This window comes from bacterium, assembly GCA_029210965.1.
Classification (GTDB): Bacteria; BMS3Abin14; BMS3Abin14; order BMS3Abin14; family BMS3Abin14; genus JALHUC01.
The window spans coordinates 57,672-115,342 of sequence record JARGFZ010000001.1; the positions used below are offsets into that span (position 1 = coordinate 57,672).

The 57,671-nt window shown below is 54.4% G+C and carries 48 protein-coding genes and 1 pseudogene (2 of these 49 cut by a window edge); 9 read left to right on the forward strand and 40 right to left on the reverse strand.

The window, feature by feature from the left end:
• From P1S59_00230 to P1S59_00255, 6 genes and pseudogenes are all read right to left on the reverse strand, one after another.
• Positions 1-212, reverse strand: partial view of a DUF4388 domain-containing protein gene (locus P1S59_00230; protein MDF1524691.1) — the 5' end (the start) only. 997 nt of this gene lie to the left of the window's left edge; the window shows 212 of its 1,209 coding nt (coding positions 1-212); it begins with the start codon at positions 210-212; its stop codon lies off the left edge, out of view.
• Positions 213-216: 4 nt separating this feature from the next.
• Positions 217-2,178 carry a tetratricopeptide repeat protein gene (locus P1S59_00235; protein ID MDF1524692.1) on the reverse strand — a complete coding sequence of 654 codons (1,962 nt, stop codon included), beginning with the start codon at positions 2,176-2,178 and terminating at the stop codon, positions 217-219.
• Positions 2,179-2,191: 13 nt separating this feature from the next.
• The gene (locus P1S59_00240) at positions 2,192-2,608 is read right to left on the reverse strand and encodes a DUF1844 domain-containing protein (GenBank protein ID MDF1524693.1); all 417 of its coding nucleotides are present in this window, start codon (positions 2,606-2,608) and stop codon (positions 2,192-2,194) included.
• 243 nt (positions 2,609-2,851) lie between these two features.
• Positions 2,852-3,412 (reverse strand): redoxin domain-containing protein, encoded by a 561-nt coding sequence (locus P1S59_00245; GenBank protein ID MDF1524694.1) that lies wholly within the window; start codon positions 3,410-3,412, stop codon positions 2,852-2,854.
• A gap of 75 nt (positions 3,413-3,487) precedes the next feature.
• Positions 3,488-3,871 (reverse strand): annotated as a pseudogene (locus P1S59_00250) (thioredoxin domain-containing protein).
• An 18-nt stretch (positions 3,872-3,889) separates the two neighbouring features.
• Positions 3,890-4,054, reverse strand: a complete 165-nt coding sequence (locus tag P1S59_00255; GenBank protein MDF1524695.1) for a hypothetical protein — start codon at positions 4,052-4,054, stop codon at positions 3,890-3,892.
• 275 nt (positions 4,055-4,329) lie between these two features.
• Here P1S59_00255 and mazG point away from each other — a divergent pair, with 275 nt between their 5' ends.
• The 6 genes from mazG (at position 4,330) to P1S59_00285 (ending at position 10,143) form a co-directional block, all read left to right on the forward strand.
• A complete protein-coding gene (gene mazG / locus P1S59_00260) occupies positions 4,330-5,127 on the forward strand; it encodes a nucleoside triphosphate pyrophosphohydrolase (GenBank protein ID MDF1524696.1) in 798 nt (265 codons plus the stop codon).
• Positions 5,128-5,220: 93 nt separating this feature from the next.
• Positions 5,221-5,811, forward strand: coding sequence for a chalcone isomerase family protein (locus tag P1S59_00265; protein ID MDF1524697.1), 591 nt, complete (start codon positions 5,221-5,223; stop codon positions 5,809-5,811).
• Between the two features lie 213 nt (positions 5,812-6,024).
• Positions 6,025-6,936: an ABC transporter substrate-binding protein gene (locus P1S59_00270; protein MDF1524698.1), complete on the forward strand. Its 912-nt coding sequence runs from the start codon at positions 6,025-6,027 to the stop codon at positions 6,934-6,936.
• Between the two features lie 45 nt (positions 6,937-6,981).
• Positions 6,982-8,190, forward strand: a complete 1,209-nt coding sequence (locus P1S59_00275; GenBank protein MDF1524699.1) for an ABC transporter permease — start codon at positions 6,982-6,984, stop codon at positions 8,188-8,190.
• Positions 8,187-9,269, forward strand: coding sequence for an ABC transporter ATP-binding protein (locus tag P1S59_00280; GenBank protein MDF1524700.1), 1,083 nt, complete (start codon positions 8,187-8,189; stop codon positions 9,267-9,269). The genes P1S59_00275 and P1S59_00280 overlap by 4 nt, the downstream gene beginning before the upstream one ends.
• A gap of 121 nt (positions 9,270-9,390) precedes the next feature.
• Positions 9,391-10,143 (forward strand): ABC transporter permease, encoded by a 753-nt coding sequence (locus P1S59_00285; protein ID MDF1524701.1) that lies wholly within the window; start codon positions 9,391-9,393, stop codon positions 10,141-10,143.
• A gap of 116 nt (positions 10,144-10,259) precedes the next feature.
• On the opposite strand, the gene P1S59_00290 is transcribed toward P1S59_00285, so the two are convergent.
• Positions 10,260-11,921, reverse strand: coding sequence for a cytochrome c3 family protein (locus P1S59_00290; GenBank protein ID MDF1524702.1), 1,662 nt, complete (start codon positions 11,919-11,921; stop codon positions 10,260-10,262).
• A gap of 507 nt (positions 11,922-12,428) precedes the next feature.
• Here P1S59_00290 and P1S59_00295 point away from each other — a divergent pair.
• Positions 12,429-12,674, forward strand: a complete 246-nt coding sequence (locus P1S59_00295) for a hypothetical protein (protein ID MDF1524703.1) — start codon at positions 12,429-12,431, stop codon at positions 12,672-12,674.
• Between the two features lie 154 nt (positions 12,675-12,828).
• Here the strand turns inward: P1S59_00295 and P1S59_00300 are convergent, their stop codons facing one another.
• The 16 genes from P1S59_00300 to P1S59_00375 all read right to left on the reverse strand — a co-directional run bounded on the left by P1S59_00300 (position 12,829) and on the right by P1S59_00375 (position 32,996).
• Positions 12,829-15,087 carry a hypothetical protein gene (locus P1S59_00300; GenBank protein MDF1524704.1) on the reverse strand — a complete coding sequence of 753 codons (2,259 nt, stop codon included), beginning with the start codon at positions 15,085-15,087 and terminating at the stop codon, positions 12,829-12,831.
• 97 nt (positions 15,088-15,184) lie between these two features.
• Positions 15,185-18,748, reverse strand: coding sequence for a cytochrome c3 family protein (locus P1S59_00305; GenBank protein ID MDF1524705.1), 3,564 nt, complete (start codon positions 18,746-18,748; stop codon positions 15,185-15,187).
• A 300-nt stretch (positions 18,749-19,048) separates the two neighbouring features.
• Positions 19,049-20,032 carry a ketoacyl-ACP synthase III gene (locus tag P1S59_00310; GenBank protein ID MDF1524706.1) on the reverse strand — a complete coding sequence of 328 codons (984 nt, stop codon included), beginning with the start codon at positions 20,030-20,032 and terminating at the stop codon, positions 19,049-19,051.
• Positions 20,033-20,035: 3 nt separating this feature from the next.
• Complete coding sequence (locus tag P1S59_00315; protein MDF1524707.1) at positions 20,036-20,833, reverse strand: class I SAM-dependent methyltransferase; 798 nt, start codon at positions 20,831-20,833, stop codon at positions 20,036-20,038.
• Positions 20,834-20,839: 6 nt separating this feature from the next.
• Positions 20,840-22,246, reverse strand: a complete 1,407-nt coding sequence (locus P1S59_00320) for a hypothetical protein (protein MDF1524708.1) — start codon at positions 22,244-22,246, stop codon at positions 20,840-20,842.
• 125 nt (positions 22,247-22,371) lie between these two features.
• A complete protein-coding gene (locus P1S59_00325; GenBank protein MDF1524709.1) occupies positions 22,372-23,985 on the reverse strand; it encodes a DUF885 family protein in 1,614 nt (537 codons plus the stop codon).
• A gap of 449 nt (positions 23,986-24,434) precedes the next feature.
• Positions 24,435-25,361: a UDP-3-O-acyl-N-acetylglucosamine deacetylase gene (gene lpxC, locus P1S59_00330; protein ID MDF1524710.1), complete on the reverse strand. Its 927-nt coding sequence runs from the start codon at positions 25,359-25,361 to the stop codon at positions 24,435-24,437.
• Positions 25,362-25,664: 303 nt separating this feature from the next.
• Positions 25,665-26,255 (reverse strand): electron transport complex subunit E, encoded by a 591-nt coding sequence (locus P1S59_00335; protein ID MDF1524711.1) that lies wholly within the window; start codon positions 26,253-26,255, stop codon positions 25,665-25,667.
• Complete coding sequence (locus tag P1S59_00340; GenBank protein ID MDF1524712.1) at positions 26,252-26,875, reverse strand: RnfABCDGE type electron transport complex subunit G; 624 nt, start codon at positions 26,873-26,875, stop codon at positions 26,252-26,254. Before P1S59_00340 ends, P1S59_00335 begins: the two co-directional genes overlap by 4 nt.
• Positions 26,872-27,867: an RnfABCDGE type electron transport complex subunit D gene (locus tag P1S59_00345; protein ID MDF1524713.1), complete on the reverse strand. Its 996-nt coding sequence runs from the start codon at positions 27,865-27,867 to the stop codon at positions 26,872-26,874. The genes P1S59_00340 and P1S59_00345 overlap by 4 nt, the downstream gene beginning before the upstream one ends.
• A 2-nt stretch (positions 27,868-27,869) precedes the next feature.
• Entirely contained in the window at positions 27,870-29,180 is a 1,311-nt protein-coding gene (gene rsxC, locus P1S59_00350) for an electron transport complex subunit RsxC (protein MDF1524714.1), read from the reverse strand.
• A 400-nt stretch (positions 29,181-29,580) separates the two neighbouring features.
• A complete protein-coding gene (nrdR, locus tag P1S59_00355) occupies positions 29,581-30,072 on the reverse strand; it encodes a transcriptional regulator NrdR (protein ID MDF1524715.1) in 492 nt (163 codons plus the stop codon).
• Entirely contained in the window at positions 30,069-30,524 is a 456-nt protein-coding gene (locus tag P1S59_00360; GenBank protein ID MDF1524716.1) for a cytidine/deoxycytidylate deaminase family protein, read from the reverse strand. The genes nrdR and P1S59_00360 overlap by 4 nt, the downstream gene beginning before the upstream one ends.
• 215 nt (positions 30,525-30,739) lie before the next feature.
• Complete coding sequence (locus P1S59_00365) at positions 30,740-31,987, reverse strand: serine hydroxymethyltransferase (GenBank protein ID MDF1524717.1); 1,248 nt, start codon at positions 31,985-31,987, stop codon at positions 30,740-30,742.
• Between the two features lie 99 nt (positions 31,988-32,086).
• Complete coding sequence (gene rpiB, locus P1S59_00370; GenBank protein MDF1524718.1) at positions 32,087-32,539, reverse strand: ribose 5-phosphate isomerase B; 453 nt, start codon at positions 32,537-32,539, stop codon at positions 32,087-32,089.
• Positions 32,529-32,996 (reverse strand): cytochrome c3 family protein, encoded by a 468-nt coding sequence (locus tag P1S59_00375; protein ID MDF1524719.1) that lies wholly within the window; start codon positions 32,994-32,996, stop codon positions 32,529-32,531. Before P1S59_00375 ends, rpiB begins: the two co-directional genes overlap by 11 nt.
• 197 nt (positions 32,997-33,193) lie before the next feature.
• Between P1S59_00375 and P1S59_00380 the strand changes: the two genes are divergently transcribed.
• A complete protein-coding gene (locus P1S59_00380; protein MDF1524720.1) occupies positions 33,194-34,861 on the forward strand; it encodes an NFACT family protein in 1,668 nt (555 codons plus the stop codon).
• 675 nt (positions 34,862-35,536) lie between these two features.
• Positions 35,537-36,325 (forward strand): SDR family NAD(P)-dependent oxidoreductase, encoded by a 789-nt coding sequence (locus P1S59_00385; protein MDF1524721.1) that lies wholly within the window; start codon positions 35,537-35,539, stop codon positions 36,323-36,325.
• 71 nt (positions 36,326-36,396) lie between these two features.
• On the opposite strand, the gene P1S59_00390 is transcribed toward P1S59_00385, so the two are convergent.
• From P1S59_00390 to P1S59_00470, 17 genes are all read right to left on the reverse strand, one after another.
• A complete protein-coding gene (locus P1S59_00390) occupies positions 36,397-36,786 on the reverse strand; it encodes a four helix bundle protein (protein MDF1524722.1) in 390 nt (129 codons plus the stop codon).
• Positions 36,787-36,890: 104 nt separating this feature from the next.
• Entirely contained in the window at positions 36,891-37,817 is a 927-nt protein-coding gene (locus P1S59_00395) for a cation diffusion facilitator family transporter (GenBank protein ID MDF1524723.1), read from the reverse strand.
• Positions 37,818-37,943: 126 nt separating this feature from the next.
• Positions 37,944-38,879, reverse strand: a complete 936-nt coding sequence (locus P1S59_00400) for an ArsA family ATPase (protein MDF1524724.1) — start codon at positions 38,877-38,879, stop codon at positions 37,944-37,946.
• Between the two features lie 140 nt (positions 38,880-39,019).
• Positions 39,020-39,418, reverse strand: coding sequence for a YbgC/FadM family acyl-CoA thioesterase (locus tag P1S59_00405; protein MDF1524725.1), 399 nt, complete (start codon positions 39,416-39,418; stop codon positions 39,020-39,022).
• Between the two features lie 101 nt (positions 39,419-39,519).
• On the reverse strand, positions 39,520-45,150 hold the full coding sequence (locus P1S59_00410) for an OmpA family protein (protein MDF1524726.1): 5,631 nt from the start codon (positions 45,148-45,150) through the stop codon (positions 39,520-39,522).
• 6 nt (positions 45,151-45,156) lie between these two features.
• Positions 45,157-46,173: a DUF11 domain-containing protein gene (locus tag P1S59_00415; GenBank protein MDF1524727.1), complete on the reverse strand. Its 1,017-nt coding sequence runs from the start codon at positions 46,171-46,173 to the stop codon at positions 45,157-45,159.
• Between the two features lie 213 nt (positions 46,174-46,386).
• Positions 46,387-46,881, reverse strand: coding sequence for a hypothetical protein (locus tag P1S59_00420; GenBank protein MDF1524728.1), 495 nt, complete (start codon positions 46,879-46,881; stop codon positions 46,387-46,389).
• Between the two features lie 11 nt (positions 46,882-46,892).
• Positions 46,893-47,912, reverse strand: a complete 1,020-nt coding sequence (locus P1S59_00425) for a hypothetical protein (protein ID MDF1524729.1) — start codon at positions 47,910-47,912, stop codon at positions 46,893-46,895.
• 82 nt (positions 47,913-47,994) lie between these two features.
• A complete protein-coding gene (locus tag P1S59_00430; protein ID MDF1524730.1) occupies positions 47,995-49,629 on the reverse strand; it encodes a hypothetical protein in 1,635 nt (544 codons plus the stop codon).
• Between the two features lie 356 nt (positions 49,630-49,985).
• A complete protein-coding gene (locus P1S59_00435) occupies positions 49,986-52,175 on the reverse strand; it encodes a GAF domain-containing protein (protein ID MDF1524731.1) in 2,190 nt (729 codons plus the stop codon).
• Between the two features lie 40 nt (positions 52,176-52,215).
• On the reverse strand, positions 52,216-52,485 hold the full coding sequence (locus tag P1S59_00440; GenBank protein ID MDF1524732.1) for a MerR family transcriptional regulator: 270 nt from the start codon (positions 52,483-52,485) through the stop codon (positions 52,216-52,218).
• Between the two features lie 96 nt (positions 52,486-52,581).
• On the reverse strand, positions 52,582-53,199 hold the full coding sequence (gene pyrE / locus P1S59_00445; protein ID MDF1524733.1) for an orotate phosphoribosyltransferase: 618 nt from the start codon (positions 53,197-53,199) through the stop codon (positions 52,582-52,584).
• Positions 53,186-53,572, reverse strand: a complete 387-nt coding sequence (locus P1S59_00450; protein ID MDF1524734.1) for a response regulator — start codon at positions 53,570-53,572, stop codon at positions 53,186-53,188. Before P1S59_00450 ends, pyrE begins: the two co-directional genes overlap by 14 nt.
• A 55-nt stretch (positions 53,573-53,627) precedes the next feature.
• Positions 53,628-54,332, reverse strand: a complete 705-nt coding sequence (pyrF, locus tag P1S59_00455; protein MDF1524735.1) for an orotidine-5'-phosphate decarboxylase — start codon at positions 54,330-54,332, stop codon at positions 53,628-53,630.
• A gap of 346 nt (positions 54,333-54,678) precedes the next feature.
• Entirely contained in the window at positions 54,679-55,632 is a 954-nt protein-coding gene (locus tag P1S59_00460) for a dihydroorotate dehydrogenase (protein MDF1524736.1), read from the reverse strand.
• A 239-nt stretch (positions 55,633-55,871) separates the two neighbouring features.
• Entirely contained in the window at positions 55,872-56,699 is an 828-nt protein-coding gene (locus P1S59_00465; protein ID MDF1524737.1) for a dihydroorotate dehydrogenase electron transfer subunit, read from the reverse strand.
• Between the two features lie 34 nt (positions 56,700-56,733).
• A protein-coding gene (locus P1S59_00470; protein ID MDF1524738.1) for a transglutaminase family protein crosses the window boundary here: on the reverse strand, positions 56,734-57,671 show its 3' portion. Its footprint extends 493 nt past the window's final position; only the last 938 of its 1,431 coding nucleotides appear in the window; its start codon lies beyond the right edge, outside the window; the stop codon is at positions 56,734-56,736.

A 57,671-nucleotide genomic window follows, 5' to 3' on the forward strand; every position in this document is an offset into this window, starting at 1 on the left:
AGACCTGATTTTACAAGGATGTCCCCGACACGCTCTTTCTCGTGGGTTTTGGCAGAACCACTTTCTGCACCAACTACCTTCCCCTCATCGAAAGTGACCGCTACACTCTTCCCCTTGTCCTCGAGGTAAAGGATCCCTGTCTTTCTCTGGTGAGAGATGAGTTGGAATATGTCGGAAAGACCGAAGTCCCTTAGTGTGCCCTTTAGTGCCATGGGATTAATTCTCCTCCAGCCTGTCGCTCACGTTTTTCAGCGCAAGCAGGTAAAAAGCACCCAGGAGTATCCCGAAGAGAACCTTTGAAAACAGCCCTGCCTGGATATCCAGCAAGGTCGTGTTCCTGAAAACCCCGTACCACAGGATCCACTTGGTCCAGAACATCACAGATAGTGTAATAAGCACCAGAGACTGCCAACCCACACCCAGGTAGATGTGCCCCATCCCCGGGAGTAGAACAGTGGCGACCCTTGAAACAAGTGCCCTTGTCTTTGTGAACCTCAGGATATGCATCATTTTCTTCACACGGCTGGCTGGATCAACGCCGCTTCTGACGATGAAGATCTGTTTGCACTGGGCACACAGGGCATCGGAACTTGACTGGTTGCACTTGTGGCAATGCATTCTGTTGCATCGCCGGCACCTTCTCGACAGGTTCATTCTCCCACTGAGGGGCAGCCCAAGGAACAGGATCGCTGCCGACGCCGGAAAAAGTATCCAGGAAAAGGTAAAGGGGATCATGGGAACGATCCCTGACCACAGGGCTTCCCGCCATTGCCTGCCCTGTTGATCAAGGGAAAGAGCATCCAGCAAATAGCGACTTGCCTCGCCATAGATATCCAAAGTAACACGTTGCCCATATTCCTGTTGCAGGGCCATCAGGGAACTTGCCAATTCAGGCGCCCTTTCCTGGGCAATGCGGAATTCTTTCTCACCCTCTTCCAGTTGAAGGTTCTCCCTGAGCGCCTGGCTGAGGTTGTAATGGATACGCGGATCGTCTTCATATCTCAGGGCCTGTCTATAATAGTCTATGGCAGCGTCAACGCGCCCGGTCTGTACCAGTACGTTGCCCAGGTTGTTGATGATGGCGGGTGAATCCGGGGATAGCGCTATGGCTTTAAGAAGATACGATTCCGCCTCGCGTATGCGACTGGATCTCTTGAGAACAACTCCAAGCACAGAAAGGACCTGACTGTTTTCCGGCTCCTTTACACGCAGCTGGTGCAGATCCTCCAGAGTTTTTGTCCCTTCACCACCCCTTTCCGCCATGTATATCTGGGAAGGGCGGGAATCAGAATAATAGGCTTCGCTCAGAGCCAGGACATGGATGAGAAGCGGCAAAGCAGACAAGAAGAGGAGTGCAAGACCGACTGCGATCCTCTCCTGATTCGCGAGGTGCAGCATCATGATCAAAGCGACGAGCAGAACCCAGACGACAACCGGTAAGCCGAGAATAACCGCGGCAGCCAGTACGATAGGGATAGCAATAAACCACAGCCACTGAGGGACCTTAATGATATGGGAGAGATCGTGGGCTATTCGGGGTATTACCCTGGGAGTAAAAAGTAAAATCGTCAGAAGAGAAGATATCGTCATAGCTACCAGGAGCCAGAGAACCACGCCCATACCCCAGGGGAAGAAAGACCGAAAATCTTTGAAAAAAGTCCCCCACCCTTCCAGGAGAGCATCCAGGGAAGAAAGAGCCCTTAGCTGATTTTGACTCCAGATAGTGCGGGCTCTTTGAAAATGTGGCCCCGGGTCATCCGGGGCCAGCTCCTTTGCATAGGCGATGATCTTTAAAGCGTCTTCGTAACGCCCCTGTTTCCTTGCCGACGAAGCTTCCACGAGGAGGGCAGCGGCCGGGTGGAAGAGGTTCGGGATTCCTTTCCTCTTCTTGTGTGCAAGGACCTTTTCAAGACTCTTTTCTGCCTCACTGAAATTACCGCGCAGAACATTCTGGCGATAGGAGTACCAGTCATCTTCCCAGGGTGCTCGCCATAACTTGGTAGAGGTGCCACCCTGGCTGAGCTGGGCCGTTGTATCCGACTCAGGCGCCTTAATATCCAGCACCTCTGAAAGGGGGAAATCAACGGTAATTTCACTGACCTCTATGGCCAGTGCGGGGTTTGCCAGAAAGACCGCGCATAAAAGCAGAGGAAGGACGAGGATTTTGAATTTGGTCATCAGGATCCGAACCCTAGTCTTTCTTTTTGACGGCATCGAGATATTTCCATTTCAGCTCGGCCGAGACGTTCTCCAGCAGCTTACTCTCCTCCTCTGAAAGGTTCCCCTCGGTTTTCACCCGGAGGACATCGATAATATCGATGGTCTGCTGAGCGGATACAAGGTTAGGGTCCATGGCCCCCGTTATGGGGTCCGCCATTTCACCTAACTGAATAAGGGCAGAGCTGAAAAGGGAAAAGATAAATGTTGGGAAATCGACTTTGAGAGTTTCTCCGGGACGATCGGCTTTGGCAGGCTGCCCTTCTTCCCCCTCATCGTCAATGGGACCATCTCGGGATTCCGGCGGGTTATTCTCGTCACCTTCGGTAACGGATGAAGTGCGGCGGTCCTCTACTTTGAATTCCTTTTCCTTCTTCTCATCGTCTGTCATGAATTACTCCTTTAACCTCCGGCAAACGATCCAGCCAGAGCGGAAACAGACTCTCTATATCCGGAAGGGTTCCCGTTCCCCTGAAGACAGGCATAGAATCCTGCTCCTCATCCGGTTGAATATACCAATTTCGTCCGGTAAGTGGCAAGGCAGGAAAAACAGTATGGGGGTGCGGAGGTATGGGTGTGGTGGAATAAACCCCATGACGATCTTGCACCCTTACACCCAAACTCCCAAACTCCCTTACTGTCCTTTCCCTTCTATCTCTTCCAGGGTCCTGATGATTGCGTTCATGCCCGGGTCATCGTTGATGTTGTGAACGTCGATGTACCGGATAATCCCCTTTTTGTCGATGACGAATATAGCCCTTTCCGCAACACCTTCAGACCTGAGCACATCGTATTTGAGCGAGGTATGACCATGGGGCCAGAAATCACTCAGGACAGGAAAGGAAACGTTGATCCCCTTGGCCCAGGCTTTGAGGCTCGGGAGGTTGTCTGTAAGCACACCCAGAACCTGGGTATCAAGCTGAACGAAGAGATCCTTGAGCTCTTCGTAAGCAGCAAGCTGACCCGTTCAGACAGGTGTGAACGCTGCCGGCAGAAAACTGAGCAGTACATTCTTTTTTCCCCTGTAATCGCTAAGGGTTACCCTGCTATCCTCAACGCTTGTAAGGGTAAAATCAGGCGCCTGTTCACCAACTTTCGGTTCGTTGGTAGGCTTCCCATCCGGGACGCTTACGTACAGAGGAACTTTCCCCTGCCCGAAAACCTTGCTCTCGGCATAAGCACCGGATGGTGCCAAAGCCTTCGAAAGAATTTCTAATATTGATGAGCGAACCTTGCGCTGACTGCTTTGGCTCAGGGCTTCCTCGATGATCTTCCGGTAATTCTCGTAGGGCTGTGCACCTTTTATGATGCGACCATTAATAATAATGGTGGGAGTGCTCCAGACATCCAGTTCATGGACCTTGTCGAGGTTCTTCTGAAGTTCCGGCAAGTGTGTCTGGTCATCCATGCTCTTTTTAAATCTGGCCATGTCAAGACCCAGTTCACGTGCCAGTTCATCCAGAGATGGTCTGTCCAGTTCAGGAGCTTTTTCAAAAAGCAGGTCGTGCATTTCCCAGAACTTCCCCTGGTCCCAGGCCGCCCAGGCGGCAAGGGCAGCGTTACTTGAATCGTGAGAGTATTTTCTCATATAGGGAACCAGCACAAACCGGACTTTTCCCTCAAACTCCTCTTGCAGTTTTTTGAAGGTCGGACCGACCTCCTTGCAGAAAGGTCACATGAAATCCGCGATCTCGATAATTGTCACCGGTGCATTATCGGGCCCCTTGCTTGGAGCCCGCACCGGTTCGAATTTCACAGTTTCCGCCGATATGGCCGCGGGAACTGAAAACATGGACGCCACAGCTAACAGCAGCGTCAGAACAATAAACCTTTTCATGTCGGCAACCCCTTTCCGTCTGGTTATACAGTTGAAAGGACTTTCATACAGTCTGTATTATTATACATCAGTACTAATTTTGATATCAAAAGGTAAAAAATCCCGATATCGGAATTTTTTCAGGTTTCAGCTTTCAGGTGTCGGATACAAGTGATCACGGGCCACTGATTACTTCACTTTGAGATCTGAGATTTGAGATGTGAGATCGAAATTTGGAATTTCCTCCCTTCTCTGGCATACTGATTTCAATAATTTTACCTGGAGGTTATGAGACAGTGACTGTCACAAAACGACCCATTGATGAACTTCTCGAGATCATGACGATACTCAGAGGGCCTGAAGGCTGCCCGTGGGACAAAGGGCAGACCCACGAATCACTGAAGCCCTACGTCGTGGAGGAAGCTTATGAACTGGTGGAAGCGGTGGAAGGAGGTCAGAACGGCGAGATCAAGGAAGAGCTTGGTGACCTTCTGCTCCAGATTATTTTCCACAGCCAGATAGCCGCGGAAGCCGGCAGATTTGACTTCGATGACGTAGTCCAGGGGATCATCGAAAAGCTCCTGCGGCGCCATCCCCATGTTTTTGGCGGGGAAAGGGCCGCCAATGAAGCGGAGGCTCTTCACAACTGGGAGCGTATTAAAGCTGAAACGGAAGGGAAAAAGAAAACAAAAAGGCACCCGGGCACCCCTATCCTCCACCGCGCGCTGCGAATGCAGGAAAAGGCAGTGAGTTTCGGCTTCGACTGGGAGGAGACATCCCAACTGTTCGAGAAGTTGGAAGAGGAGATCACAGAAGTACAAGAGGCCGTCGCCAGTGGCAACCGTGAGGAGATCACCGAGGAGATAGGCGACCTGCTGTTTATGGCGGTCAACTTGTCCCGCTACCTCGATATCCATCCCGAGGACGCACTGGAAAGGTCCATGAACAAGTTCACCAAACGGTTTCGATCTATGGAAGAAATGGCCGCATTGGATAACCGGCCCCTTGAGGATATGGAGCTTGGCGAGATGGAGAAGTATTGGGAAAGAGCAAAAATTCAGAATGCAGGACGCAGAACGCAGAACACAGAATGAGAACAAAAGCGGATAGCCGATCATTTTGAATCTCGAATCCATTTTGAGAACTGAAATTTGAGGTTTGAGATTCGTTTTAACCGGGAGAAAAAAATGAAAAAAACAGATCTTCTGACGCTTGTACTGATCTTTGCTTTCACCATCGCACCTACTACACTACTGGCAGGTGAACTTGCCGGGGTTACCCTGGACAACACCCTCCGGATCGGAGGGGATACCGTTACTCTGGCAGGGATGGGGATCAGGACCAAAACTTTTCTCAAGGTCAAAGTCTATGTTGCAGGCCTGTACATGAAAAACCGGTCCAACGACCCAGCTGCTGTTATAGGATCGGAGCAGGCCAAGGCCATTGTAATGAGCTTCCTGTACAAAGAGGTTGAAGGAGAAAAGCTGCAGGAAAGCTGGCGCGAGGGATTTGAAGCCAATACTCCATCAGCCGGGCCGGAGCTGAAAAAACAAATGGACCAATTCGTATCCCTTTTTTCAGCATCGGCCATGGAAGGTGATAAATATATCTTCGCCTATGAACCCGGTATCGGTACAACAGTCAACCTCAAGGGCGACATTAAGGCAACAATTCCGGGAGCGGATTTTGCCAGCGCTCTCATGGCCATTTGGTTTGGTGACAAGCTGGGGGACGGAGGGTTGAAGACCCTGAAAAAAGACCTACTCAAGGGCATTTAACGAACCGTAACGGGGTATCGAAGACCGCCTGACGCGGTGACACGGCGACGCGGCGGAAAAAAATACGCACAACTGGCCATAACTATAAACGGCAACACCGTGTATTTGAGGATTGCTCCCCGACACACCGATACCCCGACATTTCGATACATGTGTCTCGCGCTGGTTTTTTAGACAAAGCGAGACCAGACCAAGGAGGTAAAAATGAGACGAATGAGCCTGATATCCTTTACCGTTGTCATCATCCTTATTCTAACGATCTCACCTGCCCTGTCAGCAGACAAGGTCGTCGTGGCCTCCAAGATCGACACGGAGGGTGCTCTGCTTGGGAACATGATTATCCTCATGCTGGAGAATGGCGGCATCGCCACTGAAAACAAGACAGAGTTCGGCCCCACGCCCATGGTCCGGAAGGCCATCGCAGCTGGACAGATAGACATCTATCCGGAATACACTGGTAACGGTGCCTTCTTCTTTGGTCTTGCCGACGATCCTCTTTGGAAAGATGCGGCTAAAGGCTTTGGGAAGGTCAAGGAACTTGACATGGAGAGCAACAGCATTGTCTGGCTGACTCCTGCCCCTGCCAACAATACCTGGGCCATTGCCGGGCGAAAAGATGTGGTGGACAAAAACAAAATACATAGCCTCGAGGATTTCGCCAGGTTCGTCAACGACGGGGGCAAGGTCAAACTCGCCGGAAGCGAGGAGTTCGTGAACAGCGCTGCCGCCCTGCCGGCGTTCCAGGAAGCCTACGGGTTCAATCTGCGCAAGGACCAGCTCCTCACTCTGTCGGGAGGCAATACGGCTCAAACAGAAAAGGCCGCCGCCCAGGGAGTGAACGGTGTGAACTTTACCATGGCCTACGGAACCGATGGCCAGCTGGCAGCTCTTGGCCTTATCGTTCTGAAGGATACCAAAGCTGTTCAGCCGGTTTACGAACCGGCTCCCATCGTGAGGAAGGAGGTCCTGGACAAATATCCCGGGATCGAGGTTATTCTGAAACCGGTTTTCGAATCCCTCGACCTGGTGATCCTCCAGACACTCAACGCAAGGATCCAGGTTGAAGGTTTGGACGCGAAAGCGGTGGCCAAGGGCTACCTGAAGGAAAAAGGGTTTATTAAGTAAAATGAGTCAGTACCCGGGAGCCAGGATCCAGGAGACATAACCTCCTTGCGGCTGACTCCTGACAACTGGCTACTGGGTCTTTTCATGCGGGGTCTTTTCTCCATCAAAAAAGTACCCTTCAGCGCTGCTGCGTTGGGATTGGCAGCCATGTTTTTTTCCGGCTTCGTCACCTTCCGACCCAACAGAATTGCTGTGGGAAAAGCGGTGTTTCTAACCCAGACCCAGGGGTATCTATGGGTCGCAGTAGTAATATTATGGACCATACTTATCCTCCTTTCCGCCCTGCGCATCCCCGGTCGGATGCACCTCTTCTCCACCGGTTCGCTTTCGTCGACCCTCATCCTTTTACTTATGGCCACCGCCGCAAGGCACGCCTCATGGACGACCCAGAATGCCGGATCCATAGCCCGGACCTCCCTCGGTCCGGCCTTCTGGACACTCCTGTTTGCCCTCATCGTCATCCTGACAGATACATGGCAAAGATCGGGCAAGGAGAAGAATTTCATCACTACAATGGGAATTGTCACTGGGGGGATCCTCCTGGGGATGCTGGTCTCCGGCGACCTTGATATGCTTTCCATCATGCGTGAATATGCCAATCGGAAGGAACGTTTCTCTGGTGAACTGTTAACACACCTGGCACTTGCTGGCTCATCGGTGGGGCTTGCCCTTGGCCTGGGGATTCCACTGGGCCTGCTGGCACACAGAAAAAAAACCTTGTATGCACCTACATTCTTTACCCTCAATACCCTGCAAACCTTTCCGAGTCTTGCCCTCTTCGGCATACTCATACCGGTCCTGGCGGCGGCGACTCTGAAATTTCCAGTCCTTACCGATATGGGGATAAAAGGTATTGGGGCCGCCCCGGCCATCATTGCCCTCACCGTCTATTCTCTCCTACCGGTGGCACGTAACACCTATATCGGGTTTACGACGGTGGATCCTGGGGCTATCGAAGCGGGAACGGGAATGGGCATGACCCGATCGCAGCTCCTTTTCAGAGTTGAGATCCCCATCGCCTCTCCAGTTATCCTCAACGGAATACGGGTTGCTCTTGTGCAGGCCATCGGCCTTACCGCGGTAGCGGCACTCATTGGCGCCGGAGGGTTGGGGGTGTTTATTTTCCAGGGGCTGGGACAGGCAGCTAACGATCTGATCCTCCTGGGAGCCATCCCGACGATCTTCATTGCAGTCCTCGTCGATTCCCTTATGGGTGGCATTATTCGGATACTGCAACCGAAAGGTCTCAGATGATAAGCCTGAACCAGGTGACAAAGGAATATCCCGGAAAAATCGCAGTGGATGAACTTACTTTCGAGGTCGAGGACGGTGAATTCTGCGTGATCATCGGACCCTCCGGGTGTGGTAAATCAACGACGCTCAGAATGATAAACCGGCTCATCCCGGTTTCCGGAGGGAGTATCACCCTCGACGGGAAGGATATATACAATTACCGTCCAGAGGAACTGCGACGCCAGATAGGGTACGCCATCCAGAGTGTGGGGCTGTTCCCCCACATGACAGTGGCAAGGAACATCGGGATTGTGCCCCAGCTCATGAATTGGGATATGTCAAGGATCAGACGGCGCACTGACGAACTCCTTGATCTGCTTAACCTGGACCCTGGTGTCTACCGGGACCAGTACCCCCGTCAACTTTCAGGAGGTGAAGCACAGCGGGTGGGTGTGGCAAGAGCTCTTGCCGCTGACCCTGCCATCCTCCTGATGGATGAGCCGTTCGGGGCCATCGATCCCATCACGCGGGAGTCTCTCCAGACCGAATTCGCCAGAATCCAGAAGGAACTGAAGAAAACCATCGTTTTTGTCACCCACGACATCGATGAGGCGATCCGCATTGCCACGCGTATCCTGGTTCTCAAAGATGGGAAACTGGTGCAGTACGACACGCCGGAAAACATAATGACCGCCCCGGCCGGACGGTTCGTCACAGAGTTCATCGGTACCGATAGAGCTTTGAAAAGGCTGTCCCGGCTGCCTGCGGGCAACTATATGAAAAATGCTCCAAATATAAGGGATTCGGATCCCCTCCAATCTGCAGCCGGGCTGATCGCCGAGCATTTTTACCTTTGGGTCCTCGCCCATGACGGCACAGTTCTTGGCTGGCTGGATGAGAACAGTTTGAAAAGTGGTGAACCAACAGCTGGTCTTGCCATGACCAGCTTGGATTTCAGGATGTCAGCTGTCGATACCGATTCAACCCTCAAGGAAGCTCTTTCCCGCATGGTCCAACAGGGGATCCGCAGCGCTCCCGTTGTGGACATGAAAGGAGTGCTTCTGGGTGAGATCAGGATGGGAGATATTCTTGAGGCGTGAAAGCCAGAATGTAGAACGTAGAACACAGAACGCAGAATAAAATCAACAGCTGACGATATATTCCAATAGTGCACCGGTGCACATGTGCACAAAAAATTTTGCATGTTGGATATTAAAAACCATGACATCAACCACAAAAAAACAGATCCTTACTCTCGGTTCCCTGACGGTGGTTTTCCTCGTTCTCACCTTCTGGAAAGAACCGTGGCTGATATCGATGTCATGGCTTTTCCCCTCACTGGACCCCAAACTCGATAAAGTCATCTACGATATGGCTTTCTTCAGCCAGCTCGTCCTGGAACATGGGATACTGGTACTGGTATCAAGCGGTCTGGCAACCGTACTCGGTCTCGCCGCCGGGATCGCTGTGACCCGTTCCTGGGGTCGTGATTTCCTGCCCGCTGTGAGCGCCCTGGCCTCCATGGGCCAGACCTTTCCACCGGTAGCCATCCTTGCCCTGGCCGTACCTGTGATTGGTTTTGGGTTCAAACCCACCATAATTGCTCTCTTCCTGTACGGCCTCCTCCCCATCCTTCGCAATACGATAACCGGGATCGATGCGGTGGCTTCAGACGTACTGGAAGCAGCCTACGGAATGGGCATGACACCGTACCAGGTCCTCCGCCAGGTGGAGATCCCCCTTGCCATGCCGGTGATCCTTGCCGGCATACGTATTTCCACCGTGATCAATATTGGAACGGCCACCCTGGGGGCCACCATCGGTGCCGGGGGCCTGGGAAAACCCATTATCGCCGGCCTGATCAGCGAGAACCCCGCCTTTGTACTGGAAGGGGCCATACTCGTAGGGTTGTTCGCCATTATCGTGGACACGGCACTGGGAGTGCTCTCTGTAAAAACAGGGTCCGGGGTTTAGGGTCTGGGTTTCGGGTTTTTGGTTTTGGAGGCGTGTACTTCAGGTTTATATTCTGCGTTCTGGGTTCTGTGTTCTTTTTCCAGATACCAGACACTAGATCCTGGACACTGCCCTTCTTACATCCCCTTATGACACCCGAGGCAGATCATCATTATGTTGTCCCCGGAAAGCCTGAGACGTTTTTTGTTCCCCGCGCCCTTGGCAGCAGCCTTATGTTTGATCACCCCTGCTTCATGGGGATTGTGGCAGGTGACGCAGGTTACACGGTTATTATAAAGAGGCAGCTTTACACCGATCTTTTCCACAGCTCCTTCTATAACGGCTAACACATCATCTGAAGGTTCTACGAGGTGGTCACCACCCACCGGATGACCTTTATCCAAGCCTTCGTGGCAGCATGTGCAGTATTCATCTATGGACTCGTCCTTAAACCCGGCGCTCTCGATCCCCAGCACCTGTTGATCCGGAAGAGAAGTGTGGCAGAAGAGACAGGACTGGGGTCTGACAATACCCCATTCGTCCAGCTGCAGATGGGCGTTCAGTTTTCCAAACTGTTCCGCCTTGTGGCACCGGAAGCAGAACTCGTTACGAACCGTGTAGCCGCCTCGTAAAAAATCCGGATTTACCTTCCCCACCGATTTTTTTTCCTCCCCACCTTCCTGCAGGGATGAGTCGTGGCAAGTGACACATGTGACTTTTCCTTCGGCCAGAGGCATTTCGAGGGGTATGACAACGTTTGATGATGGAACCATACCCACGGGATGGATATCTCTTCGTGCGAACCGCCCGTTATGACACCGATCACAAACGGCGCTGCGATCGCTTCCTGTCAGGAGCATGGGGTTTCCGTCCACCGGATCACCGAAATGGCATGAGATGCACATCACATTCTTCCAGTGGGGGTTGATGCGATCCGAAGCTATTGCCAACGAAAGATAAACGGGACGGAGCATCTTCTTTTTACGATTAGCAGTATCGTGGGGATCGTGGCAACTGACACAGGTAAAGCGTCCCTGGATCAGGGGGATCCCCAGGGCCTCGAAATCCCACGTCTTGTCCGGATCGCCGAAGGGGTTGACCGCAAGATAATGTCCGTTGCCCAGAGCATCGTGGCAAAAATCACAACTGGCTTGAACGTTGGAGTTGAGGATCTCGGATAATTTCTGGCCCTCTTCGGGTCTCGATATGTGACAAAAGGTGCACGACTCGCTCGTCTCATCGTGGGGGGAACGGGTGTACATAGATCCTTTGTGACAGGCCGAACAAAGGTTGTCCTGCCTTGTTTTCTTCTTCTCAGTGTCGCCTCTGAGCAGGAAAGGTCTGTATTCGTCGGAGTGCATGTAGTGACAGCTGAGGCATATGACCTGGTCGCCAAGGGTTCCTTTTCCCAGAGGCAGCCAGATCTGAAGGAGTACGTCGGTATCGCTGGACGCGGGAACTCCCACCGGATGGAGGTGTGAAGGGGTGTGACACTCGAGGCAAAGAGAGATCGTATCGTCGTCCACCAGATACTGAAGGAACCGGCCATTTCCCAGTTGGACGTGACACTCGGAACAGGATATTTCGTGGGGGTTTTTTATCCGTTCAACTTTCTTGGCGTACTGTTCCAGACGACCTGTGAGGTCAAGGTCACCTGTGGTGGCGCAGTAAGCTGTTTCAGTTAACGTTGTAGCGAACAAAACAGCAATGACACAGAAGACTGCAGCGGATGGGAAAAAGCGGCCCGGATTATAAGTATTTATCCAGCACAAAACAGATCTGGCCTGAATAAACCTCATTATATACCCCCAATGCCCAAATCTGGAACTTTAACAAAAGCGGAAAATGTCTCCTCGGACCATTTTACATCCGGTGGTGAGGCCCTTGGCGTGCCCCCACTCCTGTAGCCTCACCTCCGGAACCCTTATATGATACCGGACTCTTGTCGGCCGTTCAAGAAGGAGTTATGTGTCATTTTCGCCCCACACTATTGTTGCATAATCGCCACATGTTTCCCCACCTATGGATAATTACCGCCTGTGAAGGAGAGGTTTCCATGAAAATAGAACCATGCCCTGATGTGAGCTCCGTCTTATATCCATTGATCATTTCTCCCTTTATTAATATTTTCCTATATATTTTCAGCATGTTAGACAACATAACTTTTGTATCTGATCCCGTTATACTGCTTATTACCACCTGAATACCCGGTGCAAATGTATTCTGTTGGCAGGACCACTTTCCCGGCACGGTTGTTGCTCTTACCTCTCATCAGATACCTACTGAACAGTGTGAAAGGAACTGAAATGAAGAACTGCGAAACACTGGAAAGAATGCTCAAAATGTCAGCCGGCGACCGGGCAAAAACAGGAAAGATCGTGGCCCGTTCTTTCTATAAGATCCTTCGCGACAACGAATTTACACACGCTGAGATCATGGATGTGACAGGACACATACTGGACGGTGTGATCAAAGATATGAAGTCCAACGGAAAAGATGCTAAAAAACCGGTTGATCTGATTTCCCGGCCATCTTCCAAAGAGGTTGCTTGAATCAACCCCTTCGTCAGTCCAAAGACCAAAGCCCAAAGACCAAAGAAGCCGTCAGTATGTCCCTCTACGCTAAGCCCCCCGATTTTTTGCCCTATAATTTGGGATATTAGTATTTTGTCCATGCCCTAAAGTTTGATTCCTTTGGACTTTGGACTCATTCTGCCAGAGGCAGAATGTATCCAAGCGTGTCCCCGTACTCCACCCGGTCCCTCACCTCAGCGGTGAATACGCTCATGATACCGTCCCTGGGCGCTACGACAGTGTAGACATTATCAACTCTGTCTTCCAAAAGGACCAGCTCCTGTTCTTCCATCACTTCATCGCCCGCTTTAACCAGCCACTGGACAACGTCCAGACGGCCCGGGTCTTCATCAAGGCCATACAGGAACACAGCGCCCTCAGCAGCCGAGATCTCATCATCGGTGGGAACGCGGCTTGTGACGGTACCACGCACCGTCACAATTCCTGGAAAGTTTCCCGCTGTAAACACGGCATCGGCGATGCCTTCACCGTCCGTGGCAACGCTGACGGCGCTAATCTCACCGGTACCCGCCGCGATCTCATAGAGTACATCCACACTGCTGTTGGGGTTTCCGTTTGCATCGGTTACCCTGGCCGTCACCTTCGTCTCCCCTCCTGTCGTCACCTCGCCGGGTTTCGCCAAAAGCACGATCTTTGCGGGAGCGTCTGGACGCAATTCGATGGGAACTACTGTCACCATGCCTGAGGTCAGGTTCCGCACTTCAACCTGGACCTGGCCCATTACGATACCGGCAATATAGTCCGCGAAGGCCCGGCCCCTGGAATCGGTTTTTCCCTGGACAACGCGGATCGAGCCATTATCTCCCAGAAGGGTAAACCGCACAGTGTGGCCTGACACAGGTTCTCCGTCCGCGCCCCTAACCACTGCGGTTATCCGGCTCCGGCTCCGCCCGTCAGCAGTCAGCCACTCCCTGGACAGGGATATGTCCATGGTGCCGGCAACCGATAGAGCCCTCACCTTGGGTTCTGTGACCACGATATCAACAGATCCCTCAATAAAGGAGCGTACATAACCGATACCCACATCGCCAGAAGTCATATTCTTGGCGCTTACCAGGATCGTCTTGGCCGCAAAACCGCTTACATACCGGGCTGTCACCGCACCGAAGGAATCGGTCATACCGCCCCAGTCCACATCCAGGTCACCGCCCACGAGGTCTTCCAGGGTGCCGCTGCCAGCGATCCCCGTGTACTCGTCTGTCGTAGACATCGTCAGTTTCAATTCGTGTCCCTGGATCGCATTGCCGTTGGCATCTGTGATTATAACTGATACGTCGGAGGAAGAACTTTCATCGGCCGGAAGAATTTCCTCTGCCACTTTCACATCGGTGAAAACCCTTGCGTCCACATCAACCACCCGCTCCGAAGGAACCTGTGCAGCCTCCAACCCCTCAGGGCTCACAAGATGGCCAACAACGGCTTCCTGTATTTCACCGTCCGACCAGCCTATAGAGAGGCTTCCTGTGTAGGTACCCGACGATCCGGGGAGCTCGTTCATGGGAACACCAATATGATGACCCAGGTCGAAGCTGGCAGTCTGGTAGGCATCCCCCTTGAGTGTTACGGACACCGTGTCGCCTGTTACCAGTTTCCCCGAGTATCCGGCCACATGAAAACCGTTATGCCTGACGAGGCTTATGACCGGTACGAAGGGGTTTATGGGTTCATCATAGGTGCGAAGGAAAAGCAGGGGGCTGTTGAGATGTTCATAGCCTCCATCCGTCCCCTGGATCGGTTCTGCCCCTACCACGAGGCGGTTTGTCCGCTTCAGGATTTCATCCATTTTAAAAGGCTGGGGTACGACTATGGGCAAGGTGCGTCCGTTGAGGTGAAAGCCACAATCCCCCTCTTCCGGACCCCAGGTCATGGCGACGTGAAGGACACCGCCAGGAGCAATGGGTTCACCAAGAGGCAGGGTCGATGCAACGACCCTGGACTGACCGAAGCGAGGCGCTGACCAGTCACTGGACCATACATGATCGCTCATGAACCCCTCGAAGTTGATCTCCGGAGAGCCCTTAACGAAAGTCCCTTCCCAGAAAACCTGCGCCATGAACAGCGGAGCCCCCCGATCATCCACCAGGGTGAAGAGGGTCTCTATGGGTCTTACGTTCCTGCGAATCAGCCGCAACTCTATGGTACCGCTATCCTCGCTGAGGGCATCGTATGAGGGAAATGTGAGGAAATCACCCTTACTGGTACTGCTCGAAACAACGGCTGAGCTCCAGCCCGCAGACTGGCCTGTGCCGATGTTGGAAGCCATGAAATCAACGTCCAGCAAAACATCGGCGGTCGCAGGTCCAGAGGCGGCGACCAGGATCGACAGGGTGAGGAAGGAAAACCTTCCAATATGTGCCCATAAAGTATTCATCACATCATTAACCCGTAAAGGGGAAATATAACAAAGCTGCTAATATATTACACACATTACACCCTAAATAGTTACATTTTTGTAACTGATGTCTCATCTATTGATTTCCTGGAAACTCGGCCCACGGTGTGACCCTGTTCCATCCTTCACCGAAGGCGTTGTCGTAGTTGCTCAGGCGATGACAGTTCTGAGCGGATGTGGAGTTGCCCCAGGTCACCCCCGAGTTCTCCGGGCTTATATTTTCCCCTGCCCGGTTCGTTTCGGTACCGGTGAAGGGGAGTGAATCGATACCAGCCCTCGGGTCGTCCCAGGTGTTGTGGTTGGTATCCAGGCAGTTGGTTATCATCAGGCGCTTGAGCCGGGAGGCGTGGGGGCTGTGACACTTGGAGCACGTAAACCGGTGATAGGGGTAGTCCACTACACCTGCACCAGCCGTCGTCCCCCACGAGAAGTGCCTGAAGACGTATGGAAAATTCATGGCCGTGTCCACATATAGTTGGGTTTTAAATGCGTGGCCCTGTGCGCCTCTAAACCCCAGAGCCCTGTCGTTGGTCCCCAGCAGGAAGTTCTGATAAGCCATGGCCGGCGCCCCTCCTGGTACCCCCACGGCAGTGGAGAGTTTATACCCCGTTGTACCCAGCCTCAGCCCGTCATCGAAGACATTGGCTGCCCCGGTTCCGTCTCCGCCTGTCACGGCCGCCGCATGTCCATTGCTTCCTACCCAATCCGACGCTGCGTTACCAAAGGTATTAAGTGTATTGATCTCGTCGGCTGACCACAGGCCATCTCCGTCACCGTGGCACGGTTCACAAAGTCCCGCCACCTTATCTGCCGAATTGAAGGAGGGGTTACTTGTAGGTGAACCGCTGTTCTGGTCAATGAAATAGCCTCCCGGTTGGGTATTGGCAGTAGATCCGCGAGGGACTGCACCGAAGGTGCCGCTGACATCGGGGTATATATGCTGATCTCCTCCCGCATCAAAACGTGGAGCTCCATCCTCCGGATAAGGGTTACCCATCCAGGTACCTCTCAGATAGGGCGACACGGCCGGAGACCCTGCCTTTGTGTTATGGACATCGTGACAGTAGGAGCACCTGATGGAACCCACGGCGTCCACACCGGGACCTGAGGCCGCAAAATCGGCGGCGTGAGTGGACTGGATGGGCCCGCCCTTGTAAAGGTATTCGGCGCTTGTCCAGGTGGCGGCCGTCCAGTCGGTCACATCCACGCTGCCGGAATCGTAATCGGGGAAAGTTCCGTTGGTGTCCATGGTCGGCAGCCCCCACTCAGACACACCTACTGTATCGTGGCACCCCCAGCACATCTGGGCCTCTGTGGCCGCACCGAACCTTACCGTCGCAGTCCCGCCCAACTGGATGGCGTTTCCGTGACTCGAGAAGCCCCCGCCCGTATCGAAAACAGGGATCAGCTGCCCGGAAGCAAGAACCGTTGATATCTCCACATCGTTGACACCAGTTACGCCGTCCGCATGACCACCATGACAATCCACACATACACCCGCAACGTAGCCTGATCCTGTCGGCCCGTCGGCATCCACATGAGAGGAACTGGCCAGGACAACAGGGGCCCCAGCCAGACCGCTATCATGGCATCCGTTGCAGTCGCTGGGAGCAAAAGCTCCGCGATGCCAGTGACATACGGTGCACCTGGTTCCCCCCGCAGGAGTGTTCATGTGACCATTCTTGGACGTATCGCTCACTACGTGCCACATGAGAGCGGGATCATTGTGGCAGACCTGACACACCCCGGTGTACGCATCCACCGGCGCATAGTCGGTCCCCTTTCCAGTGAGAGGAGTAAATATGACCGCGCTGCCTGTTGGGGTGATCAACTGTCCGGTGGTGATTGATGATGCCGCAGAGGGGTATTGCCAGATCAGCTTGGCGTTGTCGGTGAAAGATCCGTTACCGTGGGGGTTATGGCAATCCCAGCACCACCCGCCTCCGTCCGCACCAGTGTGCCTGAGACCCCAGTGAGCAGTATCCATATTGACGGAAGAGTTGGCCGTGGAGAGGGGACTAGCAGAGCTGTCCACTGATATCCCTGCCCCCGCGGAGCTATGACACACCAGACACACCTGGCTACCGGGGCTGCCTGGCCCATAAGTTCTCAATCTGTAAGGGTTGTTTGCAACATCCAGAGGGTTTGAGGGGTGCTGGTCTGCTGTCGTCAGATGGCAATAGACGCATTCCCTGCCCTGCTGCAGCCCCCAGGCAGGGTTCCCGTGACCGTCACTGTCAAAATCTGTGGCGTTGATACCCAGAGGAAGATCCTCGGCCGGTGTTTCCCTCTCGGATACTTTGGGGGCACTGTGGCATGCCAGGCAGCCTTCCCCAGGAAGCTGTACATTGTTATGGCCATGACAATCGGTGCACGGCTGGGTGCTGTCGCTGCGATGGGACCATATTGTATTCGGCGGAGGAAAGGACGGTGACCCGTCCGGATGTAAAGCCGTCCTCACCTTTATCCCATAAATTGTTAGAACGGGATCTCCCGCTGTAACGATGAGAGGATTAATGCCTACGCTGAAGGAAAGAGTTGATTCGTCCCAGTCGGAGGACCCGTGGCACCAAAGGCACATTTCACGGCCGGTGCCGTCATCTTCCCCCACTGCCTGCCCGGCCCTGCTCACGGCACTGGTCTTGAAAACCTTCCCGGTAAAGTAACTGTCGTTGTTGGTAGCGACCTTGTCCTCACCGGCATAAACTTCCCGGGCAAAGAATGCCTCATCATCGGAGGCAGAGTTGATCTCCCCCATGTGCGGATCATGGCACAACTGGCAAGGTATCTTATCCCCGATACTGATCTCGTAGAGAAACCGTCCCGTGGGTGTCCGAACCTGGTAATTGTCAATTTCTGTTCCACTGTCCATGGAGGTCATGACGTAGTGTCCCCCCGGTACATAAATATCCGGGGATCCTGTCACCTTGAAAAAATCAGTGGCGTCGAGAGGGCCGTCCGGTTCCCGGCCATCGGGAACCTCATAATAACCTACCACTCCGCCAGGTGCGCTCTGTCGGTCCCCGCCAAAGGCGATGTCCTGCGGATTGTTGTCGAAATCAAATACGGTATCGGGAAAGCTGTCGATGTGGTTGCCCGAGTGACAATCGAAGCAAAGGGCGGTAGTGCCGATGAGATAATCTGGTCTGACAGAGGCCGACTGGCCAAGATCCCTTTTCTGAAAGAGATCGTTAAACTCTTCCGTCAGGTCCCTGGTCCAGAGACTGGTCACGGGGATGACCACACCCTCAAAACCCAGAGTCCCTGGATCGGGCAGGTGCAGATCGTGACAGGCACTGCAGGCACCTCTCGGGGCAACGGTTTCCCCTGAAAAATCGTGAAGTGAGCCATTAAACCGTCCAACATCCCTGGCGTTTAAAGCCCACGAGGGAGGGGTCCCATCGTGACAATCCAAGCACAGGTCGCCCGGGGACACTGCGTCCGGCGTTAGATCCCTGCACCAAAGGGTCAGCTCGCAGGAACCGTGAGAGGTGTGACATTGACCGCATAGTCCACTGCCACCTGATGCGATGTAAGCCGGGCTGGCTGAAAGATCGTGAACCGTTCCGCCAAGGGGTGCTGCCCCGGAGTTTGAAACGCAGCTGAGCACAGCAACACCGATGACGGCAACGCGTGCCATAAGGCCATTCCTGCACCTGCTGTAAAATTGAGCCCTTATCCTCACGCTACCACCCAAAACCTGAAAAGATCACGCCCAACATCTGTTAATTTGTCAGATAGCAGTGCTGTTCGTATCGCCAACCCCAGACTTTGAAAATGTCTGTATTATCAACATGTTGCAAAGCCAATGCCACCACAGGCACATAGTTGTAATCCTATAACCGCTTGAAAACAAAGAAAAAGGCCGCCACGGGATCAACCCCTTTGGCGGCCTTAATTACCAAAAAGCCTATAATTGACAATCAGGTTCCGAAATTCGTCACCAACGCAGTATAGTCCCTCCCCACGTCAGTCCCGCTCCGAACCCGGCAAGGGCCACGATATCCCCCTTTTTTATCCTTCCATCACGGTTCGCCTCGTCGAGAGCTATGGGTATGGTGCCTGCCGAAGTGTTGCCGTATTTCTCAAGGTTAACAATGAACTTCTCCCTGGGTATGTCCAGCGCCTTGGCTGCCGCGTCGATGATCCGGAGATTTGCCTGGTGAGGTATGATCCAGTCCACGTCAGCCAGGGTAAGCCCGTCTGTCTTGTTAAGGGCCCCCCGCACGGCATCGGGGAGTGCCCTGACGCCGAACTTGAACACTTCCTTTCCTTCCATTGTGATAGCGAAATCCTTACTGACCTTGTCCCCGAGGGGTGAAAGGTCAGATACTCCAGGCGTCACCGCAAGCCACGGCGGGGGAGCTGAACCGTCGGACTTCATGTAGGACGACAGGATCCCGTGGTCGCCGCCTTCATGTCTCAGAATGGCCGCCCCACCCCCATCCGCGAAGAGAACACATGTGTTTCGGTCGGTCCAGTCCAGAACACGGGACAGGGTCTCGGCCCCTATAACGAGAGCTGTCCTGACACCCTGATCAGGCATCATCCCGTTGGCAACGGCAAGTCCGTAGACAAAACCTGAGCAGGCCGCCTCAAGGTCGAAACAGAACGCGTTTTTTGCACCGATCTTCCCCTGGACCAGGCAGGCGGTGGAAGGAAGAAGTCTGTCGGGGCTCAAGGTTGCCACGATGATCAGATCGATCTCCTCCGGCTGAACGTCGGCCATTTTCATGGCCTCGATCGCTGCCCTCACACTGAAATCGGAGGTTGCCTCATTATCTGCCGCTATGCGCCTTTCCCTAATACCGGTCCTGGAGACGATCCATTCGTCCGTGGTGTCAACGATCTTGGCCAGGTCATCGTTAGTAACAATACGGGAAGGAACACCCATTCCTGTCCCTATTATGCGGTTTCCCTTCATCCTTTATCTCCTTTTTTCCCCAGGCTTTCTTGCTGTTATCAATACTCTTTTATTCATGAAACCGTAATCCCCGTTTTTCTCATGAGGACTGAAGTTACGATGGACATTGACATCAACGAAACCGGATTTATAAACAAGAGCTTCCAGTTCATTGGGGCGATATATTCTAATAGCGTAGGACTGGTCCCGTACCAGGCCATTTTGCCTGGAGAAAACCATCTCCCGGGCCTTTATCCTGCAGCCGTTCAGTTCCCTGTGCCTGCATACGACAAGATCCTCATCCACCTGGTGCCAGGCGTTGGGATTGAGTTCATCCAGTACCTTGTCCCCATCAGTGACATCCACAAGGATAGCCGCATCCGGTTTGAGAAGACGGTAGGACTCAGTCAGGATCCTCCCGTCGTCATCTTCATCCGGCAGGTATCCAAGAGAGTTGCCGAGAATGAGGATGTGATCGAAACTGGCGGAGGACAAGCCGGTATCCCTTGCATCCCTCTGAATGAACCGGACCCCACAACAGTTCTTCTCACCGGCCGTTCTTCTACCCAGTTCTACCAGATGGTGAGAATAGTCCACAACCGTGCAATCTGCGTAACCCCGCTCCCAGAGCTCCAGACTGTGCCGTCCCTGTCCTCCGCACATGTCCAGGATCCGGTGCCCGGGTTCCGGAGAAAGGAGACTGCAGATAAGGTCCACCTCACGCATGGAGATCTCCTGGTCGCAAACCGACCGGGCGTCGGTCTTTAGGTAGATCTCATCAAACAGTGTCTTCCACCAGTCTGGATCCACAACGATGCCCATGGATCGTTAACCTTCCACCGGGTGGGCACCAAAGGAGAAGAGACCGTCGGATGCAAAGACTGCCGGACCGCCCTTCCACGGCTGCATGCCGGCTATTTCAAGCTCCTCCGCTTCGATACAAATATAGTCACCCAGAGCACCTGCAAGCCACATCTTTTCGAGGGTCTGACTATCGGTCCACATGCACTTGCAGTACCTGGCCAGCGCCGCCAGATGCCCTTCGCTAATAATGCGCGGTCTGATAGCCATCCTTATCGGCCCCAGAAGGTAGGTGAACTTTTCATCCAGAGCCATTCTCTCTTGCTGCCCAACGACATCCCGAAGGTCTCCGTATCCAATACTCATGATCGCGTCATTGATCTTCTCTACAGCCTGCCTCACCGTCATGTTGGATCTCAAAACCGCAAGGGGCTGGACTCCGCCGCCGCTTCCGACGTTGGTGGGCACACCCCCGAAGCGAACAAGGAACCCGAACAGCCCATCCGGACCCATGAGGCACCTGAAATCTGTCTGGTAGCGCTCCAGGACAACGCTTCTGGACTCAGGATCCACGGCAGGGTTATCCTCGGCCCAGAGGTTGAGAGGGATCTTCTCCTGCAGGATGTAGCTGCCCTTTGACAGAGCAAGATCAATGGCCTCGGCGGCATCCGGGTTCACACCTCCTACGCGCACTCCCATGCCCGAATATCCTCTTTCGGGTTTCAAAACCAGGTTGTCCCAGTTGACGTAGGCCCACTGAATGAGATCATCTATCTTCTCACCTGCAGGGCCTGTAGCCGCCCCTTCACGAAACCGTCTCGTCCACGGTGTCCTGCGAACCGTTTCCTCACTGAAATGCTTTCCCAGAGGCCCGGTGAAGACCTCGAACATGCTTTTTACGTTTATGGGCTCTGTCCCCCTGGGGTTGACGACTCTACCCTCCCTCACCGCCTGGAGAACCGGTGTGAGATCCTGCTTTCGGTGAAGGTTGAGAAGGACGTCTGAATTAAAGTCCATGAAAATAGTTGAAACAGGCTGGCCCCTGTAGGAAACCCTGCCGTTGTGCAGTCCCAGTTCATGGGGAGCCATGAGCGCCCCGGTTATGCCCTCCACAGCGGAAAGGTGCCCTGCCAGGTTGATGTTTTCGGTAACATCCACCAGGGTCTCCTCCTCGGCTACCACGGCAATGAGCCCGGGAGCACTACCTTCCCTGGACCTGTGAACAGCAACGAGCATATCCACAAAACCGTACACCGGATACAACAGAGGATGGAGAAAATCCAGGTCAACACCCGGATCCTTGATCTGGAGGATCTTGTCCCATACAACCTTGCCAATATTCTGGGTGATCCTCTGATAATCCCATCCCCCGGGACTGCCAAGGTTCCACTCGGAGTGATATCCGAGAAAATCGTTTTTTATGTCAAATTCCAAAGTTTAAATTCCTTAAGAGCCGTGATTCGTAACTTGTGATTAGTGATTAGCAGCCTTAAACGTCACACCCAAGACCTGCACTAGGACTTGGATCAGTTTTTTCTGCCCGACACTCCGATACCCCGTCACCCCGTTACAGGTTTTTCCCCCGCTCCCCCACTCTCCCTCTCTCCCTCTCGGGAGCTTTTAAGGGCACATTCCAGATCCTCGAACAGAACCTCCCCCTGAGTGAGGACGGTGTTCACAAATCCCCCCACACTCTCCTGCCCATAGGAGTCAAATAAGCGCTGGAACCGTCGACGACCGATAGTGTAACACATCTGATATGCGGGCCGTAGGGCATATTTCCTGACGGTGCCCAAAGCCCTGTTTCGAGAGAATCCGGCAGTCATAAGCTCCCCTGCAGCTTCCTCCAGACCCATTTCGCCTGAGTGGAGCATGAGATCTACCTTTCCTCTTACGGCATGTCTGAACCGTCGCCTCAGGAGGATCAGACGATCATAAGAGCGATCAAAAGCCCCTGTGTGTAGCATCAGGTCCTCACCGAAACAGGCCCACCCCTCGTAAAACAGAGGGTACTCGAGGGAGCGCAGGGCAGGTTGGGGGTTGTTCCACCTGGAAAGGTCAAGAAGGTGGTGCCCGGGATAGGTCTCATGGGCAACCGTCATTCGGAAGACGGGGTGGAGCGATCCAGATGAGCTGCCCAGACTCCCGTCCCCAAAAATATAGAAGATGCCCCCCCTGAAAGGATGTCCCGGTATGGCGTTGTAAGAGTCAGCGGCGCGAATTGAATCGAGGGATGATGGGAGGAACTCTATGGAGAGGGAATCTGGTTCCGTGGAGCTCTCACTTGGAAACCCGTGGCAAAGGCAATGATCCCTGAGCCTCTCCATCTCCAGACGAAGCAGCCCCTTTTTCCCATCTGCTGGTACCTGTTCCCCGGTGATATCCGAAAAAGCTGATTCCCAATCCCTGCCATACCCAAGATTTCCGGCCTCCGCAGTCAGCAGCTGCTTTGTAACAGCGGCTTCATCCTCAAGTTCGCATAGGACCTCACTCATGGTAAGCGCACTGCCTGTATGATTGTGAACAACATGCTCAAACAGGTCCGGTGGGAGAGCAAACTCCCTGGTAACAGGTGTCATCGACAGCCGATCGGTAAAACTATCAAGAGCCTTCAGAGCCAGGCCTGACTGTGATGCGCGCCCAATGGACTGTATCCACCCGGTGAGACTTGCGGCCATTCCCATGCCAAGATCACGGTATAATTCCGGAACCTCCTGCAACGATTCCAGGGCCCCTTCAAGGAACTCGGGGAGTGCGCGGATCCTTTCAAACCAGGCCCTATCCCCACCGCTCTGCAGCGCCTGCACCAGTCCCACCGTAGCTACGGTGAGGGCAAAGGTTGGCTGGGTAGCATGGGTTTTCACCAGGGTGAACTGTTCCTCAAGAGTCCGGGTAACCCATACCAGCACGGAAACGAGGGCCCTCTCACCATGTACCCCCGCATTTTCGGATGTCGCAAAGTCACCCAGGCGCCTGCGGAACCATCCCAGACTGGTTACCACATCTTCCACCGACTCCGGGGAAAGGTCGTCCCATCGGGACCAGTCCGTCTCCTCTTGGACAGCCTGAGGGAAGAACACGAACTCGTCGCTCCAGCAGCAGACGGGGAAACGCCGGGCCAGGAATGCGTAAAGTTCAAAGGCAAGATCCTGCAACGATGAAGCTTTTTCCATTGCTCAATTTAAGGGGAAAATGAACGAGAGTTCAAGGGGAAAGGCGCCGAACACGGTGAAACGAGGACGCGGAGACACGGGGAAACAATCGATTTGGCGACTCTTCGACTAGTTCAGGGAAGGCAGAGCGACTCTGCGGAGACACAGAAAAAACCGTATGGGTGTAACTGAGAGAAAAATCTTGATTCGTGAACCGTGAACCGTGATCCGTAAAACCTGGAACCTGAGGAGCGAAAGCTCCGAGCGTTTAACAGGGATAAAAGGGATACAGGGGATTAAGAGGGCTAGTATGGGGGTATGGGGGTGTCGGAGTATCGGGGAAAATTACCGTGACTCGTGATTTGCGATTGGCAGAAGCTCGAATCACTAATCGCGGCTTTCCCTTTGGACTTTATACTTTGGACTATTTTTTTCGCCAGAAAGGGCGGGGAAAAGGGGTTACTACCCCCTTATAATGCGTAAGTTGAAGGCTGTGCCTCAGCTGCGTCCATTTCGAGGTACTGGCCGGAACCGTCCTCTTTCTCCTGCACAAGCACCAGGTCCCAGTGGTCGGGGTGGGCAAGAACTTCCTGCATGAGAAGCCTGTTGATCCTGTGACCAGCTTTGTAGCCGGAGTAGGCACCAATGATCGGGATACCCAGAAGGGACAGGTCACCAATGGTATCAAGAACCTTGTGCCTCACAAACTCATCCGGAGAACGAAGTCCACCGGGGTTGAGGACTTTGTCTTCTCCTACGACAACAGCGTTTTCCAGAGACCCACCAAGGGCTAAACCCTGATCCACCATCATCTGAACATCTTCGAGAAACCCGAATGTTCTGGCAAAGGCAATATCACTTCTGAACGATGCGGCGGTGTAATCAAATTCCAGTTTCTGATTTCCCACAACCGGATGCATGAAATCAATGGTAAATGAGACCTGGAAGGTTTCAGATGGTACCAAAGAAGCGCTGGCACCGTTTTCCGATGTCTCGATCTTCTTAAGGATCCTGAGCATTTTCTTTGGTACTTCCTGATCCACAAGGCCTGCATTCTCAATACCCCTGACAAAGGGAGCCGCACTGCCGTCCATAATGGGGATCTCGTCTCCGGATACCTCTATGGTGGCGTTATCGATCCCGCAACCGGCCATGGCCGAGAGAAGGTGCTCCACAGTTTTGATTGTGGCCCCATTAAACCCAAGGCTCGTAGCAAGCAGAGTGTCCCTGATGTTATGAACGCTGGCTTCCACTTCAGGGTGCCCTGGAATATCGGTTCTTCTAAAACGGTAACCGGTATCCGGATCGCCAGGGAGAATGCGAACGGAGGTTTCTTTCCCGGTGTGCAACGCCACACCGGCAAATTCAATGGTACCGCCAACGGTTTTCTGTCTCACAAAGTTTTCCATATCGCGGGATGTAACGCAATTGTCGTACCAACATATAAAATTTCCGGGAATTTTTTTATGCTAATAGAATCAGGAACTTATGAGCTATTGAAAAACCAGGCTTTAAAAAAACTGTTAAAACACCAAAATTAATGTAGCGGATACGCCACATGGTGTGTCGTATCCGCTACAGTGAACTACCACGGGCTTACGCCCGCAGAATTACGAAGGTGCATTAAAAGGCTGTATTTTTGGTGGGGATTCCAATGCTTAATCAGCTCTGCACTCTACACCCTACACTTTACACTGCTTTCACGAGCGCTCCAGACTATTAAACGCCCCCAGCATGATCCCCATAGCCAGGAAAGCCCCAGGTGGCAGGATCAATACGAGGATATCGTTATAGCCACTTCCCAGAATCGGGTACCCGAAAAAGGTACCACTCCCAAGGATCTCACGCACGGTTCCCAGGAGAAATAGTGCGAGAGTAAACCCGAGACCCATACCAATGCCATCCACCATCGAACGCAAGACAGGGTTTCGCGAAGCAAACGCCTCAGAACGGCCCAGGATGAGACAGTTGACAACGATAAGTGGAATGAAGAGTCCCAGGGTCTTGTGAAGCTGGTGAGCCCAGGCGTTCATGGACAGGTCCACGATGGTAACGAAGGAAGCGATGACGATGATAAAGGCCGGGATTCTCACCTTGCTCGGGATTATGGAGCGAAGGGATGAAACCACGGTGTTGGAGCACACCAGCACGAAGGTGCTTGCAAGCCCCATGGCAATACCGTTGATGGCGGTGCTGGTCACAGCCAGAAGGGGACAGAGGCCCAACACCATCTTGAATACGGGGTTGTCCTTCCAGATGCCTTTTGTAAACTCCTGAATATATCCGCTCATGACGTTTCTCCAGAGGTTGTAACAGGTTTTTCTCCAGCGGCCGCATCCAGGACAGCATCCCGGTTTTTCCCGAACCAGATCAACCCTTTCTCTACAGCGCCGGAAACGGCTCTGGGTGAGATGGTGGCACCGGTTAGCTGGTCGATGTCTCCGCCGTCCTTCTTGACCTTGAAGTTTGTGTCGGCCAGGGATCGTCCCTGGAATATACCCTTCCATGATTCATTCACAATGAGGGAACCCAGGCCGGGTGTTTCAGCATGGCTCAGGATCTCAATACCCCCAAGTTTACCGTCGGGGAAAACCCCCATCATGATATAGATGTTTCCGCTGTAGCCATCCGGCGCAACGACCTGGAATGCAGCTCCAGCCACCTCATCCCCACCCTCATTCGGGGCCCTGAAAACTCGCACGGATGACCCGTCCTCGCGTTCCATATCCAGGAAAAAGCTGTCCGGATCGGTGGCGAGTCCCGGCAGAACCGCTTCCAGGGACCTGATAACTTCCAGTTTCTTCTGGTAAGCGATGGGTTCTTTCGTAACTTCGTAAACGCCGGCAAGGCCCAGCCCCGCTATCGCGCAAATACCGCCAAGTACGACGACCAATCTCCAGGTTAATGTCATGCTCGGGCCTCCTTCCGTGTCGGGTAACCGAAGACACGAGGCCTGGTATACCTGTCAATGATGGGGGTGGCGGCGTTCATGAGGAGGATCGCAAAAGACACCCCCTCCGGGTAACCGCCGAAAAGTCTGATAAATACCGTGAGAACACCGCACCCGACCCCAAAGATGACCATTCCCTTTCCTGTGACAGGGCTGGTCACGTAATCGGTGGCCATAAAAAATGCTCCAAGCATGAGACCACCGGTCACAAGGTGGAAGGTGGGGGGCGCATAAAGCTCTGGATTGATAAGCCAGTAGATTCCAGTCATCCCGAAAACAGTGGCGAGAAAACTCACCGGGATGTGCCATGTAATGATCTTTCTGACCAGGAGGTAGATACCTCCCAGGGCCAGGGCCAGCGCTCCAATCTCGCCAAGGCTGCCCCCCATGTTTCCGATGAGAGGGTCAACAAGACTCATGTTCGCTGCGGCCCCGACGTTTCCCTCCATCATCAGCGAAGTTTTCATCGCTCCCAGAGGGGTCGCTCCGGTTATGGTATCAAGGGAGAAAGACAAGGGCTTCGGAACAGGCCAACTCGTCATGGCAACAGGGAAGCTTATGAGGAGGAATACCCGTGCAACAAGAGCAGGGTTGAAGGGGTTATAGCCCAGGCCTCCGTATACCTGTTTCCCGATCCCGATAGCCACGACCGCACCCATAACGACCATCCACCAGGGAATATTCGACGGCAGGTTCATGGCAAGAAGGAGCCCCGTGAGAACCGCACTGCCGTCCTTGAGAGGGGACATATCCATGCCCCTGATCTTCAGGACCATGGCTTCAAAAAGGAGGCAGGCGATTATGGATATGGTCATGACTTTTAGCGCATTCAGGCCGAAAAAACAGGCTCCCACCAGCGCTCCCGGTAGAAGAGCTATGATAACGCCGTACATGGCTGTTTCTATGGTCACTGAAGACCTGACGTGGGGTGAGGGTGCGAGTACCGTACTCATGATCATTTCCCCGCAAGGGCAAGCAGTTCCGCTTTGCCCTGTCTGATGAACTGCACCATGTTACGGTCTGCCGGGCAAACGAAAGCACAGGAACCGCACTCGATACAATCAGTGATGTTAAATTCACGAAGCTGGTTGAAAAGCCGAAATTCCACCATGCTCCCCAGGGTGTGGGGCAGGAGCGATGCGGGGCAGACACTGATACAGGAACCGCACCTGATACACGCCCTCTGCCTTAAGGTCCGAAGCTCACCCGGCCCGAAAGCGAGAAGTCCACTGGTGCCCTTTGTAACCGGACTTTCAAGCCCGGCCAGGGCCTGCCCCATCATGGGGCCGCCGTTAATGAGGCGCGCGGCGGGGCCTTTCAGCCCTCCGGTCTGCTCGACGACATGGGAAAGAGAGGTCCCGATGGAAACCATATAGTTGCCAGGACCGTTGGGAAGCGGACCACCGAGGGTCATGACCCTCTCGACCATGGGACGACCTTCTTTGATCGCCTGGTTCATGGTGGCAAGGGTCCCCACGTTCTGAACGACGACCCCTACATCCATAGGGAGACCACCGGTGGGTACCTCCCGTCCCGTGAGCGCCTGGATAAGCTGTTTTTCAGCGCCCTGGGGATACATGACCGGCAATACCTCCACGGTTACCCCCTCGGGAAGATCTGCCTTGCGCATAACCTCGGCAGCATCGGGTTTATTGGCCTCAATGGCCACCACTGCCTTTTTCGCCCCCACAATTTTCATTGCGAGGAACAGGCCTCCCAGAATCTCGTCAGGAGATTCCAGCATCAGCCTGTGGTCGGCGGTAAGGTAGGGCTCACACTCCACCCCGTTGGCCACGATCATGTCAATAGGTTTGTCTTCCGGCGGGCTCAGCTTGACGTGGGTAGGGAACGCCGCCCCTCCCATGCCGACGATACCAGAGTCACGGATCGTCTCCTTCCAGTTTTCGGGACTGCGAGCCAGTCCCGGGTCAGCCTTGTCAGTCCGATCCAGCGCCTCATCAAGACCGTCCGGCTCAATGATGATCGCCGTGACCAAACGGCCGCTGGGATGGGGAGCCGGTTCGATGGCCTTGACCGTTCCGGATGTGGGAGCGTGCAATGCCATGGAAACAAACCCGCCGGGACTTGCTATGGGCTGATATTTGAGCACACGGTCGCCCACGGAAACTTCCGGGCGAGACGGGGCGCCGATATGCTGTGAGAGACTAAGAATCAAACGTTCAGCAGGTTGAAGCCCGCTTATGGCCTGCTTGCTGGTATGCTTGCTGTCGTCCGGATGGACTCCTCCCCTAAAACGATTAGCCACAGTTGGATCCCTCTCTAGTTTTTGACGGACTCACAATAAGTCCATCAAGCAGGATGTGCGCAAAGCGTGCATCCTGGGTGGGGGTGAACCAGGCGAATTCACTTCGCCTGGCGGGGGAGGGGTAGCCATCCCCCGCCTCGTAAAATTCCTCGGTGAGGTATTTTACGAGGTTGTCAATAATTGTTGGCCACGCCTGGGGCGTGGTACGGAGTCACTTCGCTCCCTCGACAAACTCGGGATGGTGAGCCTGCCGAATCCACTGGCGCGGAGGAGCCACGCTTTCAGCGTGACCACCAATTTCAATAAACCTCAAAGAGACTTTTTGCATGGTTATCAAGTCACAAGAACAGGGCTCAGAGCAAACAGAAGTGGTATAAAGATGTTCCCCCCTCCAAAAGGTTCACCGCCGGGTCTTTTCCTCCTTCATGCGTCGGCTTTCCTCTTCCTCCAGCATGTCCTTCAGTTCATCCATAAATTCGTTGATATCCTTAAATGATCTATAGACCGATGCAAAACGTACGTACGCTACCTCATCCAGGTCATGTAATTCAAGCATTACTGTTTCACCGATAGTGCTGCTATTGATCTCCTTGTCCCCTTTTTCCTGAACAGACTTCTCGATCCGCTCTACGATCTCCTCCATCACGGCGACAGGTACGGGTCGTTTCTGGCAGGCCGTCTGTATCCCTGACAGAACCTTGTTCCTGTCAAAGGGCTCTCTCCTGTCGTCCTTCTTGATGACCATGGGGAGGATGTCCTCAACCCGCTCGTAGGTCGTAAACCTGCGGCCGCACCCCAGACACTCTCTCCGCCTCCTGATCACGTCGCTCTCACCGGAAAGACGGGAATCCACTACCTTGTTGTCAAAATCGGTGCAAAACGGGCATTTCATTTTTGCTCACCCCCGTAGTAATCCAGTTTAAGTCCTGCTTCAGACAGCATCTCCACCGAAAGTGCATCGGGGTAACCCTGTCCTGAAACGATCCGCTCAACACCGACGTTAATGAGCATTTTTGCACAAATAACACAGGGATGGTCTGTCGTGTAAACTGTGGAACCCGACAGAACGGTCCCATGCTTGGCCGCCTGGATGATACCGTTCTGTTCGGCGTGAAGGCCGCGGCAGATCTCGTGCCTTTCCCCCGACGGGATACCCAGTTTTTCACGCAGGCACCCGATCTCGGAACAGTGGCGTACACCAGCCGGTACCCCGTTATAGCCGGTAGCCAGGATGTTTTTGTCCTTAACAAAAAGGGCTCCCACCTGTCGGCGCAGACAGGTGGAACGGGTGGCGACCAGCCTGGTGATCTCCATGAAATATTCGTCCCATGCGGGGCGTGTCAGGGGCTGACTCACAAGTATCCCAACCCCACAGCGTGTCGGTTAATCTCGATAACACCAACGGGGCGGCCAAAGTTTGTCGGAATACATCTATTGACTAATTTCAACTTAATAATAGTTGTCAAAACCTTATCCCAGCAGAACAACTCCTTAAAGATCTAAAAAGGAGCTTATTCGATTCAAAAGCTGGAAGCCTGATGAATTTCCTGAGCAGGCTTCTAGAGCCGGTGGCTGTAGAACGGGAACATTTCGCAAAGTTCTCTGATCTCACCCTTGACCTGGGCCAGGAAAGCTTTGTCATCCCTTTTCTCAAGAATTTTACTGATCCACTGTCCTATCAGGGCCATCTCAGCTTCCTTCATCCCCCTGGTGGTGATGGCGGGTGTGCCCAGGCGAAGACCGCTGGTGATAAAGGGGCTTCTCGTCTCAAAGGGTACAGTGTTCTTGTTGGCGGTGATACCAGCCTCGTCCAAAGCCTCTTCGGCGTCTTTCCCGGTATACTCCGCCTCCCTGAGGTCCAGAAGCATGAGGTGGTTATCGGTCCCTCCTGAGACCAGTTTGAAACCCTGCCTTGTCAGTTCATCAGCCAGAGCGGCAGCGTTCCGCACGATCTGTCTCTGGTATTGTTTGAACTCAGGAGTCAGAGCCTCCTTGAAAGCGACTGCCTTGGCGGCAATGACGTGCTCCAGGGGGCCGCCCTGGGATCCCGGGAAAACACGGCTGCCCAGCTTTTTGGCCCACTCCTCGGTGCTCATGATCATCCCGCCCCTCGGCCCGCGCAGGGTCTTGTGGGTGGTGGTGGTCACAATGTGAGCATGGGGAACCGGGCTCGGATGCTCACCGGCAGCAATTAGGCCAGCGATATGGGCCATGTCCACAAAGAAAACAGCCCCCACCTCGTCACAGATCTCCCGGAACTTCTCGAAATCTATGGTTCTCGGGTAAGCGGACGCACCAGCTATGACCATCTTGGGTTTATGCTTCCTGGCGAGATCCCGCACCTCATCGTAGTCTATCCTCTGGTCGTCCTCACGGACACCATAGGCCACAACATTATAAAGAAAACCTGAGAAGTTCACCGGACTGCCGTGGGTAAGGTGACCACCGTGAGAAAGGTTCATCCCCAGGATGGTGTCCCCCGGCTCGAGAACGGCGAAGTACACGGCCATATTGGCCTGGGCGCCAGCGTGGGGCTGAACGTTGACATAATCGGCACCGAAAAGCTCTATTGCACGATCTATGGCAAGCTGCTCGGTGACGTCCACGTGCTCACAACCACCGTAATACCGTTTCCCGGGATAGCCCTCTGCATACTTGTTGGTCATGACGCTGCCCTGGGCCTCAAGGACCGCCTCGCTCACCATATTCTCTGAGGCGATGAGCTCCAACTGGTACTCTTCCCTCTCGGTCTCACCGCGAATGGCCGCGTAAACTTCAGGATCGAAATCTTTCAGGATGCTTGGCAATGCTTTCCTCCGCAATAGTCATCGATTATCGGTTAACGGTTATCAGTGCCTTATTCTGCGTACTGCGTACTGCGTGCTGCGTCCTGCGTTCTGGAAAGTTTATTCGTCGAATTTATTGATCCTTTTTAAGTGCCTGTCTCCCTCAAAGGGAGTATCCAGCCAGGTATCCACGATATCCTTTGCCAGATCGGTGCCCAGGATCCTTCCACCCAGAACCAGGACGTTGGAATCGTTATGGCTTCTGGCAGCCCGTGCTGTGAAATGATCGTGGCAAAGGGCACCCCGGATACCCTTGTACCGGTTGGCCATCATGGACATACCCAAGCCTGTACCGCAGATCAGGATCCCTCTATTTGAACTCCCGGCAAGTACCGATTCGCAAACCTTCCTGGCAAAATCGGGATAATCAACGGACTGGGTCGAATCGGTGCCCAGATCAAGTGCTGTTACGCCCTTGACTGAGAGGTGTTCCTTGATGATCTCCTTGAGTCCGAAACCGGCATGGTCAGAGGCAAGAGCGATCCTGCAGTCACAACCTTCGCTACAGCTCATTCTTGTCGACCATGGCCTCATGGCAATAGGCGCAGAAAGCTCCCATCTTGCGCCCATCGTTGGTGCCGACTCTCAGATATTTGTAGTTGGGGTTGGAGGGGTGCGGGTCGTGGCAACTGCCACAGGTCAGTTCGCCGTTATTACCCAGGACCTCCTGAGGAACGAAAGCTTTTTTGGGCTTCACACCCACAGGATGGCTCTTCGTGAGATGGATGGGCATAATCCCCTCATCCTCATTGTGGCAACCGAGGCACAGGGCATCGGTCCCGCTCACAGTCTGGCCAGTGGCGGTGTATTTTTCGCTTTGGTTGGGAGCTACCCCGAAGGAGAAATTTCCCTGGGTATCGTGAAGGCTGTGGCACTCTGTACAATCGTTGTCGTGTGGACCGGCAGCGTAAATAACGGTCGGTGACGCAAGAATCGCCAGGGCGGCAATAAAGAAGAAAGCCCTTCTCATCGTGTCCTCCTTGTAAACGGCTCCGGAATCGGATTTTTTACCTGCCACGCCAAGATCGGCGTCACTGGCAGAACATTACGAGCAGTCACCCCCAAGGGCAACTGAACTAGTGAAACTATACTTTCAGGCCCTTTTTTGTCAAGCAACCTTCAATTTTTTTTAGCCTATAACAGGCTAAAACTGTTAAAAAATTGAAGATGGACTATCTATCTCTGAAAGCGGCTGTTAGGGAGGCGGAAAAAAGGTTTGCGGGGCAAAAAATATTCGACGCCTGGCAAGCCGGCCCCGGTGAAGTTATCCTTGTGACCCGCAGCGGTTCGGGATTACTGTTTTCTATCAACCCCGACCGACCCGGCCTGTTCCTTGCCGATCCCGGTGAACGGCCCGATAGAGTTTTTTCCCCCTTCAACGACCTTTTGCGCGTCCGGATCAAAGGGACCAGCGTCGGATCAATATATTTGCAAAAGGCTGGTGAACGGATCGTCACCCTCACCTTTGCCGCCGCCTGGCCCGCCAGGGAGGGCACCCCCCTCAAAATGGTGTTGGAGATCATGGGGCGGCGAAGCAACCTTTTGATTCTGGCAGAGGAACGGATCCTGGTACCTTTAAAAGCGGTGCCGAAGGATAAAAGCCCTGCACGTCCTGTAATGGCAGGGGAACCTTATCGACCTCCTCCCCCCCGGGAAGGCACCCCCGTGGAAGAAGTGACTACGGAGGCGCTGCCCATGATCAACTCTCGGGAAGTTGGCAAAACACTCCTGGAAAATATCCAGGGGTTATCCCCCTACACCGCGAACCAGGCCGTCCAGCTTGCCCTTCAGAAACGCCCGAAAGAAGACAGGTCGGATAACAGGGAAGGGATTACTATCACCATCAGGGAAATGGTTGCATCGTGTACCGGCGAAAAAGGGTTTCTGCTTGGTAGCAACGGGAAATTTTATCTCTCACCCTTCCAACCGGTTCCCCTGGGACCATCCGACACGGTGGAGGAATTCAGCCCCTTTTCCTTAGCTGCGGCCGCATGGATGAGCTCCGACCCTTCATACACCAGAGAAGGTCACAGCGAACCCGGGTATCTTAAAAGGGGGCTGGAAGACCGGCTGGAACGGATAAGGTCTGCCCTCCAACGTGTGGATACCGAGGAGGAGCGCTGCCGGACCCACGACGAGATCAGGATCATGGCAGAAGCGCTGCTTATTAATGCCGTGGGGATCGACCACGGGATCGAATCGGTTCTCCTGCCGGACCCCTACAACCCGGGTCTGGAACTTACTATTCCCATGGACCGGACCAAAACCCCCCACGAGAACGCCAACGACCTGTTTTCCAAGGCCCGCCGCCTGAAAAGAGGCCTTGAAGAAACCAGATCCAGACGAGGAAAGCTTGATGAGGAGCTAAAAGAGATCCGGCAGGCCATGGAAGCATTGGACGACAAAAACGACCCCGGGCCTGCCCGGGAACTGCTTTCGGTGGGAACATCCGTCACTGTGAAAAAAGGGAAGGTGTCCCACACCTCCTACAGCGGACCCGGGCACAGACATATGTTAGACGGGTTCACCATACTGGTAGGGAAAAGCTCCACCGACAACGAAAAGGTGACCTTCAAGGCAGCCGGCCCCAACGATCTGTGGCTTCACGCCAGGGATTTTCCGGGATCCCACGTGGTCATTCTCACAGAAAAAAGACAGGTGCCTGACAAGGTTCTTTACACGGCCGCGGCCCTTGCAGCAAAAGGAAGCGGGGCAAGGAACGACACGGCGCCTGAGATCATGGTCACCGAAAGGAAGTGGGTGCGCAAGCTCAAGGGGGCCAAGCCGGGAATGGTGACGGTGGAAAGGTTCAGGACAATAAGGCCCAGAATGTAGAATGCAGAACGTAGAATAGGATCAAGGGCTGATTCAACAGGGATGAAGGGGATAAGGGGGATGAATATACGAAAAGAAACCGCTGTTTCCCAAAATCCATGGGTAAATAACGTTTATGATGATTGGATTATTAAATCCAGTTTTTCAGGATTTAGCAACTCTTATAGCCTTACCTTTGTGTAACCCTGTGGAGCAGCCTTCCGATGGCTGCGCTGTGGTAAATCAGCTCTTGCCAATTTTTATAGAAGGAATGACTTACCCCGGTTTTACTGATTTTCCCCGTGTAAAACTGCGATGGCTTCCTGTTATTATATTTGCGGCCCACTGCATTGAGGCTTGGGTCGTGTGCATATAAACCTGGATTGCTTCGGCATAGTCCACAGGCTCGCAATGACAACCACGGGAGCGCTCCAAAGTTGATGACTTCGCAAAAAGCCATCAATGCGCCCCGAGGGGGGCGCCCAAATCAATGACTGGCGAAATAAGTCATTGATTTGTAAGGAAAGCGAAAATGACACTTTTCGCTTTCCGTGGAGCAAAAAGCCGATAACGGACTTTTTGCGACCCTGTCAAAGTTACGCTTTAATGAATCCCCCAAAAACCTGTTTACACTATTTATCCTCTGTGTTCTCTGTGTACTGTGAGTAAACAATACTGATGTACAAGGAGTTGAAAATGATTTTAAAAGATAAGATCGCACTCATCACTGGCGCAGGCAGGGGGCTGGGAAGAGCCACCGCGGTGGCCCTGGCAAGAGAGGGCGCCTGGGTGGCTCTCCTGAGCCGCACGAAATCAGAGCTTGCGGAAACAGCTGAGCTTGTGGAGAAAGAGGGCGGCAAAACCCTTATCCTCCCAGTGGACATCTCCGACGAAAAAGCGGTCCGGGAGGCGGTAGAAAAAACTGTTTCTGACCTGGGAACCATTCACATCCTGATCAACTGCGCCGCCGTTGTCGGCCCCGCGGCCCCTCTCCACGAGGTGGACCCGGACGACTGGGACCGAACTTTATCGATCAACCTCAACGGTGTCCGGCAGATCTGCCAGGAGGCCATCCCCCACATGATCAACACTGGTGGCGGCAGGATAATCAACGTCACCTCGGGCCTCGCCCAGATCCCAATGCCCCTCTTCGGAGCCTACTCGGTAAGCAAAGCGGGAGTGAACCACATGACCCGCATCATGGCCGAGGAGCTGAGCATATTTAACATCCAGGTCAACTGCCTTGACCCGGGGGTGATGGACACCAGTATGCAGAGGGAGATTAGAGACCTGGGACCGGAGGTTCTTGGTAAGGCCCTCCATGACCAGTTCGTTTCCTTCAAGGAGGGCGGGCACCTGAAGCCCCCTGAGGAGGTGGCCTCCCTGGCGGTCTTCCTGGCTTCGGACCACTCGGTAGGCATTACCGGGGAGATCGGGGGAGCGGCGGAGTATCGTGATTTTGGGTACGGACTAGCGGAGGAATAATCACCGCACGATTCACACGGGTGATCATTCAGAAGAGGTGAAGAGGAGAAGAGGGGAAAAGGGGAAAATGCCTAAATCTTCACGGGAATGATCCATTTGTCGGCTGTCAGGATCATTTTGACTATCTGCCTGATAACCGTCTCGAATCTATCCAAAAGTTTATCTTTTTCATCCATTTCGATATAACCACACTGGAAAGCGTAATCCAACCATACCAGTGTTTCACAGGCCTCGCTCTCAACATCGTTAAGTTTAGCGATAAAGGCGGCTTTGTACCTTCTTTTGCGCCAAGCCTCAGCCAGATTAGCACACACCGACCTCGAAGAACGACGTATCTGGTCGGTCATTAAATACCTCTCTTCACGAGGAAAATTCTTGGATAAGTGGAAGATCACCATGGAGGCTTCCATGGCAGTATTGAATACGTTTAAATCTCTGTAGGATCGGATTTTTTCGGGCATATGCAGGTCCTTTCGTTAAATGGATTTTGTACGGATTGACCTGCAATATATATACCTACCTCCCCATCCCCTTTCTCCTCTTCCCCTCTTCTCCTCTTCCGCCTTTACTCCTCTTCCGGCCCTTCTTCCGGCTCTACATGCACCAGCACATCGAACACCCTCTCGTCCCTTTCCATAATGGCGTTCTTCACATCTTTGGCCACATCGTGGCTCTCGCGCACCGGCATTTCCGGATCCAGGCCCAGGTGGAGCTCCACCGCGATACGATGCCCTACATACCTCATTTTGAGGTCCCGGACGCTCCTGGTTCGAGGAACCATCAGGATCATCTGTTCCATCCGGCTCATATAGTCCCTGGCCGGGGCTGTGTCCACAAGCCTTGCCGACGCCTCCCAGCCGATCCCCAAACCCACTTTGATTACCACTACCGCCACCAGCGTCCCCATAAGGGCGTCGGCCACCGCGAAGGAGGGCCGGATCATGGCCAGCCCCGCACCTGCCATCACCCCCATGGAAGTCAGCGAGTCGCTCCGGTGGTGCCACGCGTTGGCCATCAGTGAAGAGTGCCCCGTTTTCCGTGCGGCCTTCATGGTGACCCGAAAGAGGTATTCCTTAAGCAGGACACTTAGTAAGGCTACCGGGAGGACTACAATTGACGGGGACCTCGCCTCACCCGACAGAATGACCCGGACCGAATCCAGCATGATCCCGAGACCCGCGGCGATGAGGATCATGCCGAGGATCAACTCGGCCATGAGTTCCACCTTGGCATGACCGTAGTGGTGGCTGTCATCGCTCGGACGGCTGCCCACGATGAGACCCCAGGCGACAACGACATCGGAGACAAGATCGGACAGGGAATGGGCCGCGTCCGCCACAAGGGCGCGGCTGCCGCCGGCAACCCCCACCGAGAACTTGAGAACCACCAGCAGGAGGTTTACGGAGGCACCGAGGGCAGTGACCCGCAGGCCCTCTTTGGGATCAGGAGCGGGGAAAGGTATGTGGTTTGTGTGAGATAATATAAGATTCAAGTTTGAAGTTTGGGGTTGGAATCTATCCAAGGTCTAAAATCCAAGATCCGAGAGAACAGTTGCTAATAACTGTCAGTGGGCAAAGGAAAGTCCATGAATTTTCCCTGCGTTCCGTGTTCTATCATTTCACTGAACCAACCCCAGCTCCTCGGAAAGGCTGTCCCCTATGGTTTTTAGCGGATCGAGCCCGCGGATCTCTTCAAGAGTGAGGTTGACGCGGCCGACAGCAAGCCCGTCTCCCAGGAGAAGAAGCCTCTTTATATACGGCTCCTGATTCTCCTGCGCTCTCTGCAGGAACTCTGAACCGTCGCTCACAGCGATCCGGTTGATGATAAGCCCGTGGACCGAGAAACCCGCGCCCGTGAGTTTCGTCAAAGTTCTCTCAGCCTGCCTGACCACGAGGGACTCCGGATTAGCCACTAAATAAAACATGGTATTCTCCTGGAGAAACCGGGCGATACTCTCGGATCTAACTACCCACTCCTCCATGATCCCTGCCAGGGACCGCCGTCTTGAGATAACGCCAGCGAGCCGATCCATGGCCTCGTAAAGCCTGGCACCAGCTTTGAGATGCTTTTTCATGAGCTTCGGCATGTGCAGGAGGTTCAGCGTCTCGCCGGTGGGTGCCGTATCCCATATGATCCTCTCATACTTCCCGTCAGCCGCCATCTCCACGATCATGTCCAGCAGGGTCTCTTCTCTGAGGGAGGGCGCTGTCCCGATGTAATCCAGAAGGTCCAGGTCACCGTTTTGCTCCATGCTTTCCGTATCCAGGAATTGAGAAAGTATGGCAGTAAAGTCAGGTCCGAACTTCTCCTTCCAGGTCCGGGCGATGCTTTCCTGGCTGAACTCCACCGCATCCAGGTTTGGAGCTACAGAGGTGAGCCTGTCCCCTATATCCATCTCGTAGATATCACCCAGGGAGGGAGCCATGTCAGAAGTGATATGGAGAGTACGGACACCCTGCGATGCAAAGCTCACAGCCACAGCCGCAGAGCAGGTCGTCTTTCCCACACCGCCCTTTCCGCCGAACAGTAAAAGTTTTGAATCAGTGTTTCCCATGTTTTCTCTGTCCCTTGTTCCGGCTCTTGAATAGGGAAATGAATATCACAAAGCAACGATACTCTTCAATTCCATAATCTCTCACTACATGAACCAGGGCTGCTATTTGTAATCCTCAATACTCCATCCGGAATCCTGAATTATAAAAGTTCCTCCGGCATTCTCCTGGGCTTCAGGTTTGTCCCGATGCAGGCTACCTTGACTGTACCTTCAACCAGGATTGCCTCCTCCCCTTCCCGTTTAATCCTCTGGCCGAAGGTAACGCTGCTGCGCTTTCCCCCCTGGATCCAGGTTTCGATGACGAGGTCGTCATCGAGACCGGCCGGAGAGCGGTACTTTACGTTCACCTCAACAACGATGAAAAGAATACCAGCATCCTGGTACTGCCTGATGGACCGCCCCAGTTCCCTCAGGTACTGGTTCCGGCCCCGTTCCATATAACGGAGATAGTTGGCGTAATAGACGACGCCCCCCGCGTCAGTATCCTCGTAGCATGTACGGTATTTGACAATTGAAACATGCTCGCGGCTATCCTTCAAAAGACCCCTCCGAAAACGATGAACTCAAGCATAAATGAGCGTGAACAATATGGCACAAGGAAGAGGAAGATTCCAGATTTGAAAAGTATCAACTTAAGATGCTATTTGAGAATACTTTTCAAATCCTCCTGGTCAAACTTCAACCGGAACTTGATGTAGGGTCCCTGGGCGGTAAAGTCACCCTGGGAAAAGTCGGAATCGGTAAAGCCGTGGAGGTTGTACCCGAAGCTCAGCCACATATTTTCCATAAGCCCGTAACCAAGGGATGCGCCCACCCCATAATCGGTCGTCCCGGCGTCGATAGCAGTGAGGATACTGGTCCAGGCGCCAACGTCCCACCGCGGTGTCAGGTCGTAACGTCCCTCGGCACCGAGAAGCTGGGTCAGACCGTCATAGACCTGTCCCTCGACGGTGTCCTTGACATACTTGGCGCCGTACTGGAAAGAAACCTGGAGATCATCGGAGGCCTTGAGGTTGGCGTTGAAGTTGTTGACCAGCTTCCAGGCGTTGAGATCGGCAGTTCCGCCCTTTTCCTCGTCGATAACGTAATCAAGGCGGTCGAGCAGCGTCCACTTCCTCTCGAAGGGCCTGTATACGAAGCCCAGTCTCACATCGGTCTCTTTCGTGTTGATCCCGGTGTCAGCCTCGGTCCGGAAATGCTTGAGATCGGTGGAGATACCGATACCGTCTGCAGGCTCACCGAAGAGGCCCGAGATCACGCCCCACTTATCGCTGGTTTCGGCGTTACGCGCCTCCAGCCTGACATCAAAATCCCACCTCACCCATCTGTAGCCAGCACCAACCGATACAGCCGCATAGTCCTCCGCGGGTGATACCGGCGCCGCATCCACATTAAGAGGTTCACTGAGGTTCTCATCCAGGACCTTAGCCCCTTCAAAACCGGCGCTCAGTGCCAGGCGTTCACTGGCCTGCCAGGTCTGTTTCAGCCCGGTGGTGGCGTACACCCTGTCACCATTTTCGTTGTAAGCTCTATCCACAGTGGAGGAGACAGCCCCTCCTCTCCAGGGTGTCGCCTGGAATCCGACCCTGGACGAATTCACGGAAGTCCCGTCTCCATCTGTGAACTCCTGTTCCGCGTAAAGGGAAGCGTTGCCGCTCAGGCGGTAATCGGCACCCAGGAGGGTTCGGGTCGGGTAAGCCGTGTTCCCGTTGTCGGCCAGGGACTGATCGTGATCGGCCCTCAACTCCCATCGCCGGTCTTCTGAGTGCCAGTCCACACCCGCGGTAAGCTGTTGTGAAATTTCCTCGGTGCCGTCGCTTTCCTCATCTGTTGCCTGCCTTACCGCTGCCCTGTATCGACTTTGGCCCACTTCATACAAAGCGCCCGCCTCCTCCACATGGCGCTGGTGACCGGTCTCCAGGTTTTCCTGCATAAACACATCCGCAAGGAGCGAAAGGTTATTATTAAGTCTGTACCTGGCATCTGCCCCCGACTTCCGCATGCCTGCCTCCGAAGCCATTTGCTGGCCGAGGCCGAAATCCGGGTCCTGTTCCCTCACATAAAGCATTCCCTTTAGCTTGGCTGAATCGTATGCAAGTTCCACGACATACGCCGAACCATCTGAACCTGTCCCCAGCACTTCCTTGTTTGTTTCAGCAGTCTCGGCCCTGAGCTCAATACTGGCGTTAAGCTTCGCAGAGACATCCACACCTACAAGCTCCCCATCCCCCTCACCCTTGTCTTCGTTAACATAGGACACCCCCACAGTGACCAGTGAACCCGGCACTGCAATCTGGGCACGGGCTCCATAGGTGATCCCCGTGGCATCGGGGTCAGACGTCTCATAATCCACCACGATGTACACCGGGTTGAACCCTGAATCCCGCTCGCTTACAGGTGATTTGAAAAAGAGAGTTCCTTCGTCGTAATCGATGTTGTAGTCGATGTGTCTGGCAAGTTCCTGAACAGAGAGGATCACGTGGCTCTGGAAGCGGTCCCTCACCTCGATCCTCACCGACTCGGAGTTCACAACCACATCGCTGTTGGATAGCTTGTACCGTCCTGAAGTACCGTCACCTGGAATCTCATCCTTCATGAAAGCCTGCCTGGTCTCGCTGGCGAAAAGGTTATAGGAGAAAGTCTCTCCGCGAAGTTCAGACCTCATTCCCGTCATCCGGCGATCGTATCGGGAAAGCTCGGTAACGGTTAACCCGGTGTCCGTGTCTCCGAAAAGGGCGTAGAACTGTTTTCGCTCGAGTTTCAGGTACAGTTTTCCGGAGGTAGGGGCCTCGTAACCCTGCTCGGTGGAATCACCGTAAAGGGTGTAGTACGTGTCAGGATCGATTGTTCCGTGCAGACCCTCCCCGGCAGCGCCGTGGGGTCCGGCCGTATCGTACTTCATGGTCAGGAGATACTCACCCTTGACCTTCCCTTTGGCAAAGAACGCGGTACGGCCGTCGGTGTAGAGGTCCTCTTCATCGCCTGCGTCTTCGAGAGATTCCATGTTGCCGCTGAGGGTGTTGTAACCCACGGTCCCTTCCGCAAGTCCCACGAGGATCCACTCCTGCCGATCCGAGTTGAGCCAGACCGGGAGACTTTCTTTCTCGCCCTCCAGCCACAGATTGACCACAGCCTCACCTGAAAGTGACGTGGGTTCCAGTTCAAGATAGGCCATTCCATCCTCTCCCACAAAGTAGGTACTGAAAGACCCTCTGCGCCCGGAAAGGTCCTCATTTCTGTCTGCTTCGGCCTGCTGGAGGGTCCTGTGGGGAGGATCCACGTAGTATTGGCCCATGACTCCCCGTCTAGCCGGGTAACCTGCCATGTCTGTGAGACGAATAGCTATTCTGGGTGAGTTAAGGCCATCGGCCGTCAGACGGGAAAGGTCGGGTCTGTATTTCATGGTCACCGGTGAGCCCGAATAGTGGACTGTCTGCTCTATCCTCGCCACCTCCTTGCCGCTGGCGTCCAAGGCCACCGCGGTCAACCGGTTGTCGCCTTCAACAATGTCGACACCACGCCAGATGCTCAGGGCGGCGATCTGAAGATCATTCTTTACCGTGGAATCAAAGTGGAGGGGGTTTATCTCTTTCCCGTCCAGTTCTATCCTGACCCGCTGGTCGGGAGGGTGAACCACGGCTATCTTGAGGCTGGGAATATGAGGCAGGAACCCGGTTCCCGGTTTCACCCACCGTAGTGTCCCGTTATCCGATGCGAACCAATCCAGATATTTTAACGGGTCAACATCCGGTGCCCTCTCCTCGTGTACCACCCTCTCAACAGCAGCGTTTCGCCTTGGACCGGGATGAACCCCCTTGATGATGATCTCGGTAGTGTTCTGATCGTTTATGGTCACAAGCTCTGAACGCTTCTCGATGGTGGTGATGATAACGGTGACCTCCACCCGCCTGTTGAGGGTCCTCCCCCTGACAGTGTCGTTGGAGGCCAACGGCTCATCTGGTCCTTTCCCATCGATAATGAACAAGCCGGACGGCAGATCCCAGATGCTTCTAAGGTACCGGGCCATACTCCTTGCCCGGGCCCTGGACAGGGCATGGTTGTCGGCGTAAAGACGCTGCCCCCTCGCGCTGATAGGAACGTTATCCGTGTGACCGGTGACATGCACCCGTCCGATCTCAGCCGGATCAAACAGTGCCGAGATGATATCCAGAGCCTTCCTGTCATCCTCTGAAAGGCTGGCCTCGAAGGTCCCGAAATGGGGCCGGAAGACGAACTTTCTGGTCCTCGTCTCTTCCCGTTCCGCGACCTTCAGGAGCACATTCTCCACCGGCGGGGTGGTCATATCCTTCTGGATCGGAGTGTCGAATATGACACTTGCGCTGCTGACAACCTCGTTCATCTCGCCCTGCACCAGTTTGACCGTGTTACTCCCATCCCCGGAGTCCAGGTGCTCGATATCTTCTTCCCGGGACCATTGCCACCCCTCTTTGAACTTTGTTTCGAAGGTGATCCCCTTCTCCCAGGCGCCGGAGACGTCCCCCACGTTCCACACAAGTGTGCTTCCCTGAACCTCGGGATCGCCGATGGCAACCCCCTCCAACATAGCCGTTCCACGCACATATTCCATACCCTCAGAAAGGTTGACCCTGAAACGTATATTTTGAAGAGGTACCTGCTCCCCCGTCATATTGGCACTGAAAGTAACTCGATCCTGCAGGGCCATCGTCTTGAGTACAAGGACAGCTCTCCCCTCCATCGGAGTTTTCGGAGTCAGGTTAAAATCAACTCTCCAGAGGGACCCGCCGGCAAGGTCCACGAACCTGGACCAGGGAGTTCGGGCCTGCCGAGTATCCTCGTCACACGCAACGACATCGTACATTTCCGGGACCGTTTCCAAGTCCAACTGGACCACATGGGTACCGGAGTGCACGCCCTCGAAATGGTACCTGCCCATCTGATCTGTTACAACATAGGTCCCGTCCTCCAGGAAGAGCCTGATACCGGCCACACCGCCAGTGTCCCCCTCCCCGCAAACCCCGGACAGGACCCGCCCCATGATCACGTTGCGGCTTCGGAAGAGTTCTTCGGTGACGCGCACCGTGGCCAGTGCGGTGTTTGAAAGCAAGGCACCCGAGGAAGCGATATTGGGGGCTACAGCCCGGCCGGGCAACGCTCCGGCACCAACTCTGGAAACGAAGGTGATGGTAACCGTTCCTCCAGGCGGGAGGTCTCCCACGGAAAAGGCCATGGAACGACCGTCCGGCGCAATCATTGGGTCTGGTGAGGAAAGCCCGCCTATTGATGTGGATCCGGCCTCGTATCTGAACCCCAGGGGAAGGTCTGTGGTAACCACTGTAGCCGGGATCGTTGCCCCGGATGTGTTTTCCACCGTAATGGTGTAAGTCAGGTAATCCCCCACCGAAACCGTGTTTTTCCCCGCCGAGGCCGTGGTCCACAGGATCCCGGTCGCGTCAAACACAAAGGATGCCGAGGATGTGTCGGAACTGTCCGTGGGATCGGTGTATTCTGCCGAGAACTGGGCCCCCGGGAACCCGTAAAGGATTCCGTCGTTGGCGCTTTCTACGGGGGCTCCCGACCGGATGTAACCGGTAAAAACCCCCGTGTCCAGGCCGGTCTCAGTGAGGAGAAGGGTTTCAATAGTGATCGTTGCCGTATCCTCAACCGTAACGGACAGGGTGTCGGCAACGGCCGGGTCCAAGTTCCCATCTGCGTCGGCCAGCCTTGCAAACACGGGATCGTCCGGGCTGAAATTCCCCGCCGGTTCCAGGGGCACCGGGACGCTGAGGTCGATGCTCGTTGCCGTGGCCGGATCCGATGGCGCCGGGGCTGGCGTGAAAACGGCCCCGTTGAAGTAGCTCGTTATGCCCACGGTGAGGAAGATCGAGGGCGAGGACGGAGCGTAACGGAAAAGTTCCAGGGTGGATGAAGTCCCGGGCAGCACCGTCACTGTGCTCACGGAGTTTGAGAAAACCGTCTGGGGTACGCCGCTGATAAGGAAATCGGCCTGGGCCGTATTGGTAATGATGGTCCCCGGGGGAGCCGCGAAAACCGTACCACAGGAAACGAGCAGAAGGAAAACCAGCAGTAAAGAAACCTGCATGGGCCTGGGACCCGACTGAAAAAGCCTGGAACCAGGCGCGTGCAGGGCCCGCCCGGCGGTTCTGTCTCCGCCGGACGGACCGGTAATACTCCTTATGGACCGGCCCGCCCTCAACGCGCACCAACCCCTTTTCCCGGAATTAAACATTCGGGAACAGAGCCTGGCTATGTCGGAGGTGAACAGGGCCATGGCGTCCTAGTCGATGGTGACGTCAAACTCCACAGTCATGGACGAACCGCCTGTCAACGTCGCCCCTGTGACCGTAATGGGGCCGGCGTCACTCTGGCCGGTCGGTGCGCCACCTGTCACAGAGAGAGTTCCGGCCACATAGGTGGTGTTTGCCGGGAAAGCATCCGAAAGATCAATGTTGTTAGCGTCTCCCGTCCCTGTGTTGGTCACGGTGATGGTGTAGTGGATGGTAGCCCCGGGGATCGCCTTGGCGTTGGGCGGTCCATTGCCCAGCCCGTCATCGGTCACTTGAGCAGTCTTGGTGGCTGTGAGAGTGGCGTTGACCACCTGGAACGCGGCGTAGGCTTCGTAGTTCGCATCACCCGCGGCGTCGCTGTAGCCGGCGCCGTCGTTGTAGACGTTCTGGACCTGGGTGGAAATCTCGGCGTTGCCGCTGTCGTTAGCCAGAGCGGCGCCCAACCCCGCGACTCCTCCTTCTCTGGTCACAGAGGCGATCACATAGGTGTAGGCATCGGCGGTGGTGGCTGCAGTCGGTACATCGACCACCATAAGCACGTTGCGGACCTCGTCTTCAGCCATATCATCAAGGTAAAAACCGCCAGATCCAGCCGGCAGAGCGGTATCACCGCCATCGAGGACCCCATCACCGTTCACATCGAGATACAGAATCTCTGTACTGGGAGCGGGTGCCGAGGCCGGGAAAGACAGGAGCAGGTCCACAGTACCGTTGGTGACATTCTGCACCGAGAAGGCGATGGCGTTGCCCGTGGAACCCGGGAAGACCCCCACTGTTGCCGCGGTGCTTGGAGCAATTGTCCAGTCGAGGACCCTGTCCACCAGAAAATCCACCGATGCGTTGGTGGTGATGGTGGACAGGCCGGCCCCGTACTGGATCGTGACGCTGTTGGTGATGGTGGTGCCGTAGTTGGTATCGGCACCCGCGGCCAGCGCCAACTGAGGCACGGCCAGAGCCAGAACGGCCACCATCAGGACAGCGAGCCCAAATGATGTTTTTGTTTTCATTTCTTTCTCCTTTCGATAATACAAATACACCGTCAGTTTATTTTCATTTCAGGGTTTGCCGCGTGCGGCCCGGAGTATGCCTGTCGCGGTCTTTTTATTTCTCCTTCGATTCAGAAATGACCACCTCTTTTTCAACAGTTTTATTTTTCGCCATAAAGTGGGAGCCAAAAAAGGTACTCCCGACCTGTTTCGCTCTTCGAGGTACTAAAGGCTCTACTTCACCCTGGCCCTGAAGGTCACCGTGCCGCCCCCTCGGGCGGGTACGGGCTCAACCAGCTGCCAGCGGATATGCGTGTAATCGTACGGTATGGCCTTGCGCTTTTGGCCATCATCACCGGTCACTGTGAGGAATTCCGGCAGTCCATAGGTGCCTCCCCCGTCCACAGAATAGGTAGTATTAGCCCCTTCTCTTTCAGCACTTCCCCCCTGGTAGACCATGTGCTCGGGGATGGGGTTCGTAAGGATGATGTCTGTGGCCTCCTCATCACCTTCGTTGATATAATTTATTTTTAAAGTGAGGACCTCACCCGGCATGGCGCTCGTTGCCGGAACGAGCTGCGTGATCTTTGTGCCGGATCCGTCCACAGTCACAACTTCCCTGAGGACCTCCGACGTCAATTTGACCATGGCCCCATCCTGGCCCATGGCTGCCGCTACAGTGACCGTGGAAAGAAAAAGGAGAGTCAGGGCTGTAAAAGTGTGTTTCATGACATCACTCCTCAATCGATGGTGACCTGGAACGTTATGGTCCGCGTACCCGCTGTCAGATCACCAAGTCTCACCCTTATTGCCCCACCCGTGAACTCTCCGCGGTCGGCCGGGTGATCCGCACCCGTGTCGGTCATCCCTGCCGGGGGTGCAGGACCCGGGCCGTCCGGGTCGAAGGTCAGAGAACCGGTCACGTAGGTCGTATTTGCCGGAACGGGATCGGTAACGGTCACGGCAGCCGCAGTACCTGACCCGGCGACGATGACGTCCAGTTGATAGGTGATCCGCGCCCCGGTAATGGGTATGGTAACAGGCAACCCCCCCACTGTTCCGGCAATGGCAGCCACCGACTTGACCACCGAGAGGGTGGTGGTCACGATGACGTATGCCCCCCTTGCCGCAGCATGACCGCCGCTGGCACCAAGAACGAGATCGGTGCCGCCAGGGCCTGAGCCAATGTAGATAGTACCGGGAGCCGTACTTGCCGGAGCGTTCTGGTGAACAGCTTCCAGGGTCACCCGCCCGATGTCTCCCGGGCTCAAAACCGTATCCAGGATATCGCTTATCACCCACACGTAGATGGTGGTTTCACCCGGGACCGGAATGGGACCCGAGTAGAGAGTGTCAGTCCCGGTGCCCTCAAAGGAGCCCAGGGTGCCGGCGTCGATGGCGACCACCGGGTTGTCCGGATCGAAGTCGTTCCCTGCAACAACCCCGTTAACCGTCAAAGCGAAATTCTCAGTGCTGTTGCCCGAGTTTGTCACCGCAAAATAGAGAAGTTCCCCAAAGGTGGGGAAGGGAGGTGCCACAGGGGTCGTGCCGGCCATGGCAGGAGCTACCGAGACATCCACGATCTCCGCCACGGGCGTCAGGGTCGTGGAGCTGTAGATATTGATGTTCAACCCGCTCATGGTGTAATTCACCGCGGCCCGGTTCTGAATGACGGTTCCTGCGGGAGTCAGGGCCCAGGCTGGATGGGCACTGAAACCTGCCGCCGCGGCAAGCACCAGGACAATCAACGCCCTGGACACAATCCCCAACCTCAGGCTACCGGGGTTTTTCCAGTGAAGGTGCCTTGGCGCGGCCCCTGTTCGCAAAGGGCATGGCATCACGTCACCTCACCCTTATCCGCGGCGAGAGCGTAAAGCTCGACGAGGGGTTGAATGCCCCCTTGGGGTTGATCCTGAAGCCCGTGACAGCGCTGTCGTACCCATCCGGGACACCTGAGGGGTTATAGGTGTAGGCGGGTGACGGGCCGCTATCGCTGGTAAAGGAGATGTCGTCCCCTGGACTACTGAGAATGCCAAAGCTGTAGGTGAGGCCGCTCCCCGCCCCGGACCAGATCACGGGTGAGGCAGACCCGTTCCCCACGTACATCTCGGTTCCTGACGGGACCGTGTCGGTGATCACCACCGAATCGGTTATCGTCCACCCGTTTCCCACGTTGGAAACCTGGATGGAGTAGGTCACCGAGGCCCCCGGGATCGCCTTGGAGTTAGAGCTGTTAAAGGCCCTAACGTCGGCAACGCCGGATATGGACTTGATGGTCAAAAGGTCGGGCACCAGAACCTCTACGGTGTCCACAACCAGATCGGATATTGTAAAGGATTGGGTGAGACTGAACTGGGAGGTGGCCGTGGTAGTTACTGTGGCCACTCCAAACGCTACAGGCCCGATGCCGTAGACAATAATGACATCCACAGACCCGCCCCTTGCCACCGCCACGGTTCCGGCGATGACTGAATCCCCCGTGTCGAAGATGGCGTCCCCGTCGTCCAGGTAGAGGGTTACCGTAGGGGAATGGGGTCCCGCAATGGTGTAGGCAAAAGCGAAGGCATCGTCCCCGTTGCCCAGGTTCACCAGGTGGTGTACACCGAATACGGTACTGGACTGGGCCCCCTGGAGGGAGTAGGCACCCGAAAAGTCAAGATTCGCATACTGGGTGGTACCCCCGCCGCCGCCGCAGCCCCCCAGGTTGTCGTCTATCTGAGCCCCCAGACCGCTGGCGTTCTTGTTGGCGTTGGTGCTCGATACGTGGATGATGTGGCCAGTTGGTCCGCTCAGCCCCAACCTTGCCCACTCGAACCTGTATTCCATAGCCAGGCCGTTGGCTGACCCGTAGGTACCGGATGAGGTACTTATTGCGCTGGAGATGTTCTTGAGATTCCCAGGCAGGGCGTAACCATCACCCCATCCTGCAGAATCGACGGTAGAGTCCCCGTTGGTAGCATCCACAGGGTTGTAATCGGCAATATAGATGTTCAGATTCCGGTTGTTTCCCTGCCACTCGGTCACGATGACAGGCTCCCCGTCCTCCTGATAACCATCATTATCCACATCAGCATAAAAGAGGAAGGTCTGGGTGTTGCTGACGCTGCCTGTCCGCTCGGTGTAGAAATAGAGGTAGTTGTTGTCAAAGGTGTAAGCAAACTGGATGATGTCCCTACCCGTCGACTGGACCGGAGCATCAAGGTCGGTCAGACCACCCGAAGGACCATCGCAGACGTTGTTGTCTTCGTCGTTGAGGATGGTTCCAGCCTGGGAGGTCGTCCCCCAGTCCGCCACGCTGCCGTCCATCGTCAGCGGAGCTGCGGTGGAGTACGTGAGGGGTATCCCGTCGCCGCCGCCGCAGACGCACACCGCCCACGATACCGACGGCAGCAGGAGGAGAGAGCTGAAAAGGGCCGCCAGGATCAAGCAGCTATTTACACGAAACCTGGATGATCTGGCCCAAGAACTGTTCCTCACCGTTTCCTCCCGCATTGGATGGATCTGTCTATGAATCCACCTAACAAACCAACCCCGCCCGATGGCCCCTTTTCACAGAGAACAGAGCATCGATGAAAGCACCTTTAAACGGTTGGAATAACAGCAAATACCGTTCCAACATCCTTCTGACCAACCCATATCGCAACTATTCGAAATCAATATGTTTTTTACATATCAGATACACTGCTGGTTAAACTCTTGTTACAAATCTGAAATTATTTCACACTATGTGCAAATATTTACATAAATAACATTTACAACATAACTGACACTGTATGGATACACCCACCCCTTTCACTGTCGCTGATAATATTTGCATACCGACAGGATCCAGATCAGTGGTGCATTTCGCCTTCGAGTTCCTCAGCCTCTATGATCTTCAGGAGGCTGCCAACGACCGCCGAATCGAACTGTGATCCAGCAGATCTTTTCAATTCCGCCGTGGCTTCATCTACACTCAAAGCCGAACGGTAGGGTCGCGAGTGGATCATTGCGTCAAAGGCGTCAGCAACTGAGATGATGCGTGTCTCCAGGGATATTTCGTGGGCTCGAAGCCCGAAGGGATAGCCTGTACCGTCGCAGCGTTCATGGTGGGTCTGGATACACACCTTCACCGGCTCCAGATAATCTATAGGGTCAAGGATCCTCTGGCCAATGAGTGGATGTTCCTTTATGCGTGCCCACTCGTCATCATCCAGTTTGTCCGGCTTGTCAGTGATAGTGCTGGAAATAACGATCTTGCCTATGTCGTGCAGGACTCCGGCATAACGGATGGTGTCCTTTTGATTCTCGGAGAGACCAAGATAATCGGCCATCTTGAGACTGTAGTTCGTGACGTTATCGGAGTGGTCCTTGGTCCAGGTATCCTTGGCCTCCACCGCGTTCACAAGAGCCTTTATTGTCTTGAAATAACTCTCCCGGATCGCTGTATAAAGCCGCGCGTTCTCAATGGCAATGGCGGCGTGATTGCCAAGGATGGTCAAAAGGAACAGATCCCTTTCATCAAAGGAACCTCCTCCTTTCCGGTTGGTGGCGTTAAGGACACCGGATACTATCCCCTTGATCTTGAGGGGCACACACAAAAGGGAATCGGTGTGGTAAATCGTCTTCTTGTCTGGAGCATCTTTTTTAATGCTACCCACATCCTTGACCAGGATCGGTTTGCCCTCCTCCAGCACCCAACCCGATATCCCCTCCCCCGGCCTTACCTTTGTAGCGTTTATGATCTCGCTACTCAGGCCCCCGGCATGTTTGATGATAAGACAGCCATCGCTGTCCTTGAGCATAATCGACACTGTTTCCGCCTGCAGAAGAGATGACGTCTCAACGATGATCCTTCTGATGAGCTTCTCGTCCTCAAGCTCTGAACCGATGACCTGGCTCACCTCATGGATAACGCTGAACTGCTTCACCATATCCTCGAGGGAACTGTTTTTGTCCGCGATCTCCTTGGCCATTTCACGGATCTTCCGGTTCGACTCCTCCTTTTCCTGAAGCCGCATTTTGAGCTGCAGGTTCTTCTCCTTCAAACTATCTGTGGCCACCTGAACCTGGGCTGACAGTTTCTCCTGAAAACTGTCCTCCCGCTCGAAAGACCTCATTCCAGCGAGGGCAAGAGCTGTCTGACGTCCAACCGAAGCGATAACATCTTTGTCCCTTTCGCTGAAGCTGGCGCCATCCAGGCGGTTGGCAGCCACGAGAGCTCCCAGTTTTCGATTTCCTACTGCAAGAGGGGCCATGATCATACAATTAAGCTGCCCTCCATCGTACCCCTGTTCGTATCCGGGAAGGAGCTTGGACACTGCCTCACTGCTGTCAAGCCTGGCTGGCTTTCCACTTTCCAGGCATTCCTGGGCTGCCGCTCTGAGGATAGCATCCCTGCTGCGACTGCCGGGCTGCCACAGCTCCATCTGAGGCCGCCCTTCTGTAAAACCAAGGTCCCTGGCATCCACCAGGCTACTGCTTTCATCATCGTAAATGTAAAGGCTGCACATCTCGCAATCCAGAGCTCTGCGCACGACCTTCAGGGTAAGGTTCAGGATCCTGCGCATATCGAAAACAGTGGACATGGCTTCGCCCAGGCGCTCCAGTATCCCTACAGCACTGTTTCGCTGGTCAAGAGCGGTCCGCAGGCGATCGTTCTCCTTTTCAAGGCGGTGCATTTCAGCCGCTTTCCCGATATTGTGAGTGATCACGTCAGGATCGTCCTCGAGAAAGAACATGGAGTGCGCGCCGTGCTTTATAAAGTTGGAAAGAAGTGAGATGTTTTCCTTTGGACCGAAAACAATGACGGGAGGAGGCAGAGCCATCTGCCTGACTGCATCGAAAGATTTTTTGTTGTCGAGAGACGGTATGGAAAGATCGAGAAGAACGACGTCCGGTTCAGCACCCTTGAGTATAATTTCCAGCTCATTGACGCAGTCGGCCATATCCAGTTCAAAGATACGTTCCGGCAAGATCTTGCGAAGTGCCTCATCCTGAGCACCTGGACTCCGGCGGACTAACAACCTGAGTGTCGGTTTCAATTGACTCACACTGGCTCCATGGACTGGTAAAAGAGCAGGATCAATTCTCGAACTTGAGTTCGAGGAACTGTCCCCGCTCTTTTTCCTCTTCAAGGATACGTTCTCTGATCTCCGCAATGGTGAGTCTCTCGGACTTAAGCTCCGAGATCCTGGCGAACCTTGACCGGATCAAATCGGAGTCGTAAAGACCGTAGCCCCCCCGGGTCCGCCCCTCCAGTGGGAACAGTTCCTGGGTGGTGTAGAAGTTCACCTTGGACGGGGAGATTCCCAGCATGCGACAGATATCCTTACGCTTGACCAGCTTCAACATGACCGCACCTCACCCAAAAGTGTTAAGTGTTACTCTCCGCTTACACTTAAAAATAGGCAATTTCTCGTTGTAAGTCAAGGGTTTTTAGAAATTTATTTAAAGTGCCTTGGGAACAGACAGGTGCCTACTGCCCGGTTTTTCAAGAGGTTTGCCTTCACGGCACATAGGACAGTCGGAAGGATCATAGGCTGGTGCGTGGACAGGAATGAGAGAAAGGTGGGGGAAATTGGTGGGATTTACCGGTTTATCAGTATAGCGATGGACGAGAGAGGCGGTGCCCACAACTGCTCCACCGCACTGTAAGGCAAGTTCCACGGTTTCCCTGATGGAACCGCCGGTGGTAACCACATCCTCTACAGCGAGAAGGCGTTCCCCCTCCCCTATTTTGAAGCCCCTGCGGAGTTCCATCCGGCCATCGACCCTTTCACTGAATATGGCTCTCGCTCCCAGGCCGGCGGCTACCTCCTGCCCGATGACGATGCCGCCGATGGCTGGTGAAATAACGGTATCGATATTCCCCTGCCCCGCTCCGACAAAGGTCTCCCGGGCAAGGTCAGCAAGCTCGATACCGATTCGGCGTGCTATATCCGGATACTGAAGAACAAGGGCGCACTGCAGGTAGATGGAACTGTGTCGACCGGAGGTCAGGCCGAAGTGCCCCTTTAAAAGTCCTCCGCAGTCGCCGAAAACATTGATCAGGTCACTGCTTGCCATCGCGGTTCTCTATAAGCTCCTTGATCTTGCTCTGCAGAACTTCGTTCTCATAGGGTTTGGTGAAGTAGGCGTCGGCCCCCATTGCCATACCTTTTTTGGCATCCTCATCGGAGTAGTATACGGCCGAGATCATAACGACGATGATATCCTGCAGGGTCGGTTCCTCCTTGATCTGCCGGCAGAGCTCGAAACCGTTCATGCCGGGTATATTGACATCGAGAAGGACGACATCGGGGATCTCCTCGTGGAGCTTCTTCAGGGCATCCATCCCCTCCTGGGCAGTAATGATCTCATAACCCTCCATTTCAAAGATCTGTTTCTGCATAGTGAGGATCACGATGTTGTCTTCCACTATGAGTATTCTCTTGGGCATCGGTACAACCTCCTATGAATAATCTTGCTATTATACTTTGAATCGCAGGGATCAATCAATCCCTTTCCCTGTGCGCATCCCCCAGTTTCATCTCTTCCAGAATCAGCCTTACAGCCTCCTTCCGATCCGAGGCCATCACTATGGGCCTGCCAATAACAAGATAGTCAGCCCCATCAGCCACCGCACTTTCCGGCGTGGCCACCCTGGCCTGGTCATCGATGGACGCACCGGCCGGTCTTATACCTGGGGTTACCAGGACGCATCCGTCGTCCAGAACACTGCGCAGTGACCTGACCTCCAGGGCAGAGCACACGATACCGTCGGCACCTGCCAATCTTGCCATGGCGGCCAGGTTAACGACCTGATCCCTGACTTCGCCATCCCACCCTATCTGGCTAATAACCTGTTTGTCGAGGCTGGTGAGAATGGTAACTGCGAGAATTTTTACGTCTCCCGCAGCCTCCTTGGCTGCCCGGATCATTTCTGCCCCACCGGAAGCGTGAACCGTGAGCCAGGACACACCCATCTCCGCTGCCCCTTTTACTGCCTTGGCAACGGTGTTGGGAATATCGTGGTACTTCAGATCCAGGAAAACGCAGCCGCCGGATCCAGTTATGCGGTGGACAAGTTCCGGGCCGTACCGGGTGAAAAGCTGTGATCCTACTTTCAGAGCAGCCACAAGAGGGCCGATCTCAGCGGCAAGCTGGACAGCCTCTTCACCCTCGTCCATGTCAAGTGCCACCATGAGACCGCTGCTCAAAAACTCTCTCCCTGTAGGTATATGCTTTTGATTAACAGCATTACAACCTAAAATCAACACTCCACTAGCCCGGACTATTCACGAGGTTCTTTTCCGTTCTGGCGGCGTTGCTCTGTCGTTCCCTTGTGCGACATACTCCAGTATGCCTCCGCGCTCACTGAACAGTCGCCTTGCCGGAACGAAAAACTCCTCTCGTGACTATGTCCGGACAACCCCGCATAATTCATGATGTTTATCGTGCCATTCCCATTTATCCATATTTGCCACACAGTTAGCTCATATCTCATCACCATCATGAATAATGCGGGCTAGGAGCCTTTCAGAGTTTTTAAAAAGATTCACGGAATCAATTACGGCAAAGGCAAAGGGATCCAACAAGTTCCCTGGCCGATATCTGCTCTTTCTGGAGATATTCACTTAAGGATTCGAGGACTCGCAGGGGAGCCAGAGGGTCGGTAAAGGTAGCGGTGCCTACCTGCACTGCCGAAGCCCCTGCTATAAGAAACTGCAGAGCGTGTTCACCCTCCATGATCCCGCCCAGACCCACCACCGGGATCTTGACGGACCTGAATACCTCGTGAACCATCCTCAGCGCAACGGGCCGGATAGCTGGTCCTGAAAGCCCTCCCATCACACCGCCCAGAACAGGGCGCCTTGTTCTGACATCAATCTCCATACCGGTGATGGTATTGATGAGGGACACTGAGTCGGCCCCGGCCTCCTCCACCGCCCGGGCAATGCCGGCAATGTCGCCGCAGTTTGGGGATAGCTTCACCATAAGGTGCTTGTCGGTCACATCCCTGAGTACCTTTACCAGGCCGGCAGCCAACGGCTTCTTCATCCCGAACTGAACACCGCCCTCCTTGACGTTGGGACAGGAAATGTTGACTTCCAGGGCCAACACCCCATCCACCTTGTCGAGGCGCTCACAAACCCTGGCGTATTCCTCCACACTGCTGCCAAGAACGTTCACGACCACCCTGGCTCCGGTGGCTCTTAGAAAGGGCATCTTTTCTGAAATGAAGATCTCCATTCCAACATTCTGAAGCCCGATAGAATTGAGCATTCCCGAGGGAGTCTCCACCACCCTGGGGGGCGGATTACCCTGTCTGGGCTCGGCGGATATCCCCTTGACCACGACAGCTCCAAGGCGTGAGATGTCGAAGTACCCTGAGGCCTCCTCACCGTAGCCGAAGGTGCCCGAAGCGGTCATGACAGGGTTAGGCAAGTGCAGACCACGGCCGAGATCGACGCTGAGGTCCACCGGGTTTGAAGTTTGATGTTTGCTGTTTGATATCATAATCTTAGCTCCCAGCGATAAGCCATAATCGTAAGCGGTTCTGTTTGACTTTCTTCAAGCCTGTTTTCCATATTCTGAACTATCTGTCCTAACTTCAAACCCCAAACACCAAACTTCAAATTTTCCTTTCCCCGACACGCCGACACCCCGTTTCACCGATACAGGCATGCCTTTTTCCCGCTTCTCCGTTTCGCCGAGACCCCGTTTCGTTTCGAAGGAACAGGCAGCAAAGAGCCCCCCTACACTTCTCCAAAAGAATGTAGGGCTAGCTCGCTGCCATTAAAAACCGGCCCCTCGCGGCACACTCTCACATAGTCACCGGAGGCCAATTGGGCCGCGCACCCGGAACACACACCAAATCCGCATGCCATGCGGGCCTCCAGGGAATACTGGGCGGAAAGGCAACGGTGGGCCGCCAGATCCATAACCGCCTTCATCATGGGGTTGGGACCACACACGAAGAGATGACTTCCCTCGCCGTTATCTTTGGCCTCGAGAAGGCCGGTCACAAGTCCCCGGGTCCCACAACTCCCGTCCTCGGTGCACGTCGCCGTCTCCACACCGGGAAACAGGTCCCTTCCCAGGTCTACAAGACGGTCACTGCTCGCTTCCCCATAGATCAGGGACAACTCCCCGACTCGGCCCAGCGCTTGCATTTTTCTGGCCAGAGCTAAAAGTGGCGGCAGCCCAGCACCCCCGGCAACCAGAAGGCTGGAGGTTCCTTCAGGAGGTAGGATGAACCCTCTTCCGAGTGGACCGAGAAAGGTCGCTGACTGGCCGGACCTCCAACGCTCCATAACGCGTGTTCCCCTGCCCACGACCCGGTACATGATCTCCACATCGGCTCCCTCTCCCTTTCTTTGGAACCCGGAGATACCGAAGGGCCTGGCCAGGAGAGGATCGGAATCCTCAGCAACCCTCAACATAATGAACTGGCCAGGGTAAGGATCATCCCCACGCCAGACAGAGGAGGAGAGGACCATCTGCCGCATGCCCGCTGCAACCGGTTCGTGGAGGGAGACAATCGCTTCCGTCAGGGCGCTCTGAACGCGTTCTTGATGGCACATGGTGTTTTTTACCTCCGGCGTATTTAATCTCAAATCACGAATCACGGAATTTTATTCTCCATCCCCCTTTACCCATGATAAAGGGGAACAGGCGGAACTGATCCTGGTAGCCGCCCACAGCAAGGGTCAGGTGGTCCACACCAGCGGGGAAATTGCCCAGGGTCGGATCAATAGGGATCCAGTCGCCTACATGCACCTGCACCCATGTGTGGAATCCGTATGCCCCCCTGTCGGGCAGGTAGACGACACCGTAAGCAAATCGTGCCGGCAGGCCTGCAGCACGACAAAGAGACACCGTAAGAAGGCTGTGAGACTGGCACTCCCCTTCACCGGTTTGAAGAACCTGAAGGGCGGAAAAACATTCTCTCATGGATTTTCCAATTTCACTGTTAACCCACCGCCCAATGGCCAGGGCCTTCTCCCATGGGTCCTCAAGGGAACCTGTTATTTCCATTGACAGCTCCCTGATCCTTGGTGAATCCAGATCAAGGCCGAGCACATCATCCGGCATCAGGGTCATGTCCGGCTGCCGCAGATCCCTGGAGGGAATAGTGGGCTTTGACAATGTCACTGCAACACCACCTTCAGTAGCGCTCACACGCTGCCACCTTCCCTCCGGGGGCGGGCGGAACGACCCCTGAAGCACGATAACAGCCTCATCCCGGTGTCCCAGATCCACGGGAATCCCCAAACCTGGTACAGCGGTCACAGACAGGATCGTCTCCAGTGCTAAAAAGCCCGACTGCTCATTTCCCTCAGGGGTCCTGGCCTCAACTCCCAGTGCCATTTTCTCCCGGTTCACCATTCCGCTGTCGTCGATCCATATTTTTTCCTCCATCCCCCAGTAGGACACGGAAAAGAGCCGGCCGTTTCCATTAGCGCCGCGATACTCGAGGGTGAGAGGAAACTCCTGCCCCAGGGTCATATTGAAAACGCCAAGCTTTAACTTTGCATTCTTTTCAAGCTGGGCCT

What these genes read in the sequence shown, in the direction of transcription:
- P1S59_00235 (MDF1524692.1), bottom strand. Translation starts at nt 2,178, where the DNA reads ATGACCAAATTCAAAATCCTCGTCCTTCCTCTGCTTTTATGCGCGGTC.
- P1S59_00240 (MDF1524693.1), bottom strand. Translation starts at nt 2,608, where the DNA reads ATGACAGACGATGAGAAGAAGGAAAAGGAATTCAAAGTAGAGGACCGC.
- P1S59_00255 (MDF1524695.1), bottom strand. Translation starts at nt 4,054, where the DNA reads ATGAAAAGGTTTATTGTTCTGACGCTGCTGTTAGCTGTGGCGTCCATG.
- P1S59_00265 (MDF1524697.1), top strand. Translation starts at nt 5,221, where the DNA reads ATGAAAAAAACAGATCTTCTGACGCTTGTACTGATCTTTGCTTTCACC.
- P1S59_00270 (MDF1524698.1), top strand. Translation starts at nt 6,025, where the DNA reads ATGAGCCTGATATCCTTTACCGTTGTCATCATCCTTATTCTAACGATC.
- P1S59_00280 (MDF1524700.1), top strand. Translation starts at nt 8,187, where the DNA reads ATGATAAGCCTGAACCAGGTGACAAAGGAATATCCCGGAAAAATCGCA.
- P1S59_00285 (MDF1524701.1), top strand. Translation starts at nt 9,391, where the DNA reads ATGACATCAACCACAAAAAAACAGATCCTTACTCTCGGTTCCCTGACG.
- P1S59_00290 (MDF1524702.1), bottom strand. Translation starts at nt 11,921, where the DNA reads ATGAGGTTTATTCAGGCCAGATCTGTTTTGTGCTGGATAAATACTTAT.
- P1S59_00295 (MDF1524703.1), top strand. Translation starts at nt 12,429, where the DNA reads ATGAAGAACTGCGAAACACTGGAAAGAATGCTCAAAATGTCAGCCGGC.
- P1S59_00300 (MDF1524704.1), bottom strand. Translation starts at nt 15,087, where the DNA reads ATGAATACTTTATGGGCACATATTGGAAGGTTTTCCTTCCTCACCCTG.
- P1S59_00305 (MDF1524705.1), bottom strand. Translation starts at nt 18,748, where the DNA reads ATGGCACGCGTTGCCGTCATCGGTGTTGCTGTGCTCAGCTGCGTTTCA.
- P1S59_00310 (MDF1524706.1), bottom strand. Translation starts at nt 20,032, where the DNA reads ATGAAGGGAAACCGCATAATAGGGACAGGAATGGGTGTTCCTTCCCGT.
- P1S59_00315 (MDF1524707.1), bottom strand. Translation starts at nt 20,833, where the DNA reads ATGGGCATCGTTGTGGATCCAGACTGGTGGAAGACACTGTTTGATGAG.
- P1S59_00325 (MDF1524709.1), bottom strand. Translation starts at nt 23,985, where the DNA reads ATGGAAAAAGCTTCATCGTTGCAGGATCTTGCCTTTGAACTTTACGCA.
- P1S59_00335 (MDF1524711.1), bottom strand. Translation starts at nt 26,255, where the DNA reads ATGAGCGGATATATTCAGGAGTTTACAAAAGGCATCTGGAAGGACAAC.
- P1S59_00340 (MDF1524712.1), bottom strand. Translation starts at nt 26,875, where the DNA reads ATGACATTAACCTGGAGATTGGTCGTCGTACTTGGCGGTATTTGCGCG.
- P1S59_00345 (MDF1524713.1), bottom strand. Translation starts at nt 27,867, where the DNA reads ATGAGTACGGTACTCGCACCCTCACCCCACGTCAGGTCTTCAGTGACC.
- nrdR (MDF1524715.1), bottom strand. Translation starts at nt 30,072, where the DNA reads ATGAAATGCCCGTTTTGCACCGATTTTGACAACAAGGTAGTGGATTCC.
- rpiB (MDF1524718.1), bottom strand. Translation starts at nt 32,539, where the DNA reads ATGAGCTGTAGCGAAGGTTGTGACTGCAGGATCGCTCTTGCCTCTGAC.
- P1S59_00375 (MDF1524719.1), bottom strand. Translation starts at nt 32,996, where the DNA reads ATGAGAAGGGCTTTCTTCTTTATTGCCGCCCTGGCGATTCTTGCGTCA.
- P1S59_00380 (MDF1524720.1), top strand. Translation starts at nt 33,194, where the DNA reads ATGGACTATCTATCTCTGAAAGCGGCTGTTAGGGAGGCGGAAAAAAGG.
- P1S59_00385 (MDF1524721.1), top strand. Translation starts at nt 35,537, where the DNA reads ATGATTTTAAAAGATAAGATCGCACTCATCACTGGCGCAGGCAGGGGG.
- P1S59_00390 (MDF1524722.1), bottom strand. Translation starts at nt 36,786, where the DNA reads ATGCCCGAAAAAATCCGATCCTACAGAGATTTAAACGTATTCAATACT.
- P1S59_00400 (MDF1524724.1), bottom strand. Translation starts at nt 38,879, where the DNA reads ATGGGAAACACTGATTCAAAACTTTTACTGTTCGGCGGAAAGGGCGGT.
- P1S59_00410 (MDF1524726.1), bottom strand. Translation starts at nt 45,150, where the DNA reads ATGGCCCTGTTCACCTCCGACATAGCCAGGCTCTGTTCCCGAATGTTT.
- P1S59_00415 (MDF1524727.1), bottom strand. Translation starts at nt 46,173, where the DNA reads ATGAAAACAAAAACATCATTTGGGCTCGCTGTCCTGATGGTGGCCGTT.
- P1S59_00420 (MDF1524728.1), bottom strand. Translation starts at nt 46,881, where the DNA reads ATGAAACACACTTTTACAGCCCTGACTCTCCTTTTTCTTTCCACGGTC.
- P1S59_00440 (MDF1524732.1), bottom strand. Translation starts at nt 52,485, where the DNA reads ATGTTGAAGCTGGTCAAGCGTAAGGATATCTGTCGCATGCTGGGAATC.
- pyrE (MDF1524733.1), bottom strand. Translation starts at nt 53,199, where the DNA reads ATGGCAAGCAGTGACCTGATCAATGTTTTCGGCGACTGCGGAGGACTT.
- P1S59_00450 (MDF1524734.1), bottom strand. Translation starts at nt 53,572, where the DNA reads ATGCCCAAGAGAATACTCATAGTGGAAGACAACATCGTGATCCTCACT.
- P1S59_00460 (MDF1524736.1), bottom strand. Translation starts at nt 55,632, where the DNA reads ATGATATCAAACAGCAAACATCAAACTTCAAACCCGGTGGACCTCAGC.
- P1S59_00465 (MDF1524737.1), bottom strand. Translation starts at nt 56,699, where the DNA reads ATGTGCCATCAAGAACGCGTTCAGAGCGCCCTGACGGAAGCGATTGTC.